Origin of the sequence: Mycobacterium sp. IS-1556, assembly GCF_001499985.1 — a bacterium.
GTDB lineage: Bacteria > Actinomycetota > Actinomycetes > Mycobacteriales > Mycobacteriaceae > Mycobacterium.
This window is the reverse complement of record NZ_LQIM01000013.1, coordinates 1-55519: the sequence shown is the minus strand read 5'-3', so window position 1 is coordinate 55519 and position 55519 is coordinate 1. Positions and strand designations below refer to the sequence as shown.

Genomic DNA, 55519 nt, shown 5'->3' with positions numbered 1-55519 from the left:
TAACTGTCAACCATCAGCCGAAACACTGTCGCCCATCAACCGAAGACGAAATGTCAAGCCTCAACCGCACTAATACAAAGAGCTGGAGCCACCTAGGAGAATCGAACTCCTGACCTGCTCATTACGAGTGAGCCGCTCTGCCGACTGAGCTAAGGTGGCGTGCCGTCCGACGAGCGCTTGCGCGAAGAGCGAAGTGCCGTAGCGGCGGCACGAGTCTACGGCAGGGCCCGTCGCGGACCCAACTCAGTCACGCAGTGCGCGGCCGACGGTGGCGACCATCGCGTCGACCGCGAACTTCGGCTTGACGTTCACCGCCAGCGCCTCGCGACACTCCAGCACCGCCTCGATGCAACGCAACAGCTTCTCCGGCGATGCATGCGCGGCGATCTTGGCGACCTCGTCCCCCATGTCGGGATGGTGGTGCTGCACGTCCCCCGCACCGGAGGCCACCAGCAGCGCGTCGCGGAAGTACGTCGCCAGATCGATCAGCGCCCGGTCGAGCGAATCGCGTGACGCACGCGTCTTGCGCGACTTCTGCCGTCGCTCAAGGGCATTCAGCGCACCCGCAGCTCCGCGCAGCGAGCCGGCCGTGCCTTTGCCGGTGCCGCCCGCGCCGAGTGCGGTGCGCAGCTCCTCCGTCTCGGCCTCGTTGCGGTCCACCGTCAGCGCCAACGCCTCGTCCTCGGCCGTCTTCACCAACTCCTCGGCCGCGGCGTAAGCCCGCGAGGGAGTCGCCGCGTCCCGCGCCAGCCCCAGCGCGCGTTTCCTGCGCTCGCGGGCCGCCTCGTCGGTGGCCAGTCGCCTGGCCCTGCCGACATGGCCGCCGCTGACCGACGCCGCCCATCGGGCGTCGGCCTCCGGCAGCCCGTCGCTTTCGACGAGCACGTCCGCGATGGCGTCCACACTCGGCGTCACCAACGCCACGTGCCGGCACCGCGATCGCAGGGTGATCGCGATGTCCTCCGGGTCCACCGACGGCGCGCACAGTAGGAACACCGTGGACGGCGGAGGCTCCTCCACCACTTTGAGCAGTGCGTTCGCCGCGCCCTCCGTGAGCCGATCGGCATCCTCGATCAACACGATCTGCCACCGCCCGGTGCCCGGCCGCCGCGAGGCGATCTGCACGATGCCCCGCATCTCGTCGACGCCGATCGACAGTCCCTCGGGAATGATGCGACGCACATCGGCGTGCGTGCCGGCCATCGTCGTCGTGCACGCGCGGCATTCACCACAGCCCGGCGCACCTTCGGCTGTGCACTGCAGCGCGGCCGCGAAACAGAGCGCCGCCACCGAGCGACCCGAGCCCGGCGGGCCAGTGATGAGCCAGGCGTGTGTCATGGTCCCGGTGGCGAGGCCGGTGTGAGCCTCCTCACCGCGCGCAGCGCGGGCCGCGGCCACCAACTCGGCCTCCACGGCCTGCTGACCCACCAGACGCGAGAAGACACCGCCCATCGCAGATAACAGTAATGCTGCGAACCGACACGTCCGTCTCACACCACCCGTAGACGTCCCCGATGCCCGATACGGTTGACGCGTGGCCATGGACGCGAGACCGATCGGGCGAATCAGCGCATTCGTCCGCTGGGCCGCGCGCACCCCGTGGCCGGTGTTCACGTTGGGCATGGTGCAGGCCGACATCATCGGCGCCCTGCTGGTCCTGAGCTTCCTGAGGTTCGGCCTGCCGCCGGAGGACCGCATCCAACTGCAGGATCTGCCCGCCTTCAACCTGGCGGTATTCCTCGGCTTCCTGTTCGTCGGGTTCACGGCCGCGTCGTACGTAAGCCTGCGGCTGCTCATCCCGGTCATGCGCTGGCAGCGCCGCGACATGCTGCTCGGCGACCGGGATCCGGCCGAGACCGAGGTGGCGCGCACCCGCGCACTGAAGATGCCGTTCTACCGGTCGGTGATCAACGTCGTGAACTGGTTCCTCGGCTCGGTGGTGTTCATCGTCGCGAGCTGGCCGGTGGCCAGCAAGTCGGCGCCAGTCGTGGCTGTCGCCACCGGACTGGGTGCCACCGCGACCGCGATCATCGGTTACCTGCAGTCCGAGCGCGTGTTGCGGCCCGTCGCCGTGGCCGCCCTGCGCGGTGGCGTACCGGAGAACTTCCGGGCGCCGGGGGTGATCGCGCGCCAGGTGATGACGTGGGTGCTGTCCACCGCCGTGCCCATCATCGCGATCGTGCTGGCGCTGGTGGCCAGCAAGTTCGAGATCCTCACCGCGCCCGCACACCGCCTCACCACGCCGATCCTGATCCTTGCGATCTCCGCGCTGGTGGTCGGGTTGGCCGGCACCGTCCTGGTGGCCATGTCGATCGCCGACCCCCTGCGCCAACTGCGTTGGGCGCTGGGCGAGGTGCAGCGGGGCAACTACAACGCCCACATGCAGATCTACGACGCCAGCGAGCTGGGTCTGCTGCAGGCCGGCTTCAACGACATGGTCCGCGACCTGGCCGAACGACAGCGGTTGCGCGACCTGTTCGGTCGCTACGTCGGCGAGGACGTGGCCCGCCGCGCATTGGAACGCGGGACCGAACTGGGTGGTCAGGAGCGCGACGTTGCGGTGCTGTTCGTCGATCTGGTCGGCTCGACGCAGTTGGCGGCGACGATCCCCGCCTCCGAGGTCGTCAACCTGCTCAACGACTTCTTCCGCGTCGTGGTCGACACGGTCAACCGGCACGGCGGCTTCGTCAACAAGTTCCAGGGCGACGCGGCGCTCGCCATCTTCGGCGCACCGATCGAGCACCCGGATGCGTGCGGGGCGGCGCTCGCCGCCTCCCGGGAACTGCACGACGAGTTGATCGAGGTGCTGGGCCAGACCGAGTTCGGCATCGGGGTGTCGGCAGGCCGGGCGATCGCCGGGCACATCGGCGCCCAGGCACGCTTCGAGTACACCGTGATCGGAGATCCGGTCAACGAGGCGGCGCGGCTCACCGAACTGGCGAAGCTGGAAGAAGGTCACGTGCTGGCCTCGGCGATCGCGGTCAGCGGGGCGCTCGACGCCGAAGCGCTGTGTTGGGACGTCGGCGAGATCGTCGACTTGCGCGGTCGCACAGCGCCGACGCAGTTGGCCAGGCCGGTGAACCTGATCAGCCCCGAGGGGGCCAACGCCGAACGTGAAATTGTGACCGAAGAATCGCGCTGATTTCGAGCGCAAGCGCCCCTTCGCGCGTCAGCTTTTCTTGGCCGCTTTCTTCGCGGGTGCCTTCTTCTTCGCCGGCGACTTCTTGGCGCCGGCCTTCTTGGTCCGCTTCACCGGACCCCGCGCCCGCCGGTCGGCCAGCAGCTCTGCGGCGCGGTCATCGGTGATCGACAGCACGTCGTCGCCCTTGCGCAGGCTGGCGTTGGTCTCTCCGTCGGTGACATACGGGCCGAACCGGCCGTCCTTGATCACCATCGGCTTGCCGGTCGCCGGGTCGTTGCCCAACTCACGCAGCGGCGGGGCCGCCGCCCGCTGCCCACGGCGTTTCGGCTCCGCGTAGATCTTCAGCGCTTCCTCGAGCGTGATGTCGAACATCTGCTCTTCGGTGGTCAGTGACCGAGAGTCGGTGCCGCGCTTGAGGTATGGACCGTAGCGTCCGTTCTGCGCGGTGATCTCCTCACCGGTGTTCGGGTCAACACCGACGACCCGCGGCAACGACAACAGCCGGAGCGCGTCGTCGAGCGTGACCGTCTCCAAGTCCATCGAGCGCAGCAGCGACCCGGTGCGCGGCTTGGGTCCCGTCGGCTTCTTGCCCTTCTTCGCAGGTGCACCGGCGTCCCCGTCGTCCGGCGGTTCGGGCAGCACCTCGGTGACATACGGACCGTAGCGGCCGTCCTTGGCGACGATCTCGTGCCCGGTCTGCGGGTCGACACCCAGCGATCGTCCCTCTTGCGGTGTGGCGAACAGCTTTTCGGCGAGCTCCAACGTCAGCTCGTCCGGAGTGAGCTCGTCCTTGAGGTTGGCCCGCTGCGGAGTCTGCTCACCGTCGTCGCCGGTGACCATTCGCTCCAGGTACGCGCCGTTCTTGCCCACCCGCACGTAGATGGGACGGCCCTGCTCATCGTCAAAGAGCCTGATGGAGTTGACTTCTCGAGCATCGATCTCCTCGAGGTTCACTCCGACGAGCTTCTTGAGCCCACCCGACCGGGCGATCGAGTCCTCGACTCCGTGATCACCGCCGAAGTAGAAGTTGTTGAGCCAGTTGGTCCGTCGTTCGTGACCGGCGGCGATCTCGTCGAGCTCGTCTTCCATCGCCGCGGTGAACCCATAGTCCACGAGACGGCTGAAGTGCTGCTCGAGCAGTCCGATGACGGCGAACGCCACCCACGACGGCACCAGCGCGCTGCCCCGCTTCACGACGTAACCACGGTCCTGGATGGTCTTGATGATCGACGAGTATGTCGACGGCCGGCCGATGCCGAGGTCCTCGAGCGCCTTGATCAGCGAGGCCTCGGTGTAGCGGGCGGGCGGCGTCGTGTTGTGCCCGTCGGCGGTGAGGTCCTTGGCGTCGACGCGCTGGCCCTGCTGCAACGAAGGCAGCCGGCTCTCGGCATCGTCGGCCTCGCCGCCGGCCTGCTCGTCGATGCTCTCGACGTATGCCTTCAGGAACCCCGGGAACGTGATCGTGCGACCGCTGGCGTTGAACACGACCTGCTGACCGTCGCGCGCAACTCCGGAGATCCGCAGCGAAAGCGTGGTGCCGCGCGCATCGGCCATCTGCGAGGCCACCGTGCGCTGCCAGATCAGCTCGTAGAGCCGGAACTCGTCGGTGTCGAGCTGGCCGTGCAGCTGGCCGGGGGTGGAGAACACGTCGCCGGCAGGCCGGATGGCCTCGTGCGCCTCCTGCGCGTTCTTCACCTTGCGGGTGTACTGCCGCGGGGTCGGGTGCAGGTATTCCTCGCCGTAGAGCTGGCGGGCCTGGTTGCGCGCGGCTTCCACTGCGCTCGCCGACAGCGTGGTCGAGTCGGTGCGCATATAAGTGATGTAGCCGTTCTCGTAGAGCCGCTGCGCGATGCTCATCGTGCGCTCCGAGGAGAACCGCAGCTTGCGGCCCGCCTCCTGCTGCAGGGTCGACGTCATGAACGGGGCGTACGGCCTGCGGGTGTAGGGCTTCTGCTCGACCGAGCTCACGGCCAGCTGTGCCCCGCGCAGGCCGGTGGCCAGCGCACTCGCGGCGGCCTCGTCGAGCACCAGCACCTCGTCGGGCTTGCGGAGCTGGCCCAACGAGTCGAAGTCCCGTCCGGTGGCCACCCGTCGGCCGTCGACGGTGTTCAGTTTCGCGGTGAAGGTGGGCGGGGACGCCTGCGGGTCGGACACGCTGGCGTCGAGTTCGGCGGTGACGTCCCAGTAGCCTGCGCTGCGGAACGCCATCCGCTCGCGTTCACGCTGGACGATGATCCGCGTCGCCACCGACTGCACCCGGCCCGCGGACAACTTCGGCGCGACCTTCTTCCACAGCACCGGGCTGACCTCGTAGCCGTACAGCCGGTCCAGGATGCGGCGAGTCTCCTGCGCGTCGACCAGGTCGTTGTCCAGGTCGCGGGGATCCTGGGCGGCGGCCCGGATGGCGGGCTCGGTGATCTCGTGGAACACCATCCGCTTGACCGGGATGCGCGGCTTGAGCGTCTCGAGCAGATGCCAGGCGATGGCCTCGCCCTCGCGGTCGCCGTCGGTCGCCAGATACAGCTCGTCGACGTTCTTGAGCAGGTCTTTCAGCTCGGCGACCGTGCTCTTCTTTTCGGGGCTGATGATGTAGAGCGGCTCGAAGTTGTGGTCGACGTCCACCCCGAGCCGGGCCCACGGTTCCGACTTGTACTTCGCGGGCACGTCGGCGGCGTTGCGGGGCAGGTCGCGGATGTGCCCCCGGGAGGACTCGACGATGTAGTTGGAGCCCAGGTAACCAGCTATTTTGCGCGCCTTGGTCGGCGACTCGACTATGACGAGCCGCCGGACGCCACCATTGCGACTGCCGCCGCGGTCCCCGTCTGCCACCTTTTGCTTACGCTCCACTTCTTCAGTCGCCCACGGCGCCGGACTCCGCACTCGGCGGCTCGTCGACCCCGTCGGCAACTGACAATTTCGCACCCCGCGCGAGCCGACGCAAACTGGCCCCCCTCTGCACGGCCGTCAAATACGCGGCCATTGGTGGAACGCCTCCACGTTGCCGGGCGGTTCCCCCACGTTCTCTACCAGGCGCGACAGCCGTCGGCGACCGCTGATCCGCAGTGCCGGGCGTGAGCCTCGCGTGCCGATCAGCGTCGGCGCAATCCCCACCCGCATCATCGCCGACGCGAGCGGCGCATGGGTGTCGGGCGCATGCGGGTCCAGTCCGAGCAGATACCGGTCCGCCTCCGGCGTACCCGCGGCCAACGTCCAGGCCCGAAGCTCACGCGGTCCGGGCAGCCACTGGGGCGGCACGGTCTTGACGGCTCCACGGGTCCAATCAGCCGCGATGGCGACCAGCCGCGAGTCGACGGTGGTGCGCACCAGTGGATTGTTCTCGTCGGTGCGGGAGATCTCCGGCTGCAGGCCCGCCTCGACGATCATCTCTGCGATGGCCTCGGCACGCCACATCTGGTCGACGACGACCGACAGCCGCGCACCCTGCTGTGCGCCCGCACCGACCAGTACCACCTGGCCGGGGGCGGCGAGCAGCCCCGTGAGGTCGGCGACCGCGGGGGGCACCGACTCCGCCGAGAAGAACGACAGCTGGCTCACGAATCGACAGTAAGGCAGCCGTCGACATCTACCGTGTCGGCCGGGCCCCTGGCGCGCCGAAACGACGAACACCCCGCGGCAACCGGTCTCGGATGCGCGCGGGGTGTTGCCCTCAGATCGTGTTGGTCGCGCTAGACGGCCCGAACACCCGTGGCCTGCGGCCCCTTGGGGCTCTGGCCAACCTCGAACTCAACCTTCTGGTTCTCCTCCAGGGTGCGGAAGCCGCTGCCCTGAATTTCCGTGTAGTGGACAAAAACGTCGGCGGAGCCGTCCTCCGGGGCGATGAAGCCGAAGCCCTTCTCCGCGTTGAACCACTTCACAGTTCCCTGTGGCATTTCCTGTTGTTTCCTTCTCTTATTCACCGGGTGCGGTCCACCGTGTTTCGGTACACCGGGCCCGTTCCGACCGCTCTCCTTCGTGGAAGCTCGGAACTCGACCCGACCTACAACCCTCGCAGGAACCGCGATCGCAACGTCGTTCCTGCGAGTGCTGATACACGAACACAGAAGCTGCGACCGCGCTAAGTCAATCACGTTCGTCACTGCTGCGTACAGTCTCGGCGCTGGTAAGTGGGGAACAATTCACTCCAGCGGAGCATTCAGGGAGGACGATCGATGGCTGATTTCGGCCGCGAGCTGCTTGCTTGCGCGGTCGAAGGCACCGGGCAGGGCGGGCAGAATCCGCTGCGCCACGTCGCTGATATTCCGCCGCGTCAGGGGCGACCGCAGCAGTGGCCGCGCTGGGCCGACTCAGATGTGGTGCGGGCGTTCGTTGATCGGGGCATCGAGGCTCCGTGGTCACATCAGCTCGCCGCGGCGGAGCTCGCTCACGCCGGCCGCCACGTGGTGCTGTGCACCGGCACGGCATCGGGCAAGTCGCTGGCCTACCAGCTGCCCATATTGACGGACTTGAAAGCGGATCCGCGGGCCCGGGTGCTGTACCTGTCGCCGACCAAGGCGCTCGGCCACGACCAACTGCGGACCGCGGTGGCGCTCACCGAGGCTGTGCCGCTCCCCGACGTCGCGCCGTGCGCCTACGACGGCGACAGTCCCGGTGACGTTCGGCGTTTCGCGCGCGAACGGTCGCGCTGGCTGTTCTCCAACCCTGACATGATTCACCTGTCGTTGCTGCGCAACCATGCCCGCTGGGCGGTGTTCCTCCGCCACCTGCGCTACCTCGTCATCGACGAATGCCATTACTACCGCGGCATTTTCGGCTCGAACGTGGCGATGGTACTGCGACGGCTGCTGCGGTTGTGCGCGCGGTACTCGGCCACCGGCAGCATGCCGACGGTGATCTTCGCCAGCGCGACGACGGCCGCGCCCGCGGAAACGGCGTCCGAACTGATCGGGCAGACCGTCGTCGAAGTGACCGAGGACGGGTCGCCGCAGGGGGCTCGCACCGTGGCACTGTGGGAGCCCCCGCTGCTCGACGACGTAATCGGCGAAAACGGGGCCCCGGTAAGGCGTTCGGCGGGCGCCGAGGCCGCCGGCGTGATGGCCGACCTGATCGCCGAGGGCGCCCGGATGCTGACGTTCGTGCGGTCGCGCCGGGGCGCGGAACTGACGGCGCTCGGCGCGCGGACCCGGCTGCAGGAGCGGGCGCCGGATCTCGCCGACCGGGTGGCGTCCTACCGCGCCGGTTACCTCGCCGAAGACCGCCGCGCACTCGAACGCGCCCTGGCCGACGGGGAACTGCGGGGGCTGGCGACGACGAACGCCCTGGAGTTGGGCGTGGACATCGCCGGTCTGGACGCCGTTGTACTCGCCGGCTTCCCGGGCACCGTGACATCGTTCTGGCAGCAGGCCGGCCGGTCGGGCCGCCGGGGACAGGGCGCGCTGATCGTGTTGATCGCCCGCGATGATCCGCTGGACACCTACCTGGTGCACCACCCGGCCGCACTGCTGGACAAGCCGATCGAACGCGTCGTCATCGATCCGACGAACCCGTACGTGCTTGGGCCGCAACTGCTGTGCGCGGCCACCGAACTCCCGCTGACCGATGCCGAGGTGCGGATGTGGAACGCCGAAGCGGTCGCCGGGGCGCTCGTCGACGACGGACTGCTGCGCCGCCGGGCGAGCGGTTACTTCCCCACCCCCGGCATGGATCCGCATCCGACCGTCGACATCCGCGGCGGATCGGGCGGGCAGATCGCAATCCTGGAGGCGGGTACCGGCCGCATGCTCGGCAACACGGGTGCGGGTCAGGCGCCCGCCTCGGTGCACTCCGGCGCCGTGTATCTGCACCAGGGCGAGAGCTACGTCGTCGACTCCCTCGACTTCGAAGACGGCGTGGCGTTCGTGCACGCCAACGATCCGGGCTACACCACCTCCGCCCGGGAAGTGGCCGACATCTCGGTCACCGGCGAAGGTGAGCGAAAAGCGTTCGGCCCGGTGACCGTTGGGCTCGTACCGGTTTCGGTGACCAATAGGGTGATCGGTTATCTGCGGCGTCGCCTGACGGGCGAGGTGATCGACTTCGTCGAACTCGAGATGCCCACCCGCACCCTGGACACCACCGCGGTGATGTGCACGATCACTCCAGAGGCGTTGCAGCACAACGGCCTCGACCTACTTCGGGTGCCCGGCGCCCTTCACGCCGCCGAACACGCGGCGATCGGGCTTCTGCCGCTGGTCGCCAGTTGCGATCGGGGTGACATCGGCGGAGTGTCGACGGCGGTCGGGCCGGTGCGGGGATTGCCGACGATCTTCGTCTACGACGGCTACCCCGGCGGTGCGGGCTTCGCCGACCGCGGATTCCGTAGGCTTGCCACCTGGTGGGCGGCGACGGCCGATGCGATCGAGGCGTGCGAATGCCCTGCGGGATGCCCCTCCTGTGTGCAGTCGCCCAAGTGCGGCAACGGAAACGACCCGCTGGACAAGGACGGTGCGGTGCGGGTGCTGCGCCTCGTGCTCCGTGAGATTTCCGGCAACTGGCCCTGACGGACCGTGCGAAGGGGCGATCGACCCCTCGACGATCGCCCCCCACGGTGTCCGCCCTCCGGGGCCGTGAACTGGCCACCGAGCGCGAACCATGCGGGGAACGGCCGAACGACGCGATCCGTTCCCAATCCCGGAAGCCGGGCGCAGACGAAAGCTACCTCGTTGATGAGGTGGTTGCAACTCCCGAGGCGGGCGATGACACGCCCCGGAAGTCGTGAGGCCGCCGAATCGCAACGAATTCCGCACCTGTCAGCCCGGAGGGCCCCCCAGGTCCGCCGGTAAAGTGTCACCATGACCCACGACTGGCTGCTCGTGGAGACGCTGGGCAGCGAGCCCGTCGTGGTGGCGCAGGGCCATCGAACCCAGAATTTGATTCCGGTCGGTGCGTTTCTGCGGCGTAACCCCCACCTGATGGCCGTGCAGACCGCCATCGGCGAAACTGTGCGGGCGCGACAGGGCCTGAGCAGCATCACTCCCAAGAACGATCGCGTCATCCGCACCGAGGTAGTGCAGATGACCGACGGCCGCATACACGGCGTGCACATCTGGATCGGACCCCCAGACATGGAACCCCCGCAGCGGCCTGTGCCTGGACCGCTGTTGTGGGATCTCGACACCGGAACCGCCACCAACACCGAGGAATCGCTGTTCAACAGCGGATGGGATCCACACAGGGAGCCGACGCAGAACCGCACCTTCGCCGACGATCTGCCGATGCGTGAGCTCAACCCGAGCGAAGCCAAGGTGCTGACGATGGCGATCAAACGCGAGCCGGGCACCACGTTCTGCAGCACATGGGACGTCACCGACTATCGCGGTGAGCCGATCACCGTCGGCTTCGTCACGCGCACGGTCGTGGAGCCACGCGACGACGGCCCGGATCGGCTGCTGTGCAGGGCTATGAACTGGCGCAGTGAGCATGAAGAGACCGGGCCGCCGCAGGACCACCTCGCGCAGCGAATCCTCAACGGGCTGGCCCAGCCTGGGGTGCACCGCGCGCTGGTGGACCCGACGAACTGGACCTTGCTGAAGTGGCTCGATGAGCCCGCGCCGTTCTTCGACTGGCGGATCAGCTTGGCGGGCGAGCATACGGTGCACCCTGCCGATCATGCCGAGATGGAGCGCATGGCAACCGAATTCAGCACCGGCGTCGCCACCGGTGTGCTGCGGATGGCCGGGGTCGGCGACAGCGAATGGACGCCGGTGCATGTGACCGTGAATCGGGTCGAACTGGACGAGGATGTGTACGCGGCCCTGGCAACGCTGCGTCGGCCCAGCACCACGGAAATCGCGCAACCGGGTCGGCACGTAGGCGAGCATTAGCCCGCCGGATCTCCTGGTCCGGCGCGGGCGACCGCGTGCGCAGGGCCCACTCCGAAGCGCCCCAATGTGACCGAAACATCGACGGCGACAACCACATCCAGGCCGGCCACGTCACACCGAGTCATGTCGGCCTGCATCGCGGTGGCGACCGCGGCCGCCCACGCACACGCCGCATCCACACCGGTGGCGATTCGGTGGGCAGCCGCCAGGGCACCCAGGTCGGCGGCCGCCTGAGCGCGGTGCCGCGCTGTCACCGCCACGCCGAGGTATGCCGCGCCGACGGTGATCGTCAGCAGCACGGCGATCATCGCCGCCGCGATCAGGGTTGCCGCGCCGTCGTCAGCGTGAAGCCGGTTCCACGGCCGCCACCGCTTTCGCTTCGACGGCGAGCCCCGGCAGCATCGCGGACCGCGCGGTGACGGTGGCGACGACGAAGTCGCCGTCGCGGCGGATGAGCACGGCGGCGCCTTCGGGCGCGAGATTCCGTGCCACATCGCCGCCGTTATCGCCCCGGGCAGCGAGCCGTGCCGCCTCGCGGGCGGCGTCGACACAGCGGATGTGCGTTGACACCGCCGCCAGGCCGGCCGCACACATGATGAGCACCGCAACCAGTGCGGCCACCGCGAACGCCGCCTCGACCGTGGCGCCGCCACGCTCACCGGCTAGACGTTGGTGTTGAGCGCGCGGCTGATGATGTTGGTCAGGGCGCTGACGATCGAGTCGCCGGTGACCACCGTGTACAGGATCGCGCCGAACGCGGCGGCGGCGATCGTGCCGATCGCGTACTCGACGGTCGACATGCCGTCGTCCTCCACCATCAGCAATGCCAGTTTCGTTTGCAACGCACGAATCCGATTGCGCACCTTCATCTTCCCTCCCCACTCGATACCCTTCACAAAATCCCGGACTGCAGCACGTCACCGGCCAGGCCGGCGACGACGGGCACGATGCCCAGGCACACGAACGCGGGCAGGTAGCACACGCCCAGCGGGCCGGCGATCAAGACCGACGCCCGCTCGGCGGCCGCGCGGGCGGCATCCGCCGCGTCGTCGCGCGAGCGGCCCGCCAACTCGGTGACACCCTGCGCCAGCGCCGTTCCGGAGGACGCCGAGCGCCGCGCCAACCGCAGCAGCGCGTCAGCGTGGCGGTCCACGTCGGGCGGAGTCGCCCATGCGGTCGACGGATCGGCGCCCAAGGCCAGCAGATCTGCCGCGCGCAGCAGCAACCGCGCCAAATGTCGTGGCGCCGACGGTGCCGCAGCGGCCGCGGCACTGGACACAGCCATCCCTGAACGCAGGCAGGCGGCCAGCACGTCCAGCGTCGAAGCGAACGCCAGCGGATCGCCCGGCCCGCCTCCGTCGGGTATCCCCCGCGATGAGGCCGGAGTGCCGCGAACCCGCGCCCGCCTGTCAACGCCGCCGACGAGCAACGCGCCGGCGAGAAGCAGTGCCGCAAGCGTCATTTGACCACCCCGCCGGTGATCCGGTCCGACCAGGCGAGGCCCAGACAGGTCAGCGTCACACCGACGACGAGCAGCCACTGGCCACCCGTGAACAGGAAGCGCAGCGGTTCGGCACCGATCAGTTCGCCGAGGCCCACCCCGAGCAGTGGCAGCGCCGCGAGCACCGTGGCGGTGGTGCGGGCACCCGCCATCCCAGCGTCGACCTGGGCCGAGAACCGTTCCCGCGCAACGATGTCACGGTGTGCGGTGTGCATCAGTGCCGCGATCGCGAGGCCGTGCGCCTGAGCCAGTTGCCAACAGGTCGCGAGTCGCTGCCAATGTGCGGCCAGCGCTGACCGGCCGGCCACACTTTGTAGCCCGGCTGCGACGTCGGCGCCCATCCGTGCCCTCGCCGCGACCGTTCGCAGCGACGCCGCGACGACGCCGTCGACTTCGGATGCGGCTGCCTCGAAAGCGGCTACCGGATGCGCACCGATTCTCAACTCGCCGACCAGGACGTCCAGCGCACCCTCCAGTGCTGCCGCTTCCGCTTTGCGTTCTCGCCGCCTGCGCCGGCGCCGCCTGCGGATTTCACCGGTGAGCGCGGCGATCGCTGCCGCCACGACAACCCCGAACGGGGCAACGACAACCAATGCGAGCAGGCCGATCGCCAGCCAAGGTGCGACCGGGATCCGCCTCGACCGGCGGTCGCCTCCCCCGCACGCGCGGATCGACCGCCGACGCGGGCCGGGTGCGACCAGAAGCGCCAGCGCAAGGGCCAGCGCTGCGCCGCTCACAACGCGCCCCGCTGCCGAAGGAGGTCACGCAATCGCTCGGCGCCGCAACCGAAGCCGCGCTCGAGGTGCCACGCCGTCGACACCCGGACCTGACCGTCCACCCCAGCCGTCAGGAGTGCGACCTCACTGAGCCGGCGCTTGCCCGCCCGGTCACGGTCGACGTGGATCACCACCTGCACCGCGGCTGCAAGCTGGCTGTGCAGCGCGGCCCGGTCGAGACCGCCGAGCGCGGCCAGCGCCTCCAGGCGGGCGGGCACCTCGCCCGGACTGTTGGCGTGCACGGTGCCGGCACCGCCGTCGTGGCCGGTGTTGAGCGCGGCGAGCAGATCGACCACCTCGGCGCCGCGTACCTCGCCGACGACGATGCGGTCGGGCCGCATCCGCAACGCCTGCCTGACCAGGTCGCGCATCGTCACCTCGCCCGCGCCTTCGACGTTGGCGCAGCGCGCGACGAGCTTCACCAGATGCGGATGTGCCGGAGCGATTTCCGGCGCGTCCTCGACGCAGACGATGCGTTCGGTCCCGGGAACCGCGCCCAGGACTGCGGCCAGCAGTGTCGTCTTCCCGACACTCAATCTATGGCACACTAGACGGATGGCACTTCGCGCCGCGATATACGTACGGATCAGCCAGGACCGGGACGGCACTCGGCTCGGCGTCGAACGGCAGGAACAGGACTGTCGCAAGCTCGCTCAGCGGCTCGGCTGGGACGTCCGAAATGTGTACGTAGACAACGACATATCGGCCTACAGCGGGAAGCGCCGGCCCGAATACCAGGCGCTGCTCGCCGACATCGAGGACGGGGCGCTCGACGGCGTCGTCGCGTGGCACCCGGACCGGCTGCACCGCTCCCCGCTCGAGCTCGAAACCTACATCGACCTCTCCAACAAGTTCGGCATCCAGACCCACACCGTGCAGGCCGGTGCCTGGGACCTGTCGACCGCATCCGGTAGGGCCGTCGCGCGCACGCTCGGCGCCTGGGCGCGCTGCGAGTCCGAGCACAAGGGCGAGCGGATCCGGCGCGCCCGCCAGCAGCAGGCCAAGGCCGGCGGCTGGCACGGCGGCATCCGCCCCTACGGCTTCGAGAAGGACGGCGTCACCATCCGGCCCGACGAGGCCGCCGAGATCGCCAAGGCGACCGAGGCCATTGTGTCCGGTGTGTCGCTGCGGTCGCTGGTGCGCGACCTCAACGAGCGCGGCGTTCCCACGGCGACCGGGCGCGGACCCTGGACGTCGGTAGCGCTGAAGGACACCATCATGCGTCCGCGAACGGCCGGCCTGTCGTCGTATCACGGCGAGATCGTCGGGCCCGCGGTGTGGCCGCCGATCGTGCCGGAGGACACCTGGCGGGCCGCGTGCGCGATTCTGTCCGACCCGGCGCGCCGCACGAACGGCGGCCGCGGCGGAACGATCCGCTGGCTCGGCTCCGGGCTCTACGTGTGCGGCGTGTGCGGCGAGGCGCAGCTGCGGGTGGGCACCGGAGGGAGCGTCAAGCGACACACCTACCGGTGCGGCAACCGCAACATCCGCGACGGCGGCGGCCACGTCACCCGCGAGGCGAGCACCCTCGACGCCTACGTCGAGGAGGTGATCGTCACGCGGCTGTCGGAGCCGGGGCTGCTCGATGGCCTACTCGAGGCCGACGACGACCGCGACACCGCGGCGCTGCGCGTCGAGCTGGTCGCCGTGCGGGAGCGCCAGGACGAACTCGCCGGACTGTTCGCCGCCGGCCAAATCACGGCGCGCCAGCTCGCGATCGGCACCGAGCAGCTGACCGCGAAGGAGGAAGCGCTCGCCAAAGCTCTCGCATCGGCCGGTCGCCGTAACCCGATCCAGATGCTATGCGGTGCAAAGGATCTCCGCTCACTATGGTTCGGCACCCGAGAGGGCCGCTCCGACGGCCTCTCACTCGGACAGCGCCGCGCACTCCTCGACGTGCTGATGACCGTCACCGTTTTGCCGGCGCCACGTAACCGCGGCGGCTTCGACCCGAACTACGTCCGCATCGAGTGGAAGGTCGGCTGACGGGCCTTGCCGGCGCATTACGAATGACACGGCGCTCGGTTGCTGTGTGACGGAGCCTCGCTATGCTTGTGGCGCGTAGGTATGGCGCCGGAAGGCCCGGAAGACCGGGGATGTGAGACCGGCCGGCGCAACGACCGATTTGCCTCGCGCGCATCGCGATTCGCGCAGCGGCATGAGGTCGCCTTCCTGACGACCCGCGATCCACGCCGGGCCGATCGAGCGCACACAGCCGGGACCTAAGGCAGCCCGAAATACAGCCACCTGAAAGGGCTTATTTCGCGATGCCTTCACCCATTCCTCCGCGTCGTCGTTACGCAAAGCTCGCCGAGGCCGCTGAATACCTGCAGGTCACCGAACGCACGATCCGGCAGATGATCACGGATGGCCGGCTCACCGGATACCGCAACGGGCCCCGAATCGTACGCGTTGACCTCAACGAGATCGACGCCGCCGTGATGAAGCCATTCGGCGCGTCGTGACCGCCAGCGAGAGCGCAGCGACCCCAGATGTGCTGTCCGAGCACATCGCTCGTGTGGTCGCCGAAGCGCCGCCGCTCACCGCTGAACAGCGCGACCGCATCGCCGCGATTATCCGGGCAGGCGCCGCGACGTGACACGAGAAAACCGCCCCGCGGACGCGAAGGCGGCTCTCGAGACTGACCAAGTCGAGGCCCAGCGTAAACCCCACCACCGACGGCCACAGCGGCGCCGAGATGGTGCCGACCGCCCGCGACCGCCACATCACGGCCGGCGCGCCGAACGCGCGGCTGGAGTCCGGCCATGAGTGGCGAGCCGACAACCAACGGGCAGGCGCCGTTCGGCGCGGACTTTCATCCGCGCGACTTCCGCCGGGGGCTTCGGCACCTACGCCTCGATGACGCTGAGTATCGAGTGGCGATGGAGCTGTGCGAGTTCGCCGCTATCGGACGGCCGATTGTGTGGCCGGGTGTCAAGACGTTGGCCGAACACTGCGGCATGACACCCCGCGGGGTGCAAGGCATTCTGCTCCGGCTCGAAGCGAAGGGAGTAATCGCGTGCGTTACCCGTAGCAAAGGAGGCCGCGGCCACACGACCCACTGGCAGCTGCTCGTGCAACGGCCACAAACTACGAACGGCCGTTCACGGTTTACGGGCACCGAAATTACGAACCGTGGTGCCGGAAACTACGAACCGCCGTGCTCCGAAACTACGAACGGCCGTTCGCCCGAAGTAGGGATGGAAGTAGGGATGGAAGTAGGGGGGCGCGCGTGTGTGCGCGAGACACCGCCGACACCCGAGCCACAACAGCCGCGCAACGACCGCACCTCGCAGCCATCAGCGAACAGCAACAGCGAACGTCCCGCCGCCGTCGAGCCGTCACCGTTCTGCCCCCGACACCCTGGTGGCACCGACAAACCATGCAAGGGATGCCAACAAGCACGCGAGCGCGTCGAAGCCCTCACCGTCGGGGCCGAGCGGGAGCACGACGCCCAACGACAAGCCGAAGCCGACCGGCGCGCCGCATGCCCCGACTGCGACCACGGCTTCGTCGACGTCTACGACGACGACGGCAACGAGGTCGGTGTGCGCAAGTGCACACACCCGAAGCCCAGGAGGAGAACATCATGACCGACTGTCCCGACCAGCTGCCGCTGTGGTGGTACTGCAGCATCTGCGGGGCACCGCACTTCGACCTGAGCACCAGGCTGCGCTGCGTCCCCCCGGAGCACCGGCACTGCCACGAAGCCTTCGACCGGTGGTTCCGGTCCGACAACGAGGCCGACTGGATCGACGAACCGGAACGGGCCGCGCTGTGACCGCGCGCTTCGGCCGGTGCGCGCGCCGCAGCGCCGCGTTGACGAGTACCTCGGGACTGTCTGGCCGCCAAGGCAATTCGAGCCGTCAGCGGCGAAATGGGCGGCAGAAATGAAGGCTCGCGACGCAGCCGTGGGCGTGGCCGGCGTGGAGGCCGGCGACCCGCCGCGCGTCGTGCTCACGATCAGCGGCCTGCAGGCACCGCTGGCGATTTCGGCTGTGCAGGCGGTAGTTCTGCACAAGGCACTCGGCGAAGCGATCGAACGCATCAAGTCCGAGCGGTCGGCCAGCACCGAGACGGTAACCGACCCTGGCGGGCCTGTCCTTGTCGCCGCCCCTGCCGACATCGAGGCCTTCGGCCACGCCGCGGCGATGGTGATCGCGTTCCTGCGGGCGCGGCTCGCGGCCGGCGGGCCCGACTGCTTCGAGCACGACGGGGCCAGGTGGGTGCTGTCCGGCGGGCGCGCCATCGCCGCCGCGACCGGATTGTCGCCGGAAGCTGTGTGGTCGACGCTGCGCCGCCACCCCGGTGTGATCGCGGTCCGACGCTTCAGAGGCCGCCCCGCCTACCGGCTCGTCGAGCCCGAGGCAGCGAATAGCGCCGCCACAGACACCGGCAACCCAGCAGACGAAGGGACAACGACATGACCGACCGCGACGACGACGAAGCCGTGGTGCAGCGCGTGATCGCGCGCATGAGGGCCGCCGGCCGCGACGTCGTCGACCGAACGCCCGCCGAGATGCGCGAGCTGCACCAGTGGCAGCGGATCCGCTGCGGCGCAGCGGGACTGCTGCACGCGAAACTGACCGGCAACGCCGACGCCGAACCCGCCGCAATGGCGCACGTCCTACAGGCTTGCTTCGAGCAGCCCGGCCTCACGCCGAACGCTGCGCTCCTGCCTCACCTGCTCGACCTCGCCGCCGGCCACGTACTCGCTGGCGCGTGGCGCGACCAATTCGTCGAAGCGCTGACCGAGGCCGGACTCCTCGCGCACGCCGCGGCCGAAGCCGAGGACGAGTCGACCGCTGACCAGTGGCGACCGTTCGAGGCCGCCGAGATCGTGCTGCGCGGCCGAGTCACCGGCAACGAGGACCTCGAGGCCGAAGGGTGGCGGCTCGCCGACACACTGGCCGCTGAACACGGCAGCAACGCGGCGAGTGTGTTGATCGGTCACGTCATCGCGCTCATCGACATGCACGTCCGCGGCGCCGCCCGTGACCACCTGCTCGAGCGGCTCGATTACGACTTCGTCCGTCACGGCGGCGTGCGCGCGCCGGACACGCCAGAGGGCCTGACGTGATCACCAACCTGCGCGGTGTGTTCCTCGACGCCGAAGATGCCGATTACGTTGTGCGGGCATTGGAGCTGCTCGCTCGCACAGGTCGGCCGAGCGCTCGGCTCGAACACGTCACCGCGCGACTACGCAAAACTGTTGCCGCACTGACGGTTCAGAACCGAAACGGCAGTGAAACCGCCAGTTTGGTTGGCACCGCGGCGAACTCGCGCAACCCTGCGAGGTATGACCTGGTCACCACCGGCGAGGCGGCCCGCATCCTCGGCATCACGCCGAACGGTGTCCGCTACCTCGCGCGCCAGGGCCGGCTACCAGCGCATCACACCGGTACCCGGTGGCTCTATCCAGCGCTCGCCGTTGTCGAGCGCGCCGAGCGGCAGGCGGCCAAGCGAGGCTGACCATGCCTGACCTCCGCACGATCCGCGACGTCGAACTCGTCCGCGTCGGTACGTGGCAGATCAGCACCGGCGACTGGACCGTCACCCCCGCGGACCTAGCCTCCGCGGTCGCCGCGCACAAGGCCGGCGTCCTGCGCATCCCGGTGCTGAAGATCGGCCACCAGGACCCGCGATTCGACGGCGGGCCGGCGCTGGGGCGCGTCGACAACCTGCGGCTGGCCGAGGGCGGCCAGGTGCTCATCGGCGACTTCGTCGACGTGCCAAAGCCGATCGCAACGCTGCTGCCGAGGGCCTGGCCCGACAGGTCCGTCGAAGCGTTAATCAACTACGAGGGGCCCGACGGCACGGTATGGCCGCTGGTCATTACCGCCGTCGCGCTGCTCGGCGAGACGGCGCCCGGCGTCGACAACCTCGCCGACATCGCCGAGACGTACGGCGTGGCCGCGGCCCGCCGAATCAGCGTCGCCGCCAGCACATTCCACCCCGACGACCACGCCGCGGCCGAGCGGCGACGCGCCGTCGCTGTGGCGGCCGCCCGCCGACGCCGAACCAACCGAACGATGACAGGAGTCTGACGTGTCGACAACCATCGCCAACCCGTCCGTCTACGAACCCGGCAAGGACATCACCGGGCAAGCCACCGCAGCCGTGACGGCGCGCAGGTTCCTGGCCATCAGCGGCAACCGCACGTCGGGCGGCAACATCTCGGTGGCGCCGGCCGCCGCGGGTGGCCGCACTTGTGGAGTCGCCGCCACCGACGCCGCCGTCGGTGAACTTGTCCGCGTCGTTCGCGGCAACAGCCGCGTGGTGAAGGTGACCGCCGAGGCCGCGATCGCCGCGTTCGCCGAGGTGCAGGTCGGCGCCGCCGGCCAGGCCATCACCAAGGCGGCCGGTGTCGGCGTCGGCTACGCCATCACCGGAGCAGCCGCCGGCGCCAACGCCGAGATCTCGCTGTACTGAAAGGAATTGAGCCACAATGCCTAACCCGCTCATCCCCGAACTGAACGGCCGCCGGCTCACAGTCGACGTCGCCCTCAAAACGCCGACGATCCTGCGGAACCGCATCGCCGAACTCGCCGACGACCAGATCCTGCTGCCGAAGTTCTTCCACCAGCTGGGCGCCCAGGTGCAAGGTGGCGGCATGCTCTACTCGGTCGTCCAGGCGTCCGACTTCTTCACCAGCGACGTCGAAAAGCGCACGCCCGGCGCGGAGTACAAGGTCGTCGAGGGCGTCGAACCGGAGCCGAAGCTGGCGCTCGTCGAGGACTGGGGCGGCAAGTTCCAGGTCACCGACGAACAGCGCATCCGCAACGACGTGTCCTACCTCGACCAGCAGACCACCCAGCTGGCCAACACGATCACCCGCAAGCTCGACGTCGCCGCGATGAACGCCATCACCGCCGCCGTGACCGGCGCCAATGTCGTTGTCCCAGCCAGCAATTGGGAGAACCTGGTGTTCGTGGGGCCCGAGGCCAACCTCACCCCGAGCGACGCCCGGCCCACCGCGCACTTCTCGATGGCCCAACTCGCCAGCGACCTGCAGGAACTCGGAGTCACCCACGACCTGCTCATCGTCAACCCACAGCAGGCCCACGAACTGCGCGTCGCCTACGCCGACGGCCTCGACGACATGCTGAAGTCCGCCGGCCTCGAGATGTTCTCCAACCCGCGCATCCCGGCCGGCGAGGCCTACGTCGTCGAGACGGGCATGGTCGGCACCGTCGGATTCGAAGCACCGCTCACCGTCGACGTGTGGGACGACCGCTCCACCCGCTCGAGGTGGGTGCAGGCCTACGCCGTGCCCGCGTTCGCCGTCGACCGGCCCTACGCCGCCAAGAAGATCGCCCTGCCCGCATAGGAGAGGCCAATGCCCGCAATCGTTTTCACCGATGAGCAGTCGGCCAAGCTGCTCGAGCTGCTCGGCCTGCCGGCCGACACCGACGACGCCGAACTGGTCCTCGCCACCGTCGAGGACATCGCCAACCAGGTCGCCGCGATGGACCCGGCCAAGCCGTCCACCGTGGCTGCGGCCGCCAAGCGCGCCGGCCTCGAGGTCATCGACACCGACACCGCCGAAGCGCTGCGACGCGATGCCGCCGAAGGCCGCAAGCTCGCGGCCGCCGCTGCGCAGGCCAAGGTCGAAGCCGCCGTCGACGACGCCATCAACAAGGGCAAGATCACACCCGGCCGACGCAAGCACTGGGTCAGCCTGATCCAGGCCGATCCCGGCATGGCCGACGTGCTGGCCGGCGTGCCCAACGAGACGGCCGTGCCGATGACGGAGGTCGGCCACAGCACCGACCCGGCGCACGACCAAGGCGACGACGAGCACGAGCGCGTTTGGTTCTACGGCTGATCGCCGGATAGACGTCGCGCTGTGAGGGCGCGGCTTAAGGCGGTCCCGGCTCCCGCCGAACAGGCCGGGACCGCCGCATAGACGTCGCCAGGCCGCGGTCCAGGCATCGCCGCGGCCCGGTGACCCACAGGGCGGGCCCGGCTGGAATCCTTGGCTGGTCGGGCCGCCACCCTTCTCAGCTCGAGGAGCGCCAGAAAATTCGACCCCGGGGGGGCCCTGAGGTCCGTCCGCGGTCGTCAGGAATTTTTTTTGAGGCGGCCGAAAATTTCGGGCTCAAATCGAGGGCTGAGTCACGCGTCCCGGACCCTGCTGTGGGTTGTGCGAGTCTTCCTCCTGTCACCGGGCCGGTTCGCGTAGCCTCGCCCGAAGAACGCAGCCAAAGCACTCGAAAGCAGCTGATGCCGACCTACCTGGAACGTGCGCTCGCCGACGGCCATGCCGAACTCGACAGCTCGGGCGCAAAGACACGGATCCTGTACAAGGCCGTCGGCCGCCGCGAGATCTTCGACGACCCGGAAGAGAAGGTGCGGGCTGAGTTCTGGGCCGAGCTGATCTATCGGTACGGCTATAGCCCATCACGTATCGGTGTCGAGGTCACGGTTCCTGATCGGACACCGAAGGACGCCGCGGACCTTGTCGTCTTCGTCGACGACGAACGTAAGACTCCCTTCGCCGTCATCGAATGCAAGCGGGACGGCGTCAGCGATGCCGAGTTCAATCAGGCGGTCGAACAAGCTGCCGGGAACGGTACATGGGCGAAACTGCGAGCGACATATGTCGGCGTGGTCGCGGGCTTGACGCGTCGATTCCTTGACTTCGGCGAAAAATGGGGTGTCCTCGAACGCGAGAAGAACATCATCGCGGACCTACCCGGTGAATACGGGAAACCCGAAGAGTTCAAGTATCGCCGCGGTGGCGACCTCGATATCGAGCCCGTCTCGCGGGAAACCCTTATCCAAGCGATTCAGAAGTGCCATCAGACGCTGTGGGGTGGCGGAAAGCTCTCGCCGCCAGCGGCCTTCGGCGAGCTGTGCAAGTTGATCTTCGTCAAGATTGCCGACGAACAGGCGAAGCGGAAAGTCGGCGAACCGTATCAATTCCAGATCAAGACCCATGAGACGTCTAAGCGCCTAGCTACGAGGATTCGCGAACTATATGCAGCGCATCGCAAACGCGATCCGACCGTCTTCACCGATACCATTCGTGTCGACGACGAAACACTCCGCGTCATCGTGTCGCACCTCGAGGCGATCAACCTCAGCGCGACGGATCTAGACGTAAAGGGCGTCGCCTTCGAGCAATTCATGGATAGCTTCTTCAAGGGCGACTTCGGCCAGTACTTCACTCCGCGGGACCTGATCCAGTTCGCGGTCGAAATGATGCAGCCGACGAGCGACGACTTAGTCCTCGACCCGGCATGTGGCTCCGGCGGTTTCCTGCTCTACGCGCTCGACGCCGTTCGGCGCGAGGCCGGCGAGTACCACGAAGAAAATACGCCAGAACACTACAAGCATTGGCACGACTTCGCGCAGCGTCAGCTTTTCGGCATCGAGATTAACGACGAAATCTGCCGTGTAGCCAAGATGAACATGATCATCCACGACGACGGCCATTCCAACGTGGTCGGTGACGATGCGCTCCGTCCAATCAACGACCTAACGAAAGTGAACGTTGGCATCAAGCTCGGAGCCTTCGACCTGGTGCTCACCAATCCACCTTTCGGGGCATCCATCGACCGGGCTGGCCATCCCTACATAGCGGACTACGAACTTGGCCAGACGAAGCCCGATAAGAAGGGCAAGCGAAAGCCTCGCGAGAAGCAGAAAAGCGAGATTGTCTTCGTCGAGCGCATCATCGACTTCTTAAAGCCCGGCACGGGTCGAGCGGCGATCGTGTTGCCCGACGGCATATTAAACAACGCAAGCCTCAATTATGTACGTGCATTGCTTCTCGAACGAACACAACTGCTGGCCGTCATATCCCTTCCCCCGACGGCGTTCTCGCACTATGGGGCGGGGGTGAAGGCGTCAATCATCTTCGTTCGCCGCCGGGGCGAACGGGAGGCGCCAAGCGACGACGAAGCCACGTTTATGGCAGCACCGGAACGGATCGGATATGACGCCACAGGACGTTCCACGACCAGTGATCTGCCAAAGGTGGTCGATGCGTACCGCAAGTTTCTGACCGATCCGAAGCCCTTCCTCTCATGACCGCCCTAGCTGACCCAAGGCCAGCCGCAGGCTTCGCGATGTTGCGCCGCGACCTTCTCGGCGGGCGTATCGATGTGAACCACGCGCGATACCGCCCCACCGTCGCCGACGTCATCTCGCGCTCTCCATTCCCGATGGTCCCAATCCATAAGATTGCGAACCAAATCCAGTACGGAGACAGCAGCAAGTCCATCGAAGAGGACAACGGTGCGCCGATCCTCCGGATGAGCAATCTCCAAGACGGCGACTGGGATCTGTCGGTCCTGAAATACACGACCCTCGACGAAGAGGACCGCAAGAAGTACCTGATCAACCAGGGCGACGTCCTATTCAACCGGACCAACTCCAAGGAGCTGGTCGGTAAATGCGCCGTGTTCCGCGAGCCTGGCCCCTGGTACTTCGCGGGGTATCTCGTGCGGGTTCGCATCACTGACGACGACTACATCCCTGAGTTCCTCGCGCGGTTCCTTAATTCTGACGTCGGGCGCGTGCAGATAGACCAAGTCAGCCGCCAGATAATCGGCATGGCGAATATCAATAGTGAGGAGATTGGCCAGCTCCTCGTACCGAGGCCGGACGTCGACATTCAGAAACAGATGGTCGACGCTCTCGAGAATCATTGGCGCACATACCAGTCGCGAATGAAATCGGTTCGGGAGATGCTTTCGCGTGGCGATGATCAGATTGCCGACCAACTTGGACTAATGCCCCCGAAGATCACTCCTGTAGTCGGTTACGGGGTAACTCGCGCTGGGCTGCTTGTCGGCGGCCGCCTTAACGCTGACTTCTACAGCCCCGAGCGGATCCTGGCCATCAGAGCGATCGAGGAAGGCAAGACACCAGCACGACGTGTGCTCGACGTAGCCGATCCGGTGAGAGAGTTCGTCGATGCTCCAAGTGAAGGTGATTACTACATCGGCTTGGCCAACATCGAGCGCGACACCGGCGAAGCAGTCCACGCGATCGAGGAGGAGCTACCTACCGGCTCTTGTGTGCGGTTCCAAGCCGGAGACATCCTCTACAACAAGTTGCGCCCATACCTGAACAAGGTCCATATCGCCGAACGCGACGGCATTTCATCGCCCGAGTTCCTCGTCTTCCGACCCAAACTAGAGGACATACGGCCCGAATACCTCGCCGCGATGCTGCGGTCCAAGCTCATGCTGGCGCAGACAACGCACATGGCAGGAGGCAACACTCATCCGCGACTGACGGCCGACGACGTGCAGACGTTGCTCATCCCGGTGCCGACTGATCGAAAGATCCAAGAGGCGATCGCAGACCGTGAAGCCGAGAGCCGTTCGGAAGCGCGCGCTCTGCGCGAGCAAGCCGAGCGCGAGTGGTCCGAGGCGAAGAAGCATTTTGGAGACGGTCTCATCGACTAGGCCGGTCCACTCATCGAGAATCGCGACCGCTCGTCGAGTAGTTCGTCAAGCACCGCAACCGAGGGCATGGGGGCGCCGAGTTCGGCGAGCGCGCGTCGCAACGCCGCGATGAGCCTGAGTTCGGAGTCCATCGTGTCCAGGTCCCGCATGAGTCGAGCGTAGGCCGCTGTTCGGCCGCTCGATCGCAGCAATTGGGTGCCACAGGTCAGCTGCCGTGTTGCCCGCCCCGGTTCCGCCGGAGACCAGGAACGCCAACCGGGCTCGGACGATGTCGTCGAGCAGCGACGCGGCGGCCGGTTCGATGGCGCCGGCGGCGGTCAGCGACGCCAGATCCTGGGTGGCGGGCCGCAATACCCGTAGGGACAAGCACGTGCCCGCGGGCGCGATCGGCGGCAGCACCGCATGCAGACGGACCGTGAACTGGCCGGTCCCCAGCCCGGTCAACTGGCCGTCGACCCACGGTTGCGCCTCGTCGAGGCGCCGCCCCGCGGCCAGCGCGAGCCGTTGTGCAAGCCTGCGTACGGAGTCCTCATCGGGAAACCGGATCGGACTGCGTCGCAACCCGTTACCGTCGTCGATCCACACCGCGTCCGGCGCGGTGACGAGCACGTCCGTGGTGCCCTCGGCACACAGCAGCGGGTCGAGCACACCTGCTCCGGTCAACTCGGTCTCCAGCAGGCGCAGCCCGCTGAGCACCTCACTGTCGCCGAGCAACCCGCCGGACTCCGCACGGATCGCCGCGGCCACCACCGTCGGCCGTAACGGCGCCGACTCCGCGGCGAGCCGCTCGCGCACCCGGTCGATCAACGAGTCACTCATGCGGCACTGACCCCCGGATGCTGCTGCAGCACAGCGAGCACTTTCCGGGCCGCGCAGGCCAGCGGCGACCGTTGCGGGATCCTCAGCCCACCACGCTCCAGCGTGGCGGCCAAACCGGGTTGGGGACGCATCGCCGCCAGCAGTGGAAGACCGACGATCCCGGCGACCTCTGCCGATCGCAATCCCCCCGGCGACGGACCGCGCACCACCACGCCCGCATTCGGGTTGACCGTCGACACCCACCGTGCGACCACGCCGGCCGCGGCGCATGACCGCACGTCGGCCGACACCACCAGGACGACGAGATCGGCTGCCGCCAGCGCGGTTTCGGCAGCCGCGGTTGATCGCCTCGGCACGTCACACACCACGGTTGCGCCGCCACGGCTGCCTGCATCGATCACCGCTTCCAGCGGTACGGCATCGACCTCGCCGCCATCTCGGCTGCCCGACAACACGCTGACGCCCTGCACCCGGGGCAGCGCATCGCGTAATGCCGCGTAGCTGAGGCGACCGCCCCGCAGCTCCAGATCGGGCCAGCGCAGGCCGGCTTCGGCTTCGCCACCGACCACGAGATCGATGCCGCCGCCCCACGGATCGGCGTCGAGCAGGAGCGCATCGGGGGAGACACGTGCCAGCGCCGTCGCGAAGACCGATGCCCCGGCGCCGCCCCGGCCGGCGATGACTGCCACCACCGCGCCGCGGCCGCCGGTGTCGTGCACGCGGTCGGCGGCCTCGGCCAACTCGGCCATCAACTCGCCGTCCTGTGCGGGCAGGGTCAGCACTCGCTGGGCGCCGACGGCGATCGCCGCCTGCCAGTCGGCGGAGCGCGGTTCGGCGCGTCCGACCAGCACGACGCGGGTGCGGCGCGGCAGTGCGCGTGCCGCACATCGCTGGGCACCCGTCGCGTCGAGCACGACCGCGACCGCGTCGGTCCAGACCTTGCGACTGGACGGCTCGATGGCGTGGACCACCGGCACCCCGGCTGCCGCGCACACCCGGTCGACGTCGTCGCGGAGCGCAGGGTCGGCGACCAACGCGAGATATCCACTTAACGAAGCCACGGGTCGAGCCTGCGCCCGCCGGTTCGGGTGAAGCTAGCGCCGAAACCCGATCTGTGGATGAACTCCATCATGGGGATAACGGCGAAAACCGACCAACCGAAAACAACGTTCCGCAACTCTTCGGAATGGCAACAAGTATCCGGAATGCGAATAGGCGCCGAAAAAGGACGACCCCCGCCAGGGGGGGAGGAGGCGGAGGTCGTCGTGTATCAGCCCCGGGGGGTCGGGCTGATGCACACCCGACATAAGCCGGGTAACGCTCACTATACACACGCCAGTCGTCGGCGGCGCAAGTGCTGGTTGCGTGCGGAAACACCCCGCTTTACAGAATTGTCCGGTCGCCGACAGGTGTCATAACCTGCCACTTTGTACACACTCCGGCCATTTGTCACGCGGCGGCCCCTATGCTGGCGCTGTGACCGTATCCGAGCCGGCGGCCGGGGGCTCGAACACTCGGCAAACTCGCGTCCCGGCGGGCAGTCCTGTCCGCACCGCCGCCTTCTTCGATCTCGACAAAACGGTGATCGCGAAATCCAGCACACTGGCTTTCAGCAAACCCTTCTTCGAGCAAGGGCTAATGAATCGGCGGGCGGTGCTGAAGTCCACCTACGCCCAGTTCCTGTTCCTCATGTCCGGCGCCGACCACGATCAGATGGATCGCATGCGCGCGTACGTCACCAACATGTGCGCGGGCTGGGACGTCGAGCAGGTGAAGGCGATCGTCGGCGAAACACTGCACGACATCGTCAACCCGTTGGTGTTCGCCGAAGCGGCCGAGTTGATCGCCGACCACAAGTTGTGCGGTCGCGATGTGGTCATGGTTTCGGCTTCCGGCGAGGAGATAGTCGCACCGATCGCCAGGGCGTTGGGCGCCACCCACGCGATGGCCACCCGGATGGTCGTCGAGGACGGCAAGTACACCGGCGAGATCGCCTTCTACTGCTATGGCGAGGGCAAGGTGGCGGCGATCCGGGAGCTGGCGGCGCGCGAGGGATACGCGCTCGAGCACTGCTACGCCTATTCCGACTCGATCACCGATCTGCCGATGCTCGAGGTCGTCGGCCACCCGAGCGTGGTTAACCCAGATCGCGCGTTGCGCAAAGAAGCAGTCGCGCGCGGCTGGCCAGTGCTGAACTTCTCCAACCCGGTGTCGCTGCGGGACCGGATCCCGGCTCCGTCCGGCGCCGCCATGGCAACCACTGCGGCGGTCGGCGTGAGCGCGTTGGCGGCCGGCGCCCTGACCTACTCACTGTTGCGGCGCTTCGCTTTCTAGCTGAGGTTTCGCAATTAGCCAACGCGCGCGTAACGATCCGGACTACCGCAGATTTTGACCCTTGATGTGACCGCCGTCACGGGGTACAAAGGAATCACGGAAGCTTGGAGAGGCCAAGACCGAGCCGGAAGAGAAGGCTCGGATCTCCCGCTTCAGGCTCCCCAGCACGGAACCCGGCACCCACGCGGAGCACATGCCGCGGAATAGGCAAAAGTGTTGCGGGCCTGCGTATTTGCGAAGAGCGGACGACTAGAGTGGCCCTTTGGGTGGGGCCGAAGTCGAAGCGCATCGACAAGACGCCGAGGCCACCCACGCAACCCAAGAGAGCACGCTTGGTAACCGGTGTCCGTGCTAGCGGGCGACGCGCCGAACCGACGTTCGGAACGTCGCCCGCTTCGCGTTGCTGGCCCGCGGAATGGTCGGTGTTGCAGCGACGGCTCAGGACGACGCGGCGGCCTGCGCGATCGATAGCGCCTCACGGGCGCCGGCGTGCAGGGCGCGGCAGCTCAGCAGAATCCACGCGGTGAGACCGTCGGGTGTTCCCGACGAAAAGCCCCGCGCCGCAGCGGCGTAATCGCCCGACTGGCGCATCCAGTACACCTCCGGCACGCCGAGGCCATGCGGATCGAGTCCGGTGGTGATCGTCACCAACCGCGACGCCGCGCGGGCCACCACACCGTCAGCGACGCCGAATGGTGCGAGCGTGAGGAGTTCGCCGTGCACGACGGCGGCCAGCACGGGCGCCGACACCCGAGTACCTCCGGTGAGGATCTCGGCCAACAGCGCCAGCCGCGTGCCGACGTCGGCGTCCGTGCGGGGTCGGCCCAGCCGATCGTCATCGGCGATGTCCGCGGCCGCCAACGCATGCAACCTGGCGATCGCCTGCAGGGGGGCTCGTTGCCACACCCCGACCAACGCCGTTGCCCCACCTTCCACGGCTTCGGAGACCCGCAACGCGCCGGCCAACACCGGATCCGCGCCGTCGTCGGACAGTTGCAGAGCGCCGCCGTCCAGCACCGAAGACGCCCGGGCCCCGCGCAGGGCGGCCTCGGCGGCGCTCTTCGGCCAGCCGCGCAGGTTGGTCCGATGCCGATGCGCTCGGCCCAGCGCTTCGCGCGCCTCGTCGGCCGCCTCCGCCACACCGGGCAGATCGGCAAGCGGCGCCAAGGGGTCTTTCGCGAAGCCACCGGTCACGGCAGCACACGCTAGCCGACCGGCGGCCCGACGAGCCGTGCCGTTCACCCGCAAGCACCTCCGGCGAAGCCGGTCTGTGACATGCATATGTGCGCCGCCGACGCGGTGACTACCCTCACAGATATGACCGACACCACCGCACAGCACGCCCACGGTCCGTCCGTCTATCCCCCTCCTCCCGAGTTCGCCGAGCAGGCCAACGCCACCGAGGAGATGTACCGGCAGGCGGAGAAGGACCGGTTGGCGTTCTGGGCCGAACAAGCGAACCGGCTCACGTGGGAAACACCTTTCACTGAGGTTCTGGACTGGTCGGACGCTCCCGTCGCCAAGTGGTTTGTCGGCGGCAAGCTCAACGTCGCGTACAACTGCGTGGACCGGCACGTCGAGGCCGGCAACGGGGACCGGGTCGCGATCCGCTGGGAGGGTGAGCCCGGCGACAGCCGCGAGATCACCTATTCCGATCTGCTGGCGGCGGTCTCGAAAGCAGCCAACGCGCTGACCGACCTCGGCCTGGTGGCCGGCGACCGCGCCGCCATCTACATGCCGATGGTGCCCGAGGCGATCGTGGCGATGCTGGCCTGCGCCCGGCTGGGCGTACTCCATTCGGTGGTGTTCGCCGGATTCTCGGCGTCGGCGCTGAAGGCCCGCATCGAGGATGCCGAGGCGAAGCTGGTGATCACCACCGACGGGCAGTACCGGCGCGGGCAGGCGGTGTCGCTCAAGGACTCGGCCGACGAGGCGTGTGAAGGACAGAAGTCGGTGGAGCACGTGCTGGTGGTGCGCCGCACGGGAATTGACATTCCGTGGACGGACGGTCGCGATCTGTGGTGGCACGAAACCGTAGAGAACGCGTCAGCCGAGCACACGCCGGAGGCGTTCGACTCCGAGCATCCGTTGTTCCTGCTGTACACCTCGGGCACCACCGGAAAGCCGAAGGGCATCGTGCACACCTCCGGGGGCTTCCTCACCCAGGCGTCGTACACCCATTACAACGTCTTCGACATCAAGCCGGAGACCGATGTCTACTGGTGCACGGCGGATATCGGCTGGGTCACCGGACACACCTACATCGTCTACGGCCCGCTGTCGAACGGGTGCACCCAAGTGGTCTACGAGGGCACGCCGAACTCACCGAATGAGCACCGGCATTTCGAGATCATCGAAAAGTACGGCGTCACAATTTATTACACTGCGCCCACCCTGATCAGGATGTTCATGAAGTGGGGCCGCGAAATCCCCGACGCCCACGATCTGACAAGCCTGCGGCTGCTCGGCTCGGTCGGCGAGCCGATCAACCCGGAGGCATGGCGCTGGTACCGGGATGCGTTCGGCGGCAACAGGACTCCGGTTGTCGATACGTGGTGGCAGACCGAGACCGGCGCCATCATGATCTCTCCACTGCCCGGTGTCACCGCAGCCAAGCCCGGGTCGGCGATGCAGCCGTTACCGGGAATCTCGGCGAAGATCGTCGACGAGGAAGGCAACGAACTCGTTCCCGGCGCGGACGAGGCCGAGCACGTCACCGGATACCTGGTGCTCGATCAGCCGTGGCCCGCGATGTTGCGCGGCATCTGGGGCGACCCGGAACGCTACAAGGAGACCTACTGGTCCCGGTACGCCGAGAAGGGCTGGTATTTCGCCGGTGACGGTGCGCGTGTCGACGCGGACGGCTCCATCTGGCTGCTCGGCCGCATCGACGACGTGATGAACGTGTCCGGCCACCGCATCTCGACCACAGAGGTGGAGTCGGCGTTGGTGGGCCACTCCGGTGTGGCCGAGGCCGCGGTCGTCGGCGCCAGCGACGAGACGACCGGCCAGGGCATCTGCGCGTTCGTCATCCTCGAGTCACACGCTCAACACCGCGGCGACGACGAGATGACGGCCGAACTGCTCGAGCAGGTGGCCAAGGAGATCGGAAAGATCGCCCGGCCCAGGGAGATCCATGTAGTGCCGGAATTGCCGAAGACCCGCAGCGGCAAGATCATGCGGCGGTTGCTGCGTGACGTCGCCGAGGGCCGTGAACTCGGCGATACGTCAACCCTGGTGGATCCCAGCGTGTTCGAGGCGATCCGGGCCAGCAAGTAGACGTCGAATCAACCGGCGGCGCCGACCGGAACGAAACCCGTTCCCGGTCGGTTCTTGGCCGTGATGTCGGCCAGCTGCGTGTTGAACGACATGTTCACCGCGGGTGTGTGCAGCGGGATGTACTTGATGATGCACGTCGGAAGTTCCTCGGAGAAGGCGCCGTGGATCATGCCGACCAGCCGATTGTTGACCGTCACCGGTGCACCCGAATCGCCCGGCTGACCGCAGACCTGGTTGATGAACGTACCGGGTTGCCCGCCGGGACCCCAGGTGACACCGCACGAGTAGCCGGTGGTGCGGCCGAGCTTGCAGGCGACATCGCCGACGACCGGATCCGGGCCCAGTCCGTCGATCTGAAACCCGTTGACGTTGTTGACCGGGCGCACCTTCTGCGGGTCGAACTCGATCACCGCGTAGTCGAGCGCATCGTTACCCGCCACCATCGTGCCGAGCACACCGGCCGCCTCCGCGCCCTCGGCGCTGACTTGAGCCCCTGGCCCTCCGCAGTGCGCCGAGGTGAAGCCGACGAGCTTGCCGCGGTTGTCAGTGCCGATCGCGGTGAGCGTGCACAGCGTCTCGCCGTTGACCACCAGGCCCGAGCCACCGCCCAGCGGAACCCGCTCCTGGGCCTGTGCCACGGCGGGCGTCAAGAGCAGGGCGGCGGCGACGGCGACGGCGATGGTCGCGGCGAGAAGGCTCAGGCGGAGGCCGCTGGTCTTCACGTGAACGTTTCCCCTATCGACGCGCCCCGACCTGCCCTGCCTTGGATCCAGCCAGTCTATCGCCGACCGGCATCGTTTCAGCGCAAGCCACATGGCAACATGAGTCGCGACCGAGACCTGAGTGCGGGAGGAACCCTCGTGAGCGATCGCAGGAACGGCGCGCCGACCACCGTGACGTCGATACCGCTGGTCGACCCGCACGCCCCGAAGGCCGACCCGTCCATCGGTGACCTCGTCAAGGATGCGACCGCGCAGGTCTCCACGCTGGTGCGCGCCGAGGTGGAGTTGGCCAAGGCCGAGATCACTCGCGACGTCAAAAAGGGTCTCACCGGCAGCGTCTTCTTCGTCCTGGCGCTGGTCGTGCTGTTCTACTCGACGTTCTTTTTCTTCTTCTTCCTCGGCGAACTGCTCGATCTGTGGCTGGTGAAGTGGGCGGCGTACCTGATCGTGTTCGGGCTGATGGTGGTGGTCACCGCCGTGTTCGCGCTGCTGGGCTACCTCAAGGTGCGACGCATCCGCGGCCCGCAGAAGACCATCGAATCGGTCAAGGAAATCCCCGAAGCGCTGACGCCGGGCCATGACAAGGCCAAGGCGCTGGCGGCGGGTGACGGAAAACCGGCGTCGACGGCCGATCCGTCGGGCTGGTAAGTGCCCCCACCCGCTCCGTCGGTCGTCCGCATCGACGGGCCGTGGCGTCATCTCGAGGTGCACGCCAACGGAATTCGCTTCCATGTGGTCGAAGCGGAGTCCGACACCGCACACCAGTCGCCGACGTCTGATACCGCCGCCGCGGCTCGGGCCACCGAGCGACCGCTGGTGATTCTGCTGCACGGATTCGGCTCATTCTGGTGGTCCTGGCGTCACCAGCTCCGGTGCCTGACCGGTGCTCGCGTGGTCGCCGTCGACCTGCGCGGCTACGGGGCCAGCGACAAACCACCGCGAGGCTACGACGGCTGGACGCTGGCCGGCGACACCGCCGGGTTGGTGCGCGCGCTGGGCCACAGCACCGCGACGCTGGTCGGGCACGCCGACGGCGGCCTGGTGTGCTGGGCCACCGCAGTGCTGCATCCCCGCGCGGTGCGCGCCATCGCGGTGGTCAGCTCACCGCATCCGGTGGCGCTGCGGGCCTCCGCCCTTCAGCGCCGCGACCAGGGCCGCGCGCTGCTGCCGTCGATGCTGCGCTACCAGGTTCCGATGTGGCCCGAGCGTTCGCTCACCCGGCACAATGCCGAGGAGCTGGAGCGCCTCGTCCGCAGCCGGTCGAGTAGTAAATGGGTTGGCTCCGAGGACTTCTCGCAGACCATCGCACACATGCGGCAGGCGATCCAGATTCCGGGGGCCGCGCACTCGGCGCTGGAATACCAGCGCTGGGCGGTACGCAGCCAGCTGCGTGGCGAAGGGCGTCGGTTCATGCGGTCGATGAAGCGCCCGATCAACGTGCCCGTGCTGCATGTGCGCGGAGCCGCCGACCCGTACGTGCTTGCCGATCCGGTGTACCGCACACAGCGCTACGCGCCGCACGGTCGTTACGTATCCGTCGCCGGCGCAGGGCATTTCGCTCATGAGGAGGCGCCCGAACCGGTCACCGAGCAGCTGTCCCGATTCCTCAGGCATGTATACGGTTAGGTGATGCAGGCGCCGGTCGGCACGCGTTCGCTGTTGTTCAGCTTGGCGAGTTGATGGGACACCTCGTTGGTGGTCAGCACGAAACCGGTGTCGGCGTCGTCGACCGCCGCCCCGAACACCACGCCCAGTACGCGGCCTTCCCGGTCGATCATCGGCCCGCCCGAGTTTCCTTGCCGCACACTGCCCCTGATCGTGTAGACCTCGCGCTCGACCGTGGTGGTGCGGTAGATGTCGGGGCCGCTCAACTCGATGATCTCGCGGACACGCGCCGGCGTGGCGACGAAGTTACCGCCGCCGGGATAGCCCATCACCACCGCATCGGTGCCCGTGGTGGCCGGGGTGTCGGCGAACGGCAACGGGGCCGCCGGCAGGTCCGGCACGTCGAGGATCGAGATGTCCGCCTGCGGGTCGTACGACACGACGTACGCGTCGTAGGTCTGCCCGTCGGCCTCGACCGTGACGCTTTCCGAACCGGCGACCACGTGCGCGTTCGAGATCACCCGATTGGTCGCGGCGACGAATCCGGTGCCTTCCAGCACCTTCTGGCATCCGGGCGCCACCCCGCGGATCTTGACCACGCTGGGCCGTGTCGCAGCCACAACCGGGTCGGCGGCAAGCGCGGCGTCGGGTGCGTCGACGGCGACGATCGGGGTGCGCCCGAACGGTTGCAACACGTCGGGCAGACCCGAGGTGTCCAACAGCGCCGAAAGACGCGTCGGCACCGAGCGCAGCCAGTCCGGCGCGGCGTCGTTGACCTCTTTGAGCACCTTCGAGCCACGCACCGCGGCCGCAAGGTTGGGCTGGTCGGACGTCTGCAGGGGATACGTCAGCATCCACGCCGCCACCAGCACGGCGACAATCTGTATTGCCACGCCGACCAGCGAGTCGACCGCGCGCAGCGTGCGGTTGCGGATGGCGCTGCGCACCGCACGGCCCAGCACGACGCCGGCGATCTCCCCGATGACCACCAGCGCGAGGATCAAAAACAGCGTCACGAACAGCTTGGTGCGCGGGCCGTCGATGTGCTCGACCAGGTGAGGGGCCAGCAGCACACCGGCGACCGCGCCGAGCACCACACCGAGGAACGACAGCATCGACCCGAGCGCACCCGAGCGCCAGCCCGAGATGCCCGCGACGAAGGCGATAGCGAGGACCGCGAAGTCCACCCACTGTGACGATGTCATGGTTGTCCATCACCGTAACCGCCGTCGCCGCCGACGAGCGCCATTGCGTCCTCGAGTTCGCGCACGTCGTCGGTGTTCCACGGCTGGGCCCAGCCCGCTACGTCGAGCATCGCCGAGATCACCTGACCGGTGAACCCCCACACCAGCATCTCGTTGAGCAGAAACGCCGGACCCGCGTACCGGCGGGTGTTGGCGCTGCGATACACCATGATCCGGTTCTCGGGGTTGACGAATGCGCGCACCGGGACGCGGGCCACGTGCGCGGTCTCGGCCCGGTCGACGACGGCCACCGGCCCCGGGTCCGGCGAGTAGGCCAGTACGGGCACCACGTGAAAACCCGACGGCGGGATGAACAGCCGCTCCATGGTCGCCAACGGGTGCAACCGCCCGACGTCGATGCCGGTCTCCTCGTTGGCTTCCCGCAGTGCGGTCTGCACCGGGCTGTGGTCGCCGGCCTCGAACGCACCGCCGGGGAAGGCGGCCTGGCCGGCGTGGTGGCGCAGTGTCGCCGCGCGGACGGTGACGAGCAGGTCGGCGTCCTCGGGCAAGCCGCCGGTCGGCGTGTCGGCCGGGCCGGAGAACAGCACCAGCACCGCCGCTTCGCGCCCGGCGGGCGGCGCTCCGAGCCGGTTCCGCTCGGCGGTGACCATGGCGAGCAGTTCGGGCGGCACCCGACGGCGGTAGACCTGCTTGACGTCGGCGGCGTTGTCCAACAGCGGCTTGAGCCACGGCGGGGCGGCGTCGGGGGTCAGCCCGCTGCCCTCGTCGACCCAACTCACCGCGCTGCTCCAATCTGTGAGTTCACCGCTGCGGCGATCTCGTCGGCACTGGTGAACGAGCGCGGCAGGACGTCGGCAACGCTACCGTCCGCGCGCAGCACCACGGTTGCTGGCATGACGTTGGGCACCCGCAACGCGGCGGCGATCAGCCGCCTGCCGTCCTGCAGCGTGGGCAACCGCACGCCGAGCTCGGCCAGTCGCAGCAGCGCCGCGGTCTCGTTCTCGTCCTGGTGCACGGTCAGCACGGTCACCGCCGAACCCATCCGGCGTTGGTATTCGGCCATCGCCGGCAGTTCCTCGGTGCAGGGCGCACACCAGTACGCCCAGAGATTGAGCACGACGACGCGGCCGGCGACCGCCTTGGCGACGTCGACCGGCGCCCCGTTGCCGGCGCACTCCAACGTGATGCCGCGCAGGGCTGCCGGTCCCGGCCCCACGCCCGGCGCCGGACACGGGGGCAGATCGGCTCGCGCCCGCGGCCCGGCCAGCGCCTCGGCAGTGTCGGCGTCGCGGCGATCCCGCGCGCTGGTCTGCGACGACGACTCGGAGGACGGAGCGTCGTCATCCAACTGCGCCCACAGGGCCCATCCCAGCGCCACCATCACCACGAGGACCACCACGGTCCAACGAGTCGAGGTACGCACGGTCGGTCGAGGGTCGGTGGGTTACAGCCCGGCCAGGGCCAGCAGGTGTTCGGTTTCGGGGCCCTTGACCAGCGGCGCGGCGATCAGGGGGTCGGTCGGTCCGATACCGAAGGAGGGGCAGTCATTGGCCAGAACGCAGATACCGCACGCCGGCTTGCGCGCGTGGCAGACGCGGCGGCCGTGGAAGATCACCCGGTGGCTGAGGTCGGTCCACTCGCTGCGCTCGATGAGCTCACCGACGGCATGTTCGACCTTGACCGGATCCTCCTCGGTGGTCCACCGCCACCGGCGGACGAGCCGGCCGAAATGCGTGTCGACGGTGATGCCCGGGATGCCGAACGCATTGCCGAGGATGACATTGGCGGTCTTGCGTCCGACGCCCGGCAGCGTCACCAACGACTCCATGGTCGCGGGCACCTGGCCGTCGAACCGTTCGACGAGTTCCTGGCCGAGGCGGATGAGTGAATTCGTTTTGTTGCGGTAGAACCCGGTGGGCCGAATGATCTCCTCCAGCTCGGTGCGATCGGCCTTCGCGTAGTCCAGTGCGGTGCGGTATTTCTTGAACAGCGCCGGGGTGGTCAGGTTGACCCGTTTGTCGGTGCTCTGCGCCGACAGGATCGTCGCGACGGTCAGCTCGAGCGGGTTGGTGAAGTCGAGCTCGCAGTACACATGCGGAAACGCCTGCGCCAGCGCGCGATTCATTCGACGCGCGCGCCGAACCAGACCGATGCGCGTTTCGCCGTCCCGGTTCCGGGCCCGCTTCATCGCGCCCGACTTCTTTGCCGACGTCTCACCCACGGTCACGAACGCCAGCGTACTGAGACGCGCCGACACCGGTACTGCGGACCGGTGACATTTCGTGATCCCGCTGAGACCTTCGGCGTGTTTACTTCAGCCTTGTGTCGTGGTTGCTGGTCGGGCTGATTCCGGGGTTGCTGATGGTGGCGACATTCGGGCTGCAGCGACTCGAGGCAGGCCTGCACCGCGACACCGTCTCAGCCACCGATGTGGCGAAATTCCTTGCGGAGGCCGAGCCGTCCGACGTCGACACGCTGGCGCGGGACGGGATGAGCCGCGCACTCGACGGCCTGCGCCAACGCCGACACGTTGACCACGCGATGGCCGGCGGATCGACGCCGTTCTTTCCCGACTCGGGTTTGCCGACGCACCGCTTCCCTGAGCCCCGGGTGAATCCGGAGTTTCGGCCGACCCGACATGCCGATCGTGTGTAGCGTGGGCTGGTCACGAAACCGGGTACCTCTAGACTTATCTCGCTAACCGATAGAGGTCGGCTTCACCTAACAGCTTAAGAGGGGCAACGTGGACGAGATCCTGGCGCGGGCCGGAATCTTCCAGGGGGTCGAACCAAGCGCCGTCGCCGCGCTGACCAAGCAACTGCAGCCAGTCGACTTCCCCCGTGGACACACCGTGTTCGCCGAGGGTGAGCCCGGCGACCGGCTCTACATCATCATTTCGGGCAAGGTCAAGATCGGCCGGCGGTCGCCGGACGGGCGGGAGAACCTGCTGACCATCATGGGGCCGTCGGACATGTTCGGCGAGCTGTCGATCTTCGACCCCGGCCCGCGGACGTCGAGCGCGACGACGATCACCGAGGTGCGCGCCGTGTCGATGGACCGTGACGCGCTGCGCGCGTGGATCGCCGACCGGCCGGAGATCGCCGAGCAGCTGCTGCGGGTGCTGGCCCGTCGTCTGCGCCGCACCAACAACAACCTGGCCGACCTGATCTTCACAGACGTGCCCGGCCGCGTCGCCAAGCAGCTGCTTCAGCTGGCTCAGCGGTTCGGTACCCAGGAGGGCGGCGCACTGCGCGTGACGCACGACCTCACGCAGGAAGAGATCGCCCAGCTCGTCGGCGCATCGCGGGAAACCGTCAACAAGGCGCTCGCCGACTTCGCTCACCGCGGCTGGATTCGCTTGGAGGGCAAGAGCGTTCTGATCTCCGACTCGGAACGACTGGCCCGCCGCGCGCGCTAGGGATTCGGGTGTAGTTGGTTGCGTTCACGCGACGAACTACACCGAAATCACGCGCGTAGGTAGTCGAGCTGCGCCTGGACGCTCCATTCCGCTACGTCCCAGAGCTTCTCGTCGACGTCGGTGTAGACGTGCTCTACGACCTGGCGGACGGTGGCGTCCTCGCCCAGCACGCGCAAGGCGGCGCGCACCTGCTCGAGCCGCTCCTGGCGATGGGCGAGATACCCGGCGCTGACCGCTTCCAGATCGTCGAGTTCGGGACCGTGGCCCGGCAGCACCGTGCGAGGGCCCAGCCCGCGCAGCCGCTGCAGCGAATCCAGATACTGGCTCAGGCTGCCGTCTTCCTTGTCGATGACCGTGGTGCCGCGCCCCAGCACGGTGTCCGCGGTCAGCACCGCACCCTTCCCGTCGCTGCGCTCGCCCCGGATGTCGTCGAGGACAAACGACACTGAGTCGGCCGTATGCCCCGGCGTGGCCATCACCGTGATGCGCAGGCCCGCGGCGTCGATGACCTCACCGTCCGTCAGCGGCCCGCCGAGGCCGCGCAGAAATCCGCTGCCGACAGCCCGCACGACCGCCCCGGTACGGTCGACGATCTTGTCGATGGCGCCGGTGTGGTCCTCGTGCCGGTGGCTGATCAGCACCAGCGGGATGCTGCCCAGCTCCGCGATACGCGCAATGTGCTCGTCGTCCTCGGGCCCGGGATCGACCACGACCATCTCGTCGCTGCCGGATCCGCGCAGCACCCAGGTGTTGGTGCCCTCCAACGTCATCAGGCCGGGGTTGTCGCACAGCAGCACCGACGCAGAGTCGGTCACCGGGCGCAGTAGCCCGTACGCCGGATGCTGCAGCGTCACGCCACCTCTGCCTGATCGTCGCTCACGCGACCTCGACAATCAGCTCGACCTCGACCGGCGCATCCCTCGGCAATTCGGACACCCCCACCGCCGAGCGCGCGTGCGCGCCGGCCTCCCCGAACACCTCACCGAACAATTCGGATGCGCCGTTGACGATGCCCGGCTGACCGTTGAACCCCGGCGCGGAGGCGACGAACCCGACCACCTTCACAACACGGGTGACCGCGTCGATGCCGACCAGCGCGTGAACCGCGGCCAGCGCGTTCAGCGCGCACACCCGGGCCAGGTCGCGAGCCTGCTCGGGGCTGACTGCGCCGCCGACCTTGCCCGTCTGCAGCAGCTCACCGTCCCGGATCGGCAGCTGACCGGCGGTGTAGACCAGGTTGCCGGTGCGGACCGCGGGTACATAAGCCGCCAGCGGCGCCACCACCGGAGGCAGCTCGATGCCGAGTTCGGTCAGCCGGGCCGCTGGCGTGCTCATTTCGGTCGTTTGAGGTAGGCGACGTGCTGTTCGCCCGTGGGACCCGGCAGCACCGACACCAGCTCCCAGCCGTCCTCTCCCCACTGGTCGAGAATCTGCTTGGTGGCGTGGGTCAGCAGCGGGACGGTGGCGTACTCCCAGCGGGTCGATTCGGTCATGTGGCCGAGCTTATCGGGCAGCGATCGGGAGTTGGCTAGCATGCACGGGTGGCTTCCACTACCAATGGCGGTAGATCCGTCGGCTGGCCGTCGCGGCTGAGCAAAGCCCGGTTGCACTTCGTCACCGGCAAGGGCGGCACCGGCAAGTCGACCATCGCCGCCTCGCTGGCGTTGGCTCTGGCCGCGGGCGGACGCAAGGTCCTGCTGGTGGAAGTCGAAGGGCGCCAAGGCATTGCGCAGCTGTTCGACGTGCCGCCGCTGCCGTATCAAGAGGTCAAGATCGCGACCGCCGAGGGCGGTGGTCAGGTCAACGCGCTGGCGATCGACACCGAGGCCGCGTTCCTCGAATACCTCGAAATGTTCTACAACCTCGGCCTGGCCGGCCGGGCCATGCGAAGGATCGGAGCCGTCGAGTTCGCGACCACGATCGCGCCGGGCCTGCGCGACGTGCTGCTGACCGGCAAGATCCGCGAGATCGTGACCCGCGCCGAGAAGGGCAAGCAGCCCGTCTACGACGCCGTCGTCGTCGACTCGCCGCCGACCGGTCGCATCGCACGGTTCCTCGACGTCACCAAGGCGGTGTCCGACCTCGCCAAGGGCGGCCCGGTGCACGGGCAGGCCGAGAGCGTGGTCAAGGTGCTGCACTCGGAGATGACCGCCATCCACCTCGTCACGCTGCTGGAGGCGCTGCCCATCCAGGAGACTCTGGAGGCCATCGACGAGCTGAAGGACCTCGGGTTGCCGATCGGCAGCGTCATCGTCAACCGCAACATCCCCGCCTACCTGCCCGCCGACGCGCTGGCCAAGGCCGCCGAGGGCGACATCGACGCCGACGCCGTTCGCGCCGGCCTGGGCGAAGCCGGAATCACGTTGTCCGACACCGACTTCGCTGGGCTGCTGACAGAGACGATCCAGCACGCCACCCGGATCATGGCCCGTGCCGAAAGCGCCGAGCAACTCGACGCGCTGGATGTCGCGCGGCTGCAGCTGCCGCAGATCACCGACGGTGTGGACCTCGGCAGCCTCTACGAACTCGCCGAAGAACTCGAACGCCAGGGGGTGCGATGATGAGTGCGACTCCACCGGCCCTCGACATGGGCTCGATTCTGCGGGACACGTCGAACCGCGTCGTGGTCTGTTGCGGTGCGGGCGGTGTGGGCAAGACCACCACCGCGGCGGCGATGGCGCTACGCGCGGCGGAGTATGGCAGAACCGTCGTCGTGCTGACCATCGACCCGGCGAAGCGACTCGCCCAGGCGCTGGGCATCAAGACCCTGGGCAACACCCCGCAGCGTGTTCCGCTCGCCCCGGAGGTGCCGGGTGAGCTGCACGCGATGATGCTCGACATGCGCCGCACGTTCGACGAGATGGTCATCCAGTACTCGGGACCGCAACGGGCGCAAGAGATTCTGGACAACCAGTTCTATCAGACGGTCGCCACCTCGTTGGCGGGCACTCAGGAGTACATGGCGATGGAGAAGCTCGGCCAGCTTCTCGGCGAGGACCGGTGGGACTTGGTCGTCGTCGACACCCCGCCGTCGCGCAATGCACTGGACTTCCTGGACGCGCCAAAGCGGTTGGGCGGCTTCATGGACAGCCGACTCTGGAAGCTGCTGCTGGGTCCCGGTCGGGGGATCGGTCGCTTGGTCACGGGCGCGATGGGGCTGGCGATGAAGGCGCTGTCGACTGTTCTCGGCTCGCAAATGCTTTCCGACGCAGCGGCTTTCGTGCAGTCACTCGACTCGACGTTCGGTGGCTTCCGCGAGAAGGCCGACCGCACCTACGATCTCCTCAAACGCCGCGGCACGCAGTTCGTGGTGGTGTCGGCGGCAGAACCGGATGCGCTTCGCGAAGCTTCGTTCTTCGTCGACCGACTCTCCGAAGAGCACATGCCGCTGTCCGGCCTGATCCTCAATCGCACCCACCCGATGCTGTCGGACCTGCACGCCGAGAAGGCCGAGGAGGCCGCCGAGACCATCGAGAAGACCGATCCCGACTCGTTGACCGCTGCGGTGCTCAGGATTCACGCCGACAGGGCGTCCACCGCCAAACGGGAGATCCGGTTGCTGTCCCGGTTCACCGGCGCCAATCCGCATGTGGCGATCGTCGGTGTGCCGTCATTGCCGTTCGACGTGTCGGACCTGGAGGCGTTGCGGGCCATCGCCGATCAGATCACCGGCGAGGCTGCTTCCGCCGCGTAGTTCAGACCGCGTTGCGGTGCTTGCGCTGGGCGGCGAAGAACTCGGCCCAGGAAACCACCTCGGGATGCTGCTTGAGCAACGCGCGGCGCTGACGCTCGGTCATCCCGCCCCACACCCCGAACTCGACGCGGTTGTCGAGCGCGTCGGCGCCGCACTCGAGGATCACCGGGCAGTGTCTGCAGATCACCGCGGCTTTGCGCTGCGCGGCGCCGCGCACGAACAGTTCGTCGGGATCGGTCTGGCGGCATCGGGCCTGCGATACCCAGGCAATGCGGGCTTCGGCTTCAGCGCCGTGGACAACACTGTGAGCCGAGGACGTCATCGCGGTCCTGCGTACCGCGGGCCTAGTAGCTGACACCAGCGTTCCCTCCGTTCCAACCGCCCCCCGGCCAACACCGGTACGGCGCAGTCCCAGGTGTAGAACGCCTGCTGCGATCTACGCCACATTGCGTGGGGTCAGTGTGACCTGCATCGCACTGTTCGACCAAATTAGATGGTCACAGCCGTTCTGCGCAATACTCACGGGCCACTTTTTTGGGACGACCGTGCCGTCAGACAGCAAAATTGACGTCCGCGGCGCTCGGCGCGGCTTCCGGAACTGGCAATCGACCGTCCGAAGCTGCCGTTTTGCGACGTCGTTACGCTGTAGGTCATGCCGGAGAGCCAGCCGAGTCGACCGCCGACGACGGTTACGGTCATCAAGCTCGCCTGGTGCGTTCTGTTGGCCAGCGTGATCACCGCAGCCTTGATGTTTCCGCTCGTCGGCGGCTTCGGGCTGGTCTCGAACCGGGCCTCTGACGTCGTCGCGAACGGTTCGGCGCAGTTGGTGGAGGGCGAGGTACCGCAGGTCTCGACGATGGTCGACGCCAAGGGCAACGTCATCGCCTGGCTGTACTCGCAGCGGCGGTTCGAGGTGCCCAGCGAGCAAATCGCCAACACGATGAAATTGGCGATCGTTTCGATCGAAGACAAACGGTTTGCCGAGCACAACGGCGTCGACTGGCAAGGCACGCTGACCGGTCTTTCGGGATATCTGTCGGGAAATTTGGACACCCGCGGTGGTTCCACCATCGAGCAGCAGTACGTCAAGAACTACCAACTGCTGGTGCTCGCCCAGACCGAGGCGGAGAAGCGGGCGGCCGTCGAGACCACGCCGGCGCGCAAGTTGCGTGAGATCCGGATGGCGCTGACGCTGGACAAGACGTTCACCAAGTCGGAGATCCTGACCCGCTACCTGAACCTGGTGTCGTTCGGCAACGGCGCCTTCGGGGTGCAGGACGCCGCGCAGACGTACTTCGGCATCAACGCCTCCGATTTGAACTGGCAGCAGGCGGCGCTGCTGGCCGGCATGGTGCAGTCCACCAGCACGCTCAACCCGTACACCAATCCCGAGGGTGCACTGGCGCGTCGAAACCTCGTGCTGGACACCATGATCGAGAACATTCCCGAGGAGGCCGCGGCGCTTCGGGCGGCCAAAGAGCAGCCGCTGGGGGTGCTGCCGCAGCCCAAGGAGCTGCCGCGCGGCTGCATCGCCGCCGGCGACCGGGCGTTCTTCTGCGACTACGCGCTCGAGTACCTGGCGCGCGCGGGGATCAGCAAGGAGCAGGTCGCCAGGGGCGGGTACCTGATCAAGACGACGCTCGACCCGGACGTGCAGGCCCCGGTGAAGTCCGCGGTCAACCAGTACGCCAGCCCGGACCTCGACGGTGTGGCGAGCGTGATGAGCGTGATCAAACCCGGCAAGGAGTCACACCCGGTCCTGGCCATGGCCAGCAGCCGCACTTACGGGCTCAACCTCGATGCCGGCGAGACCATGCAGCCTCAGCCGTTCTCCCTCGTCGGCGACGGCGCCGGATCGACGTTCAAGATCTTCACGGTGGCCGCGGCCATGGAGATGGGCATGGGCATCAACGCCCAGCTCGACGTGCCCGCCCAGTTCCAGGCCAAGGGCCTCGGCAGCAGCGACACCCCGGGCTGCCCGCCCGCCACGTGGTGCGTGAAGAACGCGGGCAACTACCGCGGCACGATGAACATCACCGACGCGCTGGCCACCTCCCCGAACACCGCCTTCGCCAAACTGATCTCGCAAGTCGGTGTGCAGCGCAGCGTCGACATGGCGGTCCGGCTGGGGCTGCGGTCCTATGCGCTGCCGGGCACCGCGCGCGACTACGACCCCGGCAGCAACGAGAGCCTGGCCGACTTCATCAAGCGGCAGAACCTCGGCTCGTTCGTGCTGGGGCCGATCGAGGTCAACGCACTCGAGTTCTCGAACGTCGCGGCGACGCTGGCCTCCGGCGGCATGTGGTGCCCACCGAACCCGATCGCGCAGGTCATCGACCGCCACGGTGAGGAAGTCTCGGTCACCACCGAGACCTGTGAGCAGGTGGTGCCCGAGGGCCTGGCCAACACGCTGGCCAACGCGCTGAGCAAGGACCACGAGGGCGCCGGCACCGCCGCGGCGGCGGCCGGTTCGGTCGGTTGGAACCTGCCGATGTCCGGCAAGACCGGCACCACCGAGGCCCACCGCTCGTCGGCGTTCCTCGGGTTCACCAACACGCTCGCCGCCGGGAACTACATCTACGACGACTCCACCTCGCCCGGTGAACTGTGTTCGTTCCCGCTGCGCAAGTGCGGCTACGGCAACCTGTACGGCGGCAACGAGCCGGCCAGGACATGGTTCAGCGCGATGAAGCCGATCGCCAACAACTTCGGTGAGGTCCGGCTGCCGCCGACGGATCCGCGCTACGTGGAGGGCGGTCCCGGGTCACGGGTGCCCAGCGTCTCGGGCCTGACGGAGGCCACGGCCCGGCAACGGCTGCGTGACGCCGGCTTCCAGGTGTCTGATCAGGCCGCGTCGGTGAACAGTTCGGCGCCACGAGGGTCGGTCGTCGGCACGGCGCCGAACGGGCAGACCGTGCCCGGTTCGATCATCACGATCCAGGTCTCCAATGGCATTCCGCCCGCACCGCCGCCTCCGCCCGCGGGGATACCCGGGATTCCGGGGCTTCCGGCGCCGGTGGGTGAAACGGTGGTGGAGATCCCCGGCCTGCCGCCGATCACCGTGCCGGTGCTCGGCCCGCCACCACCGGCGCCGCCCCCACCGTGACCGGCTGGGCTTGCGCGCGCCGGACGGGTGAAGGCGGTCACCGCGCGCGACTGGCAGTAGGCTCTGCAGCATGTCCGCCCGTTCGACGATCCTGAAGAACTCCGCCGCGGCGTCAGCCGGTGCGTTGGTGGCCGGCATCGGCTATGCCTCGCTGATCGAGCGCAACGCCTTCGCCGTGCGGGAATTGACGATGCCGGTGCTCTCGCCGGGGTCGTCGCCGTTGAAGGTGCTGCACATCAGCGACATCCACATGCGTCCCGGACAGCGACGCAAACAGGCCTGGCTGCGCGACCTGGCGACTCTGGAACCCGACCTGGTGGTCAACACCGGTGACAACCTGGCGCACGCCAAGGCTGTGCCGGCGGTCGTGCAGTCGCTGTCGGAGCTGCTGTCGGTCCCGGGCGTTTTCGTGTTCGGCAGCAATGACTATTTCGGACCCCGGCCGAAGAACCCGCTCAACTACATCACCCGGCCCGGTCACCGCATCCACGGTGAACCGCTGCCCTGGCAGGACCTGCGGGCGGCGTTCACCGAGCGCGGCTGGCTCGACGTGACGCACACCCGCCGTGAGCTGGACGTGCAGGGCCTGCACATCGCTGCGGCCGGCGTCGACGACCCGCATCTGTCGCGGGACCGCTACGAGACCATCGCCGGGCCGGCCAGCCCCGCCGCCAACCTCACGTTGGGACTGACCCACTCGCCCGAGCCGCGAGTCCTCGACCGGTTCGCGGCCGACGGGTACCAGTTGGTGATGGCCGGCCACACGCACGGCGGGCAGTTGTGCCTGCCGTTCTACGGCGCCCTGGTGACCAACTGCGGCTTGGACCGTTCGCGGGTCAAGGGCCCGTCACGGTGGGGCGTGCGCACGCAACTGCACGTCTCGGCGGGCATCGGCACCTCGCCGTACGCTCCGCTGCGGTTCTGCTGCCGGCCCGAGGCCACGCTGCTGACCCTCGTCGCGGCGCCGATCGGCGGTCGCGACGCAGACACTCGGGCGGGCATATCCCATCCGAGCGTCTCCGTGCGGTGACCGACAAGTCCTCAACAGCCAGTCGCAGCGGTCCACGCACGTGGGTACACGATGCGGTCCGGTTGATCGAGGCCGACGCGCGCCGTAGCGCCGACACTCATCTGCTGCGGTATCCGCTGCCGACGGCCTGGTCCGACCGCTGCGACCTGCAGTTGTATCTCAAGGATGAGACGACCCACATCACCGGCAGCCTCAAGCACCGGCTGGCGCGCTCACTGTTTCTGTACGCGCTGTGCAACGGCTGGATCGACGAGAACACCACGATCATCGAAGCCTCTTCGGGCTCGACAGCGGTGTCGGAGGCGTACTTCGCGGCGCTGCTCGGCTTGCCGTTCATCGCCGTGATGCCGTCCTCGACGAGCGCCAGCAAGATCGCTCTGATCGAATCACAGGGTGGGCGTTGCCATTTCGTGGCGGAGTCCAGTCAGGTTTACGCCGAGGCGGAACGACTCGCCGAAGAGACCGGCGGGCACTACATCGATCAGTTCACCAACGCCGAGCGGGCCACCGACTGGCGTGGCAACAACAACATCGCCGAGTCGATTTTCGAGCAGATGCGCGACGAGGCGCATCCGGTGCCCGACTGGATCGTGGTGGGTGCCGGCACCGGCGGCACCAGCGCGACCATCGGCCGTTACATCCGCTATCGACGCCACGCGACCCGGCTGTGCGTGGTCGATCCGGAGAACTCGGCGTTCTTTCCCGCCTACGCGCAGGGCCGCGCTGATGTGGTGACCGGGATGTCGTCGCGGATCGAGGGTATCGGCCGACCGCGGGTGGAGCCGTCGTTCCTGCCCGGCGTGGTCGACCGCATGGTGGTCGTGCCGGATGCCGCCTCGGTGGCTGCCGCGCGGCACGCCAGCAGGGTTTTGGGCCGGCGGGTGGGCCCGTCGACCGGAACCAACCTATGGGGGTCGTTCGGGCTCTTGGCGGAGATGATGACCGCAGGGCGCAGTGGTTCGGTGGTGACGCTGCTGGCCGACAGCGGCGACCGCTACGCGGACACCTACTTCTGCGACGAGTGGCTGACCAACCACGGGTTGGACGACTCGGAGTTCGCGTCGGTGTTGGACGAGTTCGAACGCTCGGGACGCTGGTCCTGATCGTCGGCCGCGCCACTCAGCGGGCCGTCGGAGGTGAGGAACAGCCACACCGCGGCGAGCACGAAGAAACCCAGATAGATGGATGCGCCAAGACCAGTCATCTCGTCCTCGCTTCGTCGGTTCCTGCCGTCAGTGTGCATAACGCCACCGACAACCCCGTTGCTTCCCTCGGCGTGTCGTGATGTACGCCTCTGCGCGGACGCCAAGCCGGCCCATGCCCTACTACGTTTCCGGTATGGACCGCCTCCGGGATGAGCTGCGCCGCCCCGCGGTGTGGCTGATTCCGGTGGTGGTGGCCGCGGCTCAGCTCGCAGGCACTGCCGGACCGCGTCACCGCCGGGGACCCGACCTGCACTGGGTGCCGCTCAACTGGTTCGGCTATCTGCTGCTGATCGCCGGCCCGGTGGCGCTGCTGTTGCGCACCGTCTACCCGTACGCCGTGCTGCTGACGGTGATCGCGATCACCATGGTCTACCTGGCAGCGGGGTTCCGGGTCGGACCGGTCTTCGCATCGCTGATCGTGGCGTTTCTGACCGCGGCCGTCACGGGCCCACGCTGGCGTAGCTATCCCCTGCCCCTGCTGGGCTGGGCAGCTGTGGTCTGGCTGATCCCAATGCTCCGGGGCGAGGAGCCACCACCCACCGTCGCGATCGGCGCGATCGCGGCGTGGCTGATCGTGCTCGTCGCAGTCGCCGAGGGCATCCGGCAGCGACGCGCGGTGATCGACGCGCGTCGGCAGCGCAAGGCCGCGATGGCGCGGGAGGCGCAGTCCGAGCAGGAGCGCCAGGCCACCCAGGCGCGGCTGTCCATCGCGCGAGAGCTGCACGACGTACTGGCGCACAGCCTGTCGATGATCAACGTGCAGTCGTCGGTCGCGCTGGAATTGCTCGACCAGCATCCGGAGCGGGCCGGGCCTGCGCTTGCCGCCATCAAAGACGCGAGCAGGCAAGCGATTTCGGATGTGCACTCGTTGGTTGACGCGCTGCGCACCGAGCAGGGCCAACCGACGGCGCCGACACCCGGCATCGCCGATCTGGATGGACTGGTCGGCGCAGCCCGCGCGACGGGGCTGACGGTGACCACGGCCGTGCGGGGCGAACCCCGTCCGGTGCCCGCGGTGATCGACGTCGCCGCGGCCCGCATCGTGCAGGAGTCATTGACGAACGTGGTACGGCATTCGACTGCCGAACATGCCGCCGTCACAGTCACTTACGGGCCCGACACGTTGGCCGTCGTGGTCGACAACGACGGACGCCCTCTGAACTCCGGGCCACCGTCGGGAGGAAGTGGCATCGTCGGCATGCGAGAGAGGGCACGTGCGCTCGGCGGCGACCTGTCGGTGCACCGGCATCCCGGCGGCGGATTCAGCGTACTTGCCTCGCTTCCGCTGGCATCCGAAAGTGCCGACGCGACATGACGATTCGGGTGGTCATCGCTGACGACCAGGCGCTGGTGCGGGCGGGCTTCGCGGCACTGCTCGACGCACAGGACGGCATCGAGGTGGTCGCGGAGGCCGACACCGGAGCCGCTGCGCTGGCGTCCGCACGCGAATTCCGACCCGACGTGGTCTTGATGGACATCCGGATGCCGGAGATGGACGGGTTGGCGGCAACGCGCGAGATCGTGGCCGACCCGGCGCTGAGCGGGGTGCGGGTGGTGGTGCTGACGACGTTCGAACTCGACGAGTACGTGTTCGAGGCGATGCGCGCCGGGGCGAGCGGCTTTCTGGTCAAGCACACCGAGCCGATTGAACTGGTACGGGCGGTGCGGGTGGTCGCCGAGGGCGACGCGCTGCTGTCGCCGTCGGTGACGCGTCGGCTGGTGGCGGAGTTCGCCGCCAGGACCAAGGCGCCCGCCGGGTCGCCGGCCGTACTGGCCGACTTGACGACGCGGGAGCGCGAGGTGATGGCACTGGTTGCCGAGGGCCTGACCAACGCCGAGATCGGCGGGCGGTTGTTCATGAGCCCGGCCACGGCGCGGACCCACGTGAGCCGGATCCTGACCAAGCTGGGCGCCCGCGACCGCACCCAGCTGGTGGTGATCGCCTACGAGACCGGCCTGGTACGGCCGGGATGGCAGGGCTGACCCATCGCCCTACGTTCGCGGACGTAGCGCAGTTGCCGACCGTAGGCCGATGCGGCGCCCGCACCGTCAGCGGCAGGCTCGATCCCATGAACATCAACGAAATCGCCCCCACCGCAACCACATTTCTCGCCGAGCATGGCGGCCGGTTCGCCGATCATGACTGGAACCCGTGGTTCCTGCTCATTCCGCTGACGTTCTGGACGCTTGTCATCATCGGCATCGTCTACGTCGCGCGCCGTTTCCGCGGCAGCCATGGCATTCGCACGCTGCGTGACTCCTACGCCAAGGGCGAGGTCACCGAGGCCGAGTACCGCGAGCGTCTGGCAGTGCTGAGGGAAACCCGCCGCTAGCCCCCGTTCGCTAGCGTGACGCCTCAGCCGGGCTCGCGATTTCTACACCAGGGTCGTCCTTCGGGAACGAATCACAGCCCTGGTGTAGAAGTCGCGGTCGTCGACGGAGACCGCGGTAAGCGTTTGGCCTCGCACCCCGCCGGTGCGATACGCTGTCGTGGCTTCACGCGGGGTGTGGCGCAGCTTGGTAGCGCGCTTCGTTCGGGACGAAGAGGTCGTGGGTTCAAATCCCGCCACCCCGACAAGTAGAGGGCATCGGCTCGGTGAATTCGCTGAGCGAGCAAGTCGAGTGACTCACGCCGGCGGTTCGGCGCCGAAATGTGTTTGACCGGCGGGAACGCCGGGTATTGAGCAGGGCGTGACGAAACCGTCGACGCGAGTCGAGCCTGCTCTGCCGAAGGCCGTCGGGCCGCTGTCCGCCGCAATCATCGACCTCCTCCAGCGAGGCCGGCCGGCACTGCACGCGCGTCCGATCGATGTTCCGATGTGCGAGGCGGACCCGTACGGGTTGGACCTTCAGCTCGCCCTCTACATCTGCTACGAGCTGCACTACCGCGGTTTCGCCGGGGTGAGCCCGCGGTGGGAGTGGAATCCCGCGCTGCTGCACCTGCGCGGCAGGTTCGAGGAGTCGTTCCTCAGCGCGGTGCGCCAGGACGTCGGCGAGATCGCCGAGGGCGAGACCGCGGAAGCCGAGATGGACAAGCTGTCGATCGAACCGGTCGACGGCGAGGGTCCGTCGTATCACCTGCGCGACAAGGGCACCTGGGAGCAGATGCTCGAGTACTTCGTGCACCGCTCGGTGTACCACCTCAAAGAGGGCGACCCGCACGCCTGGACCATCCCGCGTCTGGCCGGCCACGCGAAGGCCGCCTTCGTCGCGGTCGAGTTCGACGAGTTCGGCGGCGGCCGCGGTGAACACGTGCACCAACACCTGTACGCCGAGCTGATGAATGCGGCCGGCCTGGACTCGTCGTATCTGGGCTACCTCGATCACGTGCCCGCCGACGCGTTGGCGTCGGTGAACCTGATGTCGCTGTTCGGGTTGCATCGGGAGTTGCGCGGCGCTTCGATCGGACACTTCGCGTCCACGGAGATCACTTCGTCGCCCGGCTCACGGCGGCTGGTGGAGGCATTGCGCCGGATGGGCGCCCCCGACGCCTGCGTGGCGTTCTACCAGGAGCATGTGGTGGCCGACGCCGTCCACGAGCAGGTGGTGCGCACCGATGTCGTCGGCGACCTCGTCGCCAGGGAACCGCATCTGGACCGCGACGTCGTGTTCGGCATCCGGGCGCGCGATGTGGTCGAGGAGCGGCTGGCCAAGCATCTGATGGACAGCTGGACCGACAACCGCTCGTCGCTACGCCGACCGCTTGGCTGACGCCTTGGCCGGCGCGCGGCCCGGCCGACACCGGTGACTGGTGTCGCACAACGGATAATCCTTGCTGCGCCGGCAGGTACAGACGGCCACCATGAACCGGTCCGATTCCACCACCTGCCCGTCGGGCATCTCGATGCGAACCGGTCCCTGCACCATCAGCGGGCCGTTCGGCACCACCCGCACGATCCGGGGTTCGGCGTCACTCACGGCTTGTCCGCCCGGATCACCAACAGTTCCTCTTCGCGACGGCCGGGTTCGAGGCGGCCCGTTCCCTCGAGCCACTCGGCCCGCGAGATCAGCACCGGGCCGAACGGTATCCATTGCCGCGCAACGATTTCGGCGTCGAGTCCGACGCTGGCTAGTGCACCGAGCGTCCGGCGCGGATCGGCGAACTCCGACTGCACCAACAACAGGCTGCCGCCGTGGTCGAGGATTTCCGGAACCGCCGCACACAGCGGGTCGAGCACCAGTCGACCGTCGCACCCGGCGTCCCAGGCGCGTGCGGGTCCGACGTGGGCCGGAAGCGGATTGCACGCGGCGGCCGGATCGTGCGGCACGTACGGCGGATTGCAGACGACCAGATCGAAGGGACCGAATTCGGCTGCCCGCGCCCATGATCCGAGATGCACGTCGACGTTGACTCCGGCCCCTAGAGCGTTGGCCCTCGCACATCGCACTGCGCGCGGACAGATGTCGAGAGCGGTGACCGATGCGGCACCCTGCTCGGCGGCACCGACGGCGACGACGCCGCTTCCCGTGCACAGATCGACGACGTGCCGGCCGCGTGCCAGCGCGGTGCCGTCCATGACCTCGATGAGCAGTCGCGAATCTTCCTGCGGGGCGTAGACGCCCTCGTCCGCAACTAAGGGGTCGCGGACGTCGGTGTATGCGGTTGTCACATCGGCCTTTCGACAGGGTCAGCTGCTGCTGCGATCCAGCACTGCCGGTGTTAATGCCCGGTCCCCCGCTGGTTGAAACGTCGGCCACCGTTTTGCCGGGCCACCGTGCGGGCATCCGACCACCGTGCAAGCCTCCGATATCGCCGCGTTGCCCGTCCGCTTCGGCGCCGCCCTTCGTCACCGTCGGCTTTTTCACCCGTCGGGTGTGATGGCCGAGGGCATCCTCGAACGTGTCGCCCCGGAGGGTGAGGGGCTACCGATGAACTCCTGTGACGTCATCGCGCGGGTGTCCAAGGGGGTTGGCCTGCCCGGCGCGACCCCCGACATCGCCGGGCTGGCGTGGCGGATACCGCCACCACCAGACCTCCGCTCCTGCAGCCCGTGGGACGTTCTGCTCGCGTCGACGCTCGCCGGGACTCGCATCGGGCTCGCACCGGCGGTTTCGTGGTCCGGCGCGACGTTCTCCAGCCTGATGCCGCTGCGCTACCACGACGGCCTGTGGTGGGTGCGGGCCCGCTTGGCAACTCGCATCGATGCACCGGGGCTGTCGTTGAGTGCCGTCGAGAAACAGATCACGTCAACCGGAATCACGTTCACGGTCGACCAGGCGTCGGGCACCGGAGGCTTTCGGCCGTTGGCCCGGCTCACGCTTCGCCACGTCGACCCCAGCTGCGACGACATCGCGTTCGACCCAGCCCTGCACAGCGACCCCGAGGTGGAACTGGCGCCGCGCTGGCTCGGCGACTTCCGACGCGCGGCCTACAAGCGCAGCAGGCAGGGCCGAGACGCCGAATGATCAGGCCGTCGGCTCCCCGCCGGACTCCGCGACGTCGGGCGCCTTCTCCCGGGTAGCCATGCCACCCTCGCCGCCCTCGTCTTTCGGTCCGGTGCGTTGCGCCTTGCGCTTGTCCCGCTCGTCGGCGTCGTCGTCGTCGTAGATGCCTTTTCCTGTCGGCATATCGGTCCTTTCGTCCTTCGATGAGCTACCCGCCGGCTCCGCGTTTCAACCTCGATCCCCGGGGTATGTGCAGCGCACTGCGACCCGGAAGGCCATGCACATGGATGCCCTGACATTTCTTCGTGACGACCACAAGAGCGTGCTGGGCATGCTCGAGGTCCTCGACGGTGCGCCGTCGGGAACCGGCGCCGAGATGAGCGGTCTGCGCACCATGGTGACCAACTTGGTCATCGCCGAGTCTCAGCACGAGGCGATCGAGGAACAGTTCTTCTGGCCCGCGGTGCGTGATGCGATCGGCGACGGGCTCGTCGACGAAGCCATCGCCCAGGAGCAGGCCGGCAAGCACTTGCTTCAGACCCTCGAGGACAAAGAGCCCGGTGACCCCGAATACCACGATGCACTCGCGGAATTCGTCAAGGTCGGCCGTGAGCACATCCTCTACGAACAGGACGTCGTATGGCCGGCGTTCGAGGCGGCGGTCAGTCGCGAGGAGCGCGAAAAGATCGGTGAGAAGCTGGAGGCGGCCAAGAAGATCGCCCCGACCCGACCGCATCCCGACACCCCGGGTAGCTCAGTGGTGCAGAAGACGATGGGGTTGGGGGCCGCGGTGATGGACCACGTGCGCGATGCGGCCAGTGGCCGCGAAGCCGACAATCCGCCGGATCCGCAGCAGCACTGACCGCATCGGCGGCGAATCAGCTTGTCGCTGTGTGCTGTTCGTGGGTGAACGGCTTTTCACTCTGCACCGCGGGCTGGCCCTCCGGACACCGCTCGGCGCCCTTGTTCTCCCGCTTCTTGGTGCCCAGCCACTGTTGGTTGGGCTTCTCGACGTACTCCCACTCCATGCCCTCGGGCCACGGTCCCTGGCCCTCATTCCACGGGCCCCGCACCGAGCCCTGCCCGTTGGACATGTTGAAGGCCACGTTCTGGAACCGATCGTCGCCGGGCAGTTGGCCGGGCGGGAAGTTCACCGGTAGCTCGTTGAGCGCGGCGGTGAACTGCTGGAAGTGCGCCACCTCCCTGGTCATCAGGAACGTCAGGGTGTCCTGCACACCGGGGTCGTCGGTGAACTGCTTGAGGTACTCGTAAACGATCTTGGCGCGCGACTCCGCGGCCAGGTTGCTGCGCAGGTCGACGGTCGGATCGCCGTTGGCGTTGACGAACGTGCCCTGCCACGGCACCCCGGCGGAATCCTTGACGTCCGGCCCGCCGCCGCTCAGCGCGAAGTACAGCGGGTTGACCGCGACGCTGTGAATGATGTCGTCGCGCCCGTCCTTGCTGGCGATCGCGGGCATCCAGTCGCACCGTTCGTTGGCCATTTTCAGATCATCGTTGAGGCCGTCGAGCAGCATGGTGATCATCGAACCGACCATCTCGAGGTGGCTGAACTCCTCGGTGGCGATGTCCATGAACAGGTCGTACATCTTCGGGTTCTTCTGGCGCAGCACGAACGCCTGAGTGAAGTACTGCATGGCGGCCTTCAGCTCGCCGTTGGCGCCGCCGAACTGCTCCTGCAGCAGGCTGGCGAACCGGGGGTCCGGCCGCTCGACGCGAACCTCGAACTGAAGATCTTTGTTGTGAATGAACATTGAGCCTCCCGGGCTGTGTGGTTGGCAGGTCGGCGCGGGATACCCGGGGGTGCGTCCGCCAAACGGGATTTGCAGCGTTTCATCGGCGGAAGTCAGCGCTCGATTTTGCAGCTTTGGCCGTTCGCCCCGCGGCATCACAACCGCTGGCGCAAGATTCAGCCGCTACGCGGATCGACCAGCGGTCTAGCCCGAAGCGGTGCGCAACTTGTCGAGCAGCGGCGCGGCCGCCTCCTTGAGGAACTGTTCCTGGCCCTCGTCGCCGATCTGAACGAGCGCGATGTCGGTGAAGCCGGCTTCCCAGTACTTGCTGATCGCTTCGACGATCGCGTCGAGGTCGGGTCCGCACGGGATGGACTCGGCGACATCCTCGGGCCGCACGAATTGGGTGGCCCCGTCGAAACCGGCGGTCGTCGGGAGGTCGGAGTTGACGGTCCATCCGCCGCCGAACCACCGGAACTGGTCATGAGCCCGTCGCACAGCGGCTTCTTTGTCCGTATCCCAGCAGATCGGTATCTGCCCGACGACGCGTGCGTCGCCCGGCAGTCCGGTCGCGCGCCTTGCCTCGTGCCAGGCGTCGACGAGATCCTTGTTCGGCTCAGTGGCAATCAGGTGATCCGACAGCGGCGCGAACGTCTCGACCGATCGCTCACCCGAAACCGCGGTGGCGATGGCAACCGGCGTCTGCGGGAGGTCCCACAATCGGGCGGAGTCCACCTCGAAATACTCGCCCTTCCAGTCGACGAGCTCGCCGGTGAACAACTCCCGGATGATCTGGATCGCTTCGCGCAGCATGTCCTGGCGCCGGGCCACCGTGGGCCAGCGCTTCCCGACGACGTGTTCGTTGAGGTTCTCGCCGCTGCCCAGTCCCAGGGTGAAGCGGCCGTCGGCGAGGATCTGCAAGGTGGCCGCCTTCTGGGCGACGACTGCGGGGTGGTAGCGCATCGTCGGGCAGGTGACGTAGGTGAACAGCTCGACCCGCTCGGTCGCGTGCGCGACGGCCCCCAGCACCGACCAGGCGTACGGTGCGTGCCCCTGCGACGACAACCACGGGAAGTAATGGTCGGAGGACACTTCGAAGTCGAACCCCACGCGTTCCGCCGAAACCGCATAATGGACAAGCTCTTTTGGCCCGCTCTGCTCTGTCATCAAGGTGTAGCCGAACCGCGTCATGGGTCGGGAGTACCCGAGCCCCAACCGCGGAAAACGGCTGGTGCCCCGGCTACAGTCTGGCCTTCACCGCCGCCGAGAGCCGCGCGCCGTCGGCCTTACCGGCCGCGATCGCC

General features: G+C 67.8%; 58 protein-coding genes, 2 tRNA genes and 3 pseudogenes. 34 read left to right on the top strand and 29 right to left on the bottom strand.

Annotated elements, in window-relative coordinates; all coding sequences use genetic code 11:
- Positions 1 to 83 precede the first annotated feature (83 nt).
- Both AU187_RS12485 and AU187_RS12480 read right to left on the bottom strand, forming a co-directional pair.
- Positions 84 to 159 (bottom strand) — tRNA-Thr (locus AU187_RS12485).
- 84 nt (positions 160 to 243) lie between these two features.
- Positions 244 to 1452, bottom strand: a complete 1209-nt coding sequence (locus AU187_RS12480) for a DNA polymerase III subunit delta' (protein WP_059101705.1) — start codon at positions 1450 to 1452, stop codon at positions 244 to 246.
- Positions 1453 to 1540: 88 nt separating this feature from the next.
- On the opposite strand from AU187_RS12480, the gene AU187_RS12475 reads away from it, so the two are divergent.
- Positions 1541 to 3142, top strand: coding sequence for an adenylate/guanylate cyclase domain-containing protein (locus tag AU187_RS12475; protein ID WP_156425656.1), 1602 nt, complete (start codon positions 1541 to 1543; stop codon positions 3140 to 3142).
- A gap of 27 nt (positions 3143 to 3169) precedes the next feature.
- Here AU187_RS12475 and topA read toward each other — a convergent pair whose 3' ends face one another.
- The 3 genes from topA to AU187_RS12460 all read right to left on the bottom strand — a co-directional run bounded on the left by topA (position 3170) and on the right by AU187_RS12460 (position 7032).
- Positions 3170 to 5971: a type I DNA topoisomerase gene (topA, locus tag AU187_RS12470; RefSeq protein ID WP_059101847.1), complete on the bottom strand. Its 2802-nt coding sequence runs from the start codon at positions 5969 to 5971 to the stop codon at positions 3170 to 3172.
- Positions 5972 to 6106: 135 nt separating this feature from the next.
- Positions 6107 to 6697: a hypothetical protein gene (locus tag AU187_RS12465; protein WP_059101707.1), complete on the bottom strand. Its 591-nt coding sequence runs from the start codon at positions 6695 to 6697 to the stop codon at positions 6107 to 6109.
- Positions 6698 to 6828: 131 nt separating this feature from the next.
- On the bottom strand, positions 6829 to 7032 hold the full coding sequence (locus tag AU187_RS12460; protein ID WP_006243848.1) for a cold-shock protein: 204 nt from the start codon (positions 7030 to 7032) through the stop codon (positions 6829 to 6831).
- A 279-nt stretch (positions 7033 to 7311) separates the two neighbouring features.
- Between AU187_RS12460 and AU187_RS12455 the strand changes: the two genes are divergently transcribed.
- Entirely contained in the window at positions 7312 to 9639 is a 2328-nt protein-coding gene (locus AU187_RS12455) for a DEAD/DEAH box helicase (RefSeq protein WP_059101708.1), read from the top strand.
- Positions 9640 to 9930: 291 nt separating this feature from the next.
- Positions 9931 to 10962, top strand: coding sequence for a PAS domain-containing protein (locus AU187_RS12450; protein WP_059101709.1), 1032 nt, complete (start codon positions 9931 to 9933; stop codon positions 10960 to 10962).
- Here the strand turns inward: AU187_RS12450 and AU187_RS12445 are convergent.
- From AU187_RS12445 to AU187_RS12420, 6 genes and pseudogenes are all read right to left on the bottom strand, one after another.
- Positions 10959 to 11291 (bottom strand): annotated as a pseudogene (locus AU187_RS12445) (Rv3654c family TadE-like protein); the annotation flags it as partial. The gene AU187_RS12450 and the pseudogene AU187_RS12445 overlap by 4 nt on opposite strands.
- 10 nt (positions 11292 to 11301) lie before the next feature.
- Positions 11302 to 11583 carry a TadE family type IV pilus minor pilin gene (locus AU187_RS25940; RefSeq protein WP_353612192.1) on the bottom strand — a complete coding sequence of 94 codons (282 nt, stop codon included), beginning with the start codon at positions 11581 to 11583 and terminating at the stop codon, positions 11302 to 11304.
- A 41-nt stretch (positions 11584 to 11624) separates the two neighbouring features.
- Positions 11625 to 11831 (bottom strand): DUF4244 domain-containing protein, encoded by a 207-nt coding sequence (locus AU187_RS12435; RefSeq protein ID WP_059101710.1) that lies wholly within the window; start codon positions 11829 to 11831, stop codon positions 11625 to 11627.
- A 23-nt stretch (positions 11832 to 11854) separates the two neighbouring features.
- Positions 11855 to 12424 (bottom strand): type II secretion system F family protein, encoded by a 570-nt coding sequence (locus tag AU187_RS12430; protein WP_059101711.1) that lies wholly within the window; start codon positions 12422 to 12424, stop codon positions 11855 to 11857.
- Positions 12421 to 13200 (bottom strand): type II secretion system F family protein, encoded by a 780-nt coding sequence (locus AU187_RS12425; protein WP_059101712.1) that lies wholly within the window; start codon positions 13198 to 13200, stop codon positions 12421 to 12423. The genes AU187_RS12430 and AU187_RS12425 overlap by 4 nt, the downstream gene beginning before the upstream one ends.
- Positions 13197 to 13814, bottom strand: a pseudogene (locus AU187_RS12420) (TadA family conjugal transfer-associated ATPase); the annotation flags it as partial. The pseudogene AU187_RS12420 and the gene AU187_RS12425, both read right to left, overlap by 4 nt.
- On the opposite strand from AU187_RS12420, the gene AU187_RS12415 reads away from it, so the two are divergent.
- The 3 genes from AU187_RS12415 to AU187_RS25440 all read left to right on the top strand — a co-directional run bounded on the left by AU187_RS12415 (position 13711) and on the right by AU187_RS25440 (position 15838).
- Positions 13711 to 15225, top strand: coding sequence for a recombinase family protein (locus AU187_RS12415; RefSeq protein WP_156442350.1), 1515 nt, complete (start codon positions 13711 to 13713; stop codon positions 15223 to 15225). The pseudogene AU187_RS12420 and the gene AU187_RS12415 overlap by 104 nt on opposite strands.
- A 281-nt stretch (positions 15226 to 15506) precedes the next feature.
- A complete protein-coding gene (locus AU187_RS12410; RefSeq protein ID WP_059166797.1) occupies positions 15507 to 15704 on the top strand; it encodes a helix-turn-helix domain-containing protein in 198 nt (65 codons plus the stop codon).
- Positions 15701 to 15838 carry a hypothetical protein gene (locus AU187_RS25440; RefSeq protein ID WP_156442349.1) on the top strand — a complete coding sequence of 46 codons (138 nt, stop codon included), beginning with the start codon at positions 15701 to 15703 and terminating at the stop codon, positions 15836 to 15838. Before AU187_RS12410 ends, AU187_RS25440 begins: the two co-directional genes overlap by 4 nt.
- 742 nt (positions 15839 to 16580) lie before the next feature.
- Here AU187_RS25440 and AU187_RS25435 read toward each other — a convergent pair.
- Entirely contained in the window at positions 16581 to 16805 is a 225-nt protein-coding gene (locus tag AU187_RS25435) for a hypothetical protein (protein ID WP_059166796.1), read from the bottom strand.
- A 23-nt stretch (positions 16806 to 16828) separates the two neighbouring features.
- On the opposite strand from AU187_RS25435, the gene AU187_RS12400 reads away from it, so the two are divergent.
- The 10 genes from AU187_RS12400 to AU187_RS12355 all read left to right on the top strand — a co-directional run bounded on the left by AU187_RS12400 (position 16829) and on the right by AU187_RS12355 (position 24662).
- Positions 16829 to 17020: a hypothetical protein gene (locus AU187_RS12400; protein ID WP_059166795.1), complete on the top strand. Its 192-nt coding sequence runs from the start codon at positions 16829 to 16831 to the stop codon at positions 17018 to 17020.
- A 109-nt stretch (positions 17021 to 17129) separates the two neighbouring features.
- The gene (locus AU187_RS12395; RefSeq protein WP_059166794.1) at positions 17130 to 17666 is read left to right on the top strand and encodes a hypothetical protein; all 537 of its coding nucleotides are present in this window, start codon (positions 17130 to 17132) and stop codon (positions 17664 to 17666) included.
- A complete protein-coding gene (locus AU187_RS12390; protein ID WP_059166793.1) occupies positions 17663 to 18319 on the top strand; it encodes a hypothetical protein in 657 nt (218 codons plus the stop codon). Before AU187_RS12395 ends, AU187_RS12390 begins: the two co-directional genes overlap by 4 nt.
- Positions 18316 to 18711 (top strand): helix-turn-helix domain-containing protein, encoded by a 396-nt coding sequence (locus AU187_RS12385; RefSeq protein ID WP_059166792.1) that lies wholly within the window; start codon positions 18316 to 18318, stop codon positions 18709 to 18711. The genes AU187_RS12390 and AU187_RS12385 overlap by 4 nt, the downstream gene beginning before the upstream one ends.
- A 2-nt stretch (positions 18712 to 18713) precedes the next feature.
- On the top strand, positions 18714 to 19286 hold the full coding sequence (locus tag AU187_RS12380; protein ID WP_059166791.1) for a hypothetical protein: 573 nt from the start codon (positions 18714 to 18716) through the stop codon (positions 19284 to 19286).
- A gap of 1 nt (position 19287) precedes the next feature.
- Entirely contained in the window at positions 19288 to 19671 is a 384-nt protein-coding gene (locus AU187_RS12375; RefSeq protein ID WP_059166790.1) for a capsid cement protein, read from the top strand.
- Positions 19672 to 19687: 16 nt separating this feature from the next.
- Complete coding sequence (locus AU187_RS12370; RefSeq protein WP_059166789.1) at positions 19688 to 20569, top strand: major capsid protein; 882 nt, start codon at positions 19688 to 19690, stop codon at positions 20567 to 20569.
- A gap of 9 nt (positions 20570 to 20578) precedes the next feature.
- Complete coding sequence (locus tag AU187_RS12365; protein ID WP_059166788.1) at positions 20579 to 21067, top strand: phage protease; 489 nt, start codon at positions 20579 to 20581, stop codon at positions 21065 to 21067.
- A 398-nt stretch (positions 21068 to 21465) separates the two neighbouring features.
- Entirely contained in the window at positions 21466 to 23277 is a 1812-nt protein-coding gene (locus tag AU187_RS12360; RefSeq protein ID WP_059166787.1) for a type I restriction-modification system subunit M, read from the top strand.
- Positions 23274 to 24662, top strand: coding sequence for a restriction endonuclease subunit S (locus tag AU187_RS12355; protein ID WP_059166786.1), 1389 nt, complete (start codon positions 23274 to 23276; stop codon positions 24660 to 24662). Before AU187_RS12360 ends, AU187_RS12355 begins: the two co-directional genes overlap by 4 nt.
- A 213-nt stretch (positions 24663 to 24875) precedes the next feature.
- On the opposite strand, the pseudogene AU187_RS12350 reads toward AU187_RS12355, so the two are convergent.
- Positions 24876 to 25481: pseudogene (locus AU187_RS12350) on the bottom strand (ATPase, T2SS/T4P/T4SS family); the annotation flags it as partial.
- Positions 25478 to 26542, bottom strand: coding sequence for a septum site-determining protein Ssd (gene ssd / locus AU187_RS12345; RefSeq protein WP_059101714.1), 1065 nt, complete (start codon positions 26540 to 26542; stop codon positions 25478 to 25480). The gene ssd and the pseudogene AU187_RS12350, both read right to left, overlap by 4 nt.
- A gap of 415 nt (positions 26543 to 26957) precedes the next feature.
- Between ssd and AU187_RS12340 the strand changes: the two genes are divergently transcribed.
- A complete protein-coding gene (locus AU187_RS12340) occupies positions 26958 to 27815 on the top strand; it encodes an HAD-IB family hydrolase (RefSeq protein ID WP_059101715.1) in 858 nt (285 codons plus the stop codon).
- 438 nt (positions 27816 to 28253) lie between these two features.
- Here AU187_RS12340 and AU187_RS12335 read toward each other — a convergent pair whose 3' ends face one another.
- On the bottom strand, positions 28254 to 29009 hold the full coding sequence (locus AU187_RS12335; protein ID WP_059101716.1) for a Fic family protein: 756 nt from the start codon (positions 29007 to 29009) through the stop codon (positions 28254 to 28256).
- A gap of 123 nt (positions 29010 to 29132) precedes the next feature.
- On the opposite strand from AU187_RS12335, the gene acs reads away from it, so the two are divergent.
- Entirely contained in the window at positions 29133 to 31094 is a 1962-nt protein-coding gene (gene acs / locus AU187_RS12330; RefSeq protein WP_059101717.1) for an acetate--CoA ligase, read from the top strand.
- 8 nt (positions 31095 to 31102) lie between these two features.
- On the opposite strand, the gene AU187_RS12325 is transcribed toward acs, so the two are convergent.
- Entirely contained in the window at positions 31103 to 31816 is a 714-nt protein-coding gene (locus AU187_RS12325; protein ID WP_059101718.1) for a S1 family peptidase, read from the bottom strand.
- A 138-nt stretch (positions 31817 to 31954) separates the two neighbouring features.
- Between AU187_RS12325 and AU187_RS12320 the strand changes: the two genes are divergently transcribed.
- Both AU187_RS12320 and AU187_RS12315 read left to right on the top strand, forming a co-directional pair.
- On the top strand, positions 31955 to 32464 hold the full coding sequence (locus AU187_RS12320) for a phage holin family protein (protein WP_059101719.1): 510 nt from the start codon (positions 31955 to 31957) through the stop codon (positions 32462 to 32464).
- Positions 32465 to 33442, top strand: coding sequence for an alpha/beta fold hydrolase (locus AU187_RS12315; RefSeq protein ID WP_059101720.1), 978 nt, complete (start codon positions 32465 to 32467; stop codon positions 33440 to 33442). It abuts the gene before it with no gap.
- Here AU187_RS12315 and marP read toward each other — a convergent pair.
- The 4 genes from marP to nth are packed head-to-tail and all read right to left on the bottom strand — an operon-like array spanning position 33439 to position 36814.
- Entirely contained in the window at positions 33439 to 34626 is a 1188-nt protein-coding gene (gene marP, locus AU187_RS12310; RefSeq protein ID WP_059101721.1) for an acid resistance serine protease MarP, read from the bottom strand. The genes AU187_RS12315 and marP overlap by 4 nt on opposite strands.
- Complete coding sequence (locus AU187_RS12305) at positions 34623 to 35405, bottom strand: NUDIX hydrolase (RefSeq protein WP_059101722.1); 783 nt, start codon at positions 35403 to 35405, stop codon at positions 34623 to 34625. Before AU187_RS12305 ends, marP begins: the two co-directional genes overlap by 4 nt.
- Entirely contained in the window at positions 35402 to 36049 is a 648-nt protein-coding gene (locus AU187_RS12300) for a TlpA family protein disulfide reductase (protein WP_059101723.1), read from the bottom strand. The genes AU187_RS12305 and AU187_RS12300 overlap by 4 nt, the downstream gene beginning before the upstream one ends.
- 21 nt (positions 36050 to 36070) lie before the next feature.
- Complete coding sequence (gene nth, locus AU187_RS12295) at positions 36071 to 36814, bottom strand: endonuclease III (protein WP_059101850.1); 744 nt, start codon at positions 36812 to 36814, stop codon at positions 36071 to 36073.
- 173 nt (positions 36815 to 36987) lie between these two features.
- On the opposite strand from nth, the gene AU187_RS12290 reads away from it, so the two are divergent.
- The gene (locus tag AU187_RS12290) at positions 36988 to 37281 is read left to right on the top strand and encodes a hypothetical protein (protein ID WP_502687755.1); all 294 of its coding nucleotides are present in this window, start codon (positions 36988 to 36990) and stop codon (positions 37279 to 37281) included.
- Between the two features lie 88 nt (positions 37282 to 37369).
- Entirely contained in the window at positions 37370 to 38044 is a 675-nt protein-coding gene (gene crp / locus AU187_RS12285; RefSeq protein WP_059101725.1) for a cAMP-activated global transcriptional regulator CRP, read from the top strand.
- A 47-nt stretch (positions 38045 to 38091) separates the two neighbouring features.
- Here crp and AU187_RS12280 read toward each other — a convergent pair whose 3' ends face one another.
- Genes AU187_RS12280 through sp36 form a run of 3 tightly spaced genes read right to left on the bottom strand, consistent with a single transcriptional unit; the run spans position 38092 to position 39537 of the window.
- Positions 38092 to 38898, bottom strand: a complete 807-nt coding sequence (locus tag AU187_RS12280; RefSeq protein ID WP_059101726.1) for an MBL fold metallo-hydrolase — start codon at positions 38896 to 38898, stop codon at positions 38092 to 38094.
- 22 nt (positions 38899 to 38920) lie between these two features.
- Complete coding sequence (locus AU187_RS12275) at positions 38921 to 39379, bottom strand: RidA family protein (protein WP_059101727.1); 459 nt, start codon at positions 39377 to 39379, stop codon at positions 38921 to 38923.
- Entirely contained in the window at positions 39376 to 39537 is a 162-nt protein-coding gene (sp36, locus tag AU187_RS25430) for a Sp36 family protein (protein ID WP_094288127.1), read from the bottom strand. The genes AU187_RS12275 and sp36 overlap by 4 nt, the downstream gene beginning before the upstream one ends.
- Positions 39538 to 39585: 48 nt before the next feature.
- Between sp36 and bagA the strand changes: the two genes are divergently transcribed.
- Positions 39586 to 40605 (top strand): ATPase BagA, encoded by a 1020-nt coding sequence (gene bagA / locus AU187_RS12270; protein ID WP_059101729.1) that lies wholly within the window; start codon positions 39586 to 39588, stop codon positions 40603 to 40605.
- Positions 40605 to 41738, top strand: coding sequence for an ATPase BagB (bagB, locus tag AU187_RS12265; RefSeq protein ID WP_059101730.1), 1134 nt, complete (start codon positions 40605 to 40607; stop codon positions 41736 to 41738). The genes bagA and bagB overlap by 1 nt, the downstream gene beginning before the upstream one ends.
- A gap of 1 nt (position 41739) precedes the next feature.
- Here the strand turns inward: bagB and AU187_RS12260 are convergent, their stop codons facing one another.
- Complete coding sequence (locus AU187_RS12260) at positions 41740 to 42096, bottom strand: WhiB family transcriptional regulator (protein WP_059101731.1); 357 nt, start codon at positions 42094 to 42096, stop codon at positions 41740 to 41742.
- Positions 42097 to 42390: 294 nt separating this feature from the next.
- Here AU187_RS12260 and ponA2 point away from each other — a divergent pair, with 294 nt between their 5' ends.
- The 8 genes from ponA2 to AU187_RS12220 all read left to right on the top strand — a co-directional run bounded on the left by ponA2 (position 42391) and on the right by AU187_RS12220 (position 50790).
- Entirely contained in the window at positions 42391 to 44844 is a 2454-nt protein-coding gene (ponA2, locus tag AU187_RS12255; protein WP_059101732.1) for a transglycosylase/D,D-transpeptidase PonA2, read from the top strand.
- A gap of 70 nt (positions 44845 to 44914) precedes the next feature.
- Positions 44915 to 45874 (top strand): metallophosphoesterase, encoded by a 960-nt coding sequence (locus AU187_RS12250; RefSeq protein ID WP_059101733.1) that lies wholly within the window; start codon positions 44915 to 44917, stop codon positions 45872 to 45874.
- The gene (cds1, locus tag AU187_RS12245) at positions 45871 to 46977 is read left to right on the top strand and encodes an L-cysteine desulfhydrase Cds1 (RefSeq protein ID WP_059101734.1); all 1107 of its coding nucleotides are present in this window, start codon (positions 45871 to 45873) and stop codon (positions 46975 to 46977) included. Before AU187_RS12250 ends, cds1 begins: the two co-directional genes overlap by 4 nt.
- Before the next feature lie 235 nt (positions 46978 to 47212).
- Positions 47213 to 48394 (top strand): sensor histidine kinase, encoded by a 1182-nt coding sequence (locus tag AU187_RS12240; protein ID WP_059101735.1) that lies wholly within the window; start codon positions 47213 to 47215, stop codon positions 48392 to 48394.
- A complete protein-coding gene (locus tag AU187_RS12235) occupies positions 48391 to 49062 on the top strand; it encodes a response regulator transcription factor (RefSeq protein ID WP_059101736.1) in 672 nt (223 codons plus the stop codon). The genes AU187_RS12240 and AU187_RS12235 overlap by 4 nt, the downstream gene beginning before the upstream one ends.
- The gene (locus AU187_RS25935) at positions 49050 to 49412 is read left to right on the top strand and encodes an SHOCT domain-containing protein (RefSeq protein WP_156425652.1); all 363 of its coding nucleotides are present in this window, start codon (positions 49050 to 49052) and stop codon (positions 49410 to 49412) included. The genes AU187_RS12235 and AU187_RS25935 overlap by 13 nt, the downstream gene beginning before the upstream one ends.
- 168 nt (positions 49413 to 49580) lie before the next feature.
- Positions 49581 to 49654 (top strand) — tRNA-Pro (locus tag AU187_RS12225).
- Between the two features lie 116 nt (positions 49655 to 49770).
- Complete coding sequence (locus AU187_RS12220) at positions 49771 to 50790, top strand: iron-containing redox enzyme family protein (RefSeq protein WP_059101738.1); 1020 nt, start codon at positions 49771 to 49773, stop codon at positions 50788 to 50790.
- On the opposite strand, the gene AU187_RS12215 is transcribed toward AU187_RS12220, so the two are convergent.
- Positions 50770 to 50997, bottom strand: coding sequence for a CDGSH iron-sulfur domain-containing protein (locus AU187_RS12215; protein WP_172800237.1), 228 nt, complete (start codon positions 50995 to 50997; stop codon positions 50770 to 50772). The two genes, AU187_RS12220 and AU187_RS12215, sit on opposite strands and share 21 nt — an antisense overlap.
- Positions 50994 to 51689: a HemK2/MTQ2 family protein methyltransferase gene (locus AU187_RS12210; RefSeq protein WP_059101739.1), complete on the bottom strand. Its 696-nt coding sequence runs from the start codon at positions 51687 to 51689 to the stop codon at positions 50994 to 50996. The genes AU187_RS12215 and AU187_RS12210 overlap by 4 nt, the downstream gene beginning before the upstream one ends.
- A 124-nt stretch (positions 51690 to 51813) precedes the next feature.
- Between AU187_RS12210 and AU187_RS12205 the strand changes: the two genes are divergently transcribed.
- Complete coding sequence (locus tag AU187_RS12205; RefSeq protein ID WP_059101740.1) at positions 51814 to 52485, top strand: hypothetical protein; 672 nt, start codon at positions 51814 to 51816, stop codon at positions 52483 to 52485.
- Here AU187_RS12205 and AU187_RS25650 read toward each other — a convergent pair whose 3' ends face one another.
- Positions 52486 to 52647: a hypothetical protein gene (locus AU187_RS25650; RefSeq protein WP_172800236.1), complete on the bottom strand. Its 162-nt coding sequence runs from the start codon at positions 52645 to 52647 to the stop codon at positions 52486 to 52488. It abuts the gene before it with no gap.
- Between the two features lie 100 nt (positions 52648 to 52747).
- Between AU187_RS25650 and AU187_RS12200 the strand changes: the two genes are divergently transcribed.
- On the top strand, positions 52748 to 53326 hold the full coding sequence (locus tag AU187_RS12200; RefSeq protein WP_059101852.1) for a hemerythrin domain-containing protein: 579 nt from the start codon (positions 52748 to 52750) through the stop codon (positions 53324 to 53326).
- Between the two features lie 16 nt (positions 53327 to 53342).
- Here the strand turns inward: AU187_RS12200 and AU187_RS12195 are convergent, their stop codons facing one another.
- Together AU187_RS12195 and AU187_RS12190 are read right to left on the bottom strand one after the other, a co-directional pair.
- Complete coding sequence (locus tag AU187_RS12195; RefSeq protein ID WP_059101741.1) at positions 53343 to 54236, bottom strand: manganese catalase family protein; 894 nt, start codon at positions 54234 to 54236, stop codon at positions 53343 to 53345.
- A gap of 183 nt (positions 54237 to 54419) precedes the next feature.
- Positions 54420 to 55406 carry an LLM class F420-dependent oxidoreductase gene (locus AU187_RS12190; protein WP_059166785.1) on the bottom strand — a complete coding sequence of 329 codons (987 nt, stop codon included), beginning with the start codon at positions 55404 to 55406 and terminating at the stop codon, positions 54420 to 54422.
- Positions 55407 to 55519 lie beyond the last annotated feature (113 nt).

Bases quoted from the DNA above. Each gene is read 5' to 3' on its own strand.
- AU187_RS12480 (WP_059101705.1), bottom strand. From the start codon at position 1,452: ATGGGCGGTGTCTTCTCGCGTCTGGTGGGTCAGCAGGCCGTGGAGGCC.
- AU187_RS12475 (WP_156425656.1), top strand. From the start codon at position 1,541: ATGGACGCGAGACCGATCGGGCGAATCAGCGCATTCGTCCGCTGGGCC.
- AU187_RS12460 (WP_006243848.1), bottom strand. From the start codon at position 7,032: ATGCCACAGGGAACTGTGAAGTGGTTCAACGCGGAGAAGGGCTTCGGC.
- AU187_RS12455 (WP_059101708.1), top strand. From the start codon at position 7,312: ATGGCTGATTTCGGCCGCGAGCTGCTTGCTTGCGCGGTCGAAGGCACC.
- AU187_RS12450 (WP_059101709.1), top strand. From the start codon at position 9,931: ATGACCCACGACTGGCTGCTCGTGGAGACGCTGGGCAGCGAGCCCGTC.
- AU187_RS12435 (WP_059101710.1), bottom strand. From the start codon at position 11,831: ATGAAGGTGCGCAATCGGATTCGTGCGTTGCAAACGAAACTGGCATTG.
- AU187_RS12430 (WP_059101711.1), bottom strand. From the start codon at position 12,424: ATGACGCTTGCGGCACTGCTTCTCGCCGGCGCGTTGCTCGTCGGCGGC.
- AU187_RS12415 (WP_156442350.1), top strand. From the start codon at position 13,711: ATGCGTTCGGTCCCGGGAACCGCGCCCAGGACTGCGGCCAGCAGTGTC.
- AU187_RS12410 (WP_059166797.1), top strand. From the start codon at position 15,507: ATGCCTTCACCCATTCCTCCGCGTCGTCGTTACGCAAAGCTCGCCGAG.
- AU187_RS12400 (WP_059166795.1), top strand. From the start codon at position 16,829: ATGACCGACTGTCCCGACCAGCTGCCGCTGTGGTGGTACTGCAGCATC.
- AU187_RS12395 (WP_059166794.1), top strand. From the start codon at position 17,130: ATGAAGGCTCGCGACGCAGCCGTGGGCGTGGCCGGCGTGGAGGCCGGC.
- AU187_RS12390 (WP_059166793.1), top strand. From the start codon at position 17,663: ATGACCGACCGCGACGACGACGAAGCCGTGGTGCAGCGCGTGATCGCG.
- AU187_RS12380 (WP_059166791.1), top strand. From the start codon at position 18,714: ATGCCTGACCTCCGCACGATCCGCGACGTCGAACTCGTCCGCGTCGGT.
- AU187_RS12370 (WP_059166789.1), top strand. From the start codon at position 19,688: ATGCCTAACCCGCTCATCCCCGAACTGAACGGCCGCCGGCTCACAGTC.
- AU187_RS12365 (WP_059166788.1), top strand. From the start codon at position 20,579: ATGCCCGCAATCGTTTTCACCGATGAGCAGTCGGCCAAGCTGCTCGAG.
- AU187_RS12360 (WP_059166787.1), top strand. From the start codon at position 21,466: ATGCCGACCTACCTGGAACGTGCGCTCGCCGACGGCCATGCCGAACTC.
- AU187_RS12355 (WP_059166786.1), top strand. From the start codon at position 23,274: ATGACCGCCCTAGCTGACCCAAGGCCAGCCGCAGGCTTCGCGATGTTG.
- acs (WP_059101717.1), top strand. From the start codon at position 29,133: ATGACCGACACCACCGCACAGCACGCCCACGGTCCGTCCGTCTATCCC.
- marP (WP_059101721.1), bottom strand. From the start codon at position 34,626: ATGACATCGTCACAGTGGGTGGACTTCGCGGTCCTCGCTATCGCCTTC.
- nth (WP_059101850.1), bottom strand. From the start codon at position 36,814: ATGAAGCGGGCCCGGAACCGGGACGGCGAAACGCGCATCGGTCTGGTT.
- AU187_RS12290 (WP_502687755.1), top strand. From the start codon at position 36,988: ATGGTGGCGACATTCGGGCTGCAGCGACTCGAGGCAGGCCTGCACCGC.
- AU187_RS12275 (WP_059101727.1), bottom strand. From the start codon at position 39,379: ATGAGCACGCCAGCGGCCCGGCTGACCGAACTCGGCATCGAGCTGCCT.
- sp36 (WP_094288127.1), bottom strand. From the start codon at position 39,537: ATGACCGAATCGACCCGCTGGGAGTACGCCACCGTCCCGCTGCTGACC.
- bagB (WP_059101730.1), top strand. From the start codon at position 40,605: ATGAGTGCGACTCCACCGGCCCTCGACATGGGCTCGATTCTGCGGGAC.
- ponA2 (WP_059101732.1), top strand. From the start codon at position 42,391: ATGCCGGAGAGCCAGCCGAGTCGACCGCCGACGACGGTTACGGTCATC.
- AU187_RS12250 (WP_059101733.1), top strand. From the start codon at position 44,915: ATGTCCGCCCGTTCGACGATCCTGAAGAACTCCGCCGCGGCGTCAGCC.
- AU187_RS12240 (WP_059101735.1), top strand. From the start codon at position 47,213: ATGGACCGCCTCCGGGATGAGCTGCGCCGCCCCGCGGTGTGGCTGATT.
- AU187_RS12235 (WP_059101736.1), top strand. From the start codon at position 48,391: ATGACGATTCGGGTGGTCATCGCTGACGACCAGGCGCTGGTGCGGGCG.
- AU187_RS25935 (WP_156425652.1), top strand. From the start codon at position 49,050: ATGGCAGGGCTGACCCATCGCCCTACGTTCGCGGACGTAGCGCAGTTG.
- AU187_RS25650 (WP_172800236.1), bottom strand. From the start codon at position 52,647: ATGCCGACAGGAAAAGGCATCTACGACGACGACGACGCCGACGAGCGG.
- AU187_RS12200 (WP_059101852.1), top strand. From the start codon at position 52,748: ATGGATGCCCTGACATTTCTTCGTGACGACCACAAGAGCGTGCTGGGC.
- AU187_RS12195 (WP_059101741.1), bottom strand. From the start codon at position 54,236: ATGTTCATTCACAACAAAGATCTTCAGTTCGAGGTTCGCGTCGAGCGG.
- AU187_RS12190 (WP_059166785.1), bottom strand. From the start codon at position 55,406: ATGACGCGGTTCGGCTACACCTTGATGACAGAGCAGAGCGGGCCAAAA.